The sequence below is a fragment of the Rhodococcus sp. NPDC055024 genome (assembly GCF_053608585.1).
The window spans coordinates 1,183,017-1,239,131 of the sequence record NZ_JBSGVT010000001.1; the positions used below are offsets into that span (position 1 = coordinate 1,183,017).

The following is a 56,115-nucleotide window of genomic DNA, read 5'->3' on the forward strand; positions in this document are numbered from 1 at the left end:
GGTGACGTTCTGGATGCAGCGATTGCTTATGCCGAGGACATCGCGGCCAACTGCTCACCGACATCTCTCTCCGTCATCAAATCTCAGATGAGTGCCGACGCGCACTCGACCTTCACCGATTCCGCCAGGCGTGCGGAATCACTGATGCTGAACGCATTTCACGGCCCAGATGTCGTCGAGGGCGTCAACAGCCATCTCGAACATCGAGCCCCCAATTTTCCTTCCCTCTCTGTCAGGAGTTCACATGTCAGTGTTTGAGTTCTCGGATCGCACCAAGAAGTACCAGGCCGAACTGCTCGATTTCATGGACAAGCACGTTTACCCGGCCGAAGCGGTCTACGAAGAGCAGATGCGTGAGTCCGGTAACCCGCACTTCCAGCCGCCGATCATCGACGACTTGAAGAAGGAAGCCAAGGCCCGCGGGCTGTGGAACCTCTTCCATCCCCATTCCGAATGGGGCCCCGGCCTGACCAACCTGGAATACGCACCGCTCGCAGAGATCATGGGCCGCAGCCACCTGGCCTCCGAGGCCACCAACTGCGCCGCTCCGGACACGGGAAACATGGAGGTGCTCACGCTCTTCGGCACCGACGAGCACAAGGAGAAGTACCTCAAGCCGCTTCTCGAAGGCGAAATCCGTTCCGCCTTCGCGATGACCGAGCCCGAGGTTGCCAGCTCCGACGCCACCAACATCCAACTCCGTATGGACCGTGACGGCGACGAGTACGTGCTGAACGGCCGTAAGTGGTTCGCTTCCAACGCCTTGCACCAGAACTGCAAGGTTCTGATCGTCATGGGCAAGACCGACTTCAATGCCGCCACCCACCGTCAGCAGTCGATGATGGTCGTGCCGATCGATGCTCCCGGCGTCACGATCCTGCGCAACCTGCCGGTTTTCGGCTACCAGGACCGCGAAGGACACGGCGAGATCACTTTCGAGGACGTGCGCGTCCCGGCCAAGGACATTCTCGCCGGTGAGGGTGAAGGATTCGCGATCAGCCAGGCCCGCCTCGGCCCCGGCCGCATCCACCACTGCATGCGTGCAATCGGAATGGCCGAGCGCGCACTGGAACTGATGTGCAAGCGCGCATCCACCCGCATCACCTTCGGAAAGCCCGTCAGTGACAACGCCAACATCCAGGACTGGATCGCCGAGGCTCGTATCGACATCGAGATGGTTCGACTCCTCACGCTCAAGGCCGCACACATGATGGACACGGTGGGCAACAAGGAAGCGCGCACCGAGATCGCAGCCATCAAGGTCGCGGCACCGAACATCGCGCTCAAGATCATCGACCGCGCCATCCAGGTTCACGGCGGTGGCGGCGTCACCGACGACTTCCCGCTCGCGATGGCTTACGCCCACATGCGCACCCTTCGCCTGGCCGACGGCCCGGACGAGGTGCACAAGCGCGCCATCGCCAAGCAGGAACTGCGCAAGTACCGCGAAGTCAAGGCGAACTGACATGGCAGGACTGGATCTCACCGGTAAGACGGCAATCGTCACAGGCGCATCGCGGGGCATCGGCCTCGCGACCGCGCAGGCGATTGCGGCGGCGGGCGGAAACGTCGTACTGACTTCGCGCTCACAGGAATCCGCAGATGCGGCTGCCGCACAGGTGAACGGCAACGCGATCGGCGTCGGCGCTCACGCGACGGACGAGGATGCAGCCCGCAAGTGCGTCGAGCAGACGATCGAGCGTTTCGGCAGTCTCGACATCTTGGTGAACAACGCGGGCACCAACCCGTCGTTCGGGCCGATCATCAACCAGGATCACTCGCGCTTCGCCAAGACTTTCGACGTCAACGTGTGGGCTCCAGTCCTGTGGACCGGCCTCGCAGCGCGAGCCTGGATGGGCGAGCACGGTGGTTCCGTGGTCAACACCGCCTCGATCGGCGGCATGGCGTTCGAGGCCGGGATCGGTACGTACAACGCGTCGAAGGCTGCTCTGATCCACATCACCAAGCAGTTGGCGCTCGAGTTGTCACCGAAGATTCGTGTCAACGCCGTTGCGCCGGGAGTGGTGAGAACCAAACTCGCCGAAGCTCTGTGGAAAGAACACGAAGAAGCGGTGTCCGCGTCGACCGCTCTCGGACGCATCGGTGAACCCGAGGACGTGGCCGCTGCCATCGCCTTCCTGGTTTCCGATGCAGCCCAGTGGATCACCGGCGAGATCATGACCATCGACGGTGGCCAGTTGTTGGGCGACGCACTCCCGTTTCGGCAAGGAGCGTCGGTAGGTGGCTAGCGTCGGAGTTGTGGGACTCGACACCGAAGCGGTCACGGGGTGGATCGCAGGCCTGGGGATCGACTTTTCCGGGCCGTTGTCCTTCGATCGAATCGGTCTAGGGCAGTCCAACCTCACGTACCTGGTTCGCGATCAGGACGGCAATCGCTGGGTTCTACGACGCCCACCTCTCGGCCACCTTCTGGCCTCTGCACACGACGTGGCGCGCGAAGCTCGAATCCTGAGCGCTCTCGAATCCACCGATGTACCTTCGCCGCGAGTATTCGGGTTGACCGAGGATCCTGCCGTCACCGAAGTTCCGCTGCTACTCATGGAATTCGTGGACGGCGAAGTGGTGGACCGAATGCCTCTTGCGGAGGCCTTGTCGGAAGAGCGTCGCCGGGCAATCGGAATCTCGCTCGCTCAGACGCTGGCGAAGATTCACGCCGTGGATCTGAAGCAGGCGGGCCTCGACGACTTGGCAAGCCACAAGCCCTACGCTGCACGGCAGCTGAAGCGATGGGGTGGGCAGTGGGAACAGTCGAAGACGCGGGAATGCCCCGATCTGGACGATCTCACGCGACGCTTGATTGCAGCTCAGCCGGCTCATACCGAAACCACGTTGGTGCACGGCGACTTTCACTTGCGCAATGTGATCACGTCCGCTCAGAACGGCGAAGTTGTCGCGGCCCTCGACTGGGAACTCTGCACTCTCGGTGATCCGTTGGCGGATGTCGGAAGCTTGTTGGCGTACTGGCCGGCAGCGGGGGAGAACACGGGCGGCGACTTCCCGGCGTCGGCACTCCCCGGATTCCCCTCGCGAGAGGAGATCTCCCGGATCTATCTCGAGGCCACCGGACGGGATCCAGCTGCGCTGAAGTTCTGGCACACCTTGGGACTGTGGAAGATTGCGGTGATCGCCGAAGGCGTGATGCGTCGTGCCCGCGACGAACCGCAGAATGCCGCCGAGAGCGGAACTCCCACCGTGGAACGTATTGACGCCTTGGTCGCCAAAGCCAGGGAAATTGCAGATCAGGCCGGGATCTGACGAGATCGTCCGGTGTCCGTCGAATCACGAAATTATGGAGGGCCAGTGAGCCAGGAACGTAGAACCGCAATTGTCACGGGTGCAGCGCGCGGAATCGGTGCAGCAGTGGCGAAGCGACTGTCGGAAGACGGTTTTGCCGTCGCCGTGCTCGACCTCGACGAAGCGGCGTGTGCCGGAACCGTCGACGCGATCAAGGCTGCAGGCGGCCAGGCGCTGGCCGTCGGCGCTGACGTCTCCGACGAGGCTTCGGTCGCCGCAGCGGTGGATCGTGTGGCCGCAGACCTGGGCGCACCCACCGTACTGATCAACAATGCCGGCATCACTCGCGACAACCTTCTGTTCAAGATGAGCGTTGCCGAGTGGGATTCGGTGATGAACGTCCACCTGCGCGGAGCGTTCCTCATGTCGCGTGCGGTGCAGAAGTACATGGTGGAAGCGAAGTTCGGCCGCATCGTGAACCTCTCGAGCACGTCGGCTCTCGGTAATCGCGGACAGGTCAACTACTCCGCTGCGAAGGCCGGAATGCAGGGCTTCACCAAGACATTGGCCTTCGAACTGGGCAAGTTCGGCGTGACGGCGAACGCTATTGCCCCCGGATTCATCGAAACCGAGATGACCGCCGCAACGGCCGAGCGCATGGGCGTCGGCTTCGAGGACTTCAAGACCGCTGCCGCTTCGCAGATTCCGGTCAATCGCGTCGGACAGCCCGAGGACATCGCGCACACCGCGTCGTTCTTCGTCAGCGAAGGCGCAGGCTTTGTTTCCGGTCAGGTCGTCTACGTTGCCGGTGGACCCAAGGACTGACCGTCCGCTCACCGCTCGAACCGAAGGAATGGGCATGGCTTTCGACGAAGAGGCAGTATCGCGTGACCTCACCGACAAGGTGAACACGCTTCTTGCGGAGAACGATCCGAGCAGTGTGTCGGTATCGGATTTTCTCGGCGCACGATTCGACGCCGGGCTGGCGTGGGTTCACTTCCCCGAAGGTCATGGGGGACTCGGTGTACCGCAGAGCTTTCAGCGTCAGGTGAACGCTCAGCTCGAGGCCGCCGGTGCACCCGGCCCAGCCACCGGCAAGAACGGGATCGGCCTGGGCATGGCGGCACCGACCATCGCTGCCTTCGGTACCGAGGAGCAGAAGCAGAAGTTCCTGCGCCCGTTGTGGACTGCGGAGACGGTCTACTGCCAGCTGTTCAGTGAACCTGGCGCAGGTTCGGACCTCGCGGCCGTCGCTACCCGCGCTGTCCGCGACGGCGACGACTGGATAGTCAACGGGCAGAAGGTATGGACGTCGGGTGCGCAGAACGCACAGCTGGCGATTCTGGTGGCCAGGACTGATCCGTCGCGCTCCAAGCATGCGGGTCTGAGCTACTTCATCTGCGACATGACCGACCCGGGCGTCGATGTCCGGCCGCTGCGTCAGATCACCGGCGAGGCCGAATTCAACGAGGTATTCCTCACGGACGTCAGGATTCCGGACGCCAATCGCCTCGGAGCCGAAGGCCAGGGGTGGAAGGTTGCGACCACCACCCTGAACAACGAGCGTGTTGCCATCGGTTCGGGCGCACCGCGTGAGGGCGGCATGATCGGAAAGGTCGCGCAGGCCTGGCGCGGCGAGCCCGAACTGCGTAACCCGGCGATGCACGACGAGTTGATGCGGCTCTGGACCGAATCCGAAGTTGCGCGTCTGACCGGGGAGCGACTGCGCCAGCAGCTCGCCGCCGGCCAGCCCGGCCCCGAAGGCTCGGGAATGAAGCTCGCGTTTGCCGGTTTGGCCCAGCAGATTTCGGGTTTCGACCTCGAACTGCACGGCGAAGCCGGTCTGCGCTACGACGACTGGACACTGCGTCGACCGGATTCCGTCGACTTCACCGGGCGTGAACCCGGATACCGGTACCTGCGAGCCAAGGGCAATTCGATCGAGGGCGGAACGTCGGAGATCCTGCGCAACGTCATCGCAGAACGCGTACTCGGGTTGCCGCCCGAGCATCGCGTCGACAAGGACATCGCCTGGAAGGACCTACCCCGATGAGTGCCGATCTGCTGTACTCCGAGACCGAACAAGATCTGCGTGCCAGCGTCAGACGACTGCTGAGCGAGCGGGCTGGCGCCGACACCGTGGTCACGGCCTACGACGACGTGTCCGCCGACTTCACCGGACTGTGGAAGTCACTGGCGTCCGAACTCGGTTTGGCGGGACTGCTGGTACCCGAGGAGTTGGGCGGGGCAGGTGCGTCCACGCGTGAGGCGGCAGTCGTGATGGAGGAGATCGGACGTGCGGTCGCCCCCGTTCCGTTCTTCACCAGCGCTGTGCTGGCGACCACGGCGTTGTTGAAAGCGGGCGAGACCGAGGTGCTCGGTCAATTGGCCGCGGGGGATTCGACAGCTGCTCTGGTCGTCCCGTTGTCCACTGCACCAGGAACTTTCACCCCCACTGTCAAGGCAACGGCGGATGGACTCGTCGGCAGCGTCACGACGGTCGCCGGCGTCGCCGAGTCCGATGTTCTTGTGGTTCCGGTTGCCGGTGACAGCGGTGTGGAACTGCACACCGTTCGGATCGCCGACGCCACCGTCACGCCGGTTCTGTCCCTGGACATGACGCGCCGATTGGCGGACGTCGAGTTCGCGGGGGCGCCGTCGGTGCGGGCCGACAGCGGCAATGCGGCTCAGGCGATTGAGGAAGCATTGCTCTGCGGAAGCGCACTTCTGGCGTCCGAACAGTTCGCCGTGGCTCAGTGGTGCCTCGAAACAACGCTCGCGTATGTGAAGGAGCGCAAGCAGTTCGGCCGGGCGATCGGTTCGTACCAGGCGATCAAGCACCGCCTCGCCGATCTCTGGCTCGAAGTCAGCTCTTCGGGAGCGGCAGCACGATATGCGGCGGACACCTATGCACGCGGCGACGCCGATGCGGCGATCGCAGCGACGGTTGCCCAGGCATTCTGCAGCGGCGTCGCGGTTCATGCTGCCGAGGAATGCGTCCAACTCCATGGTGGAATCGGAATGACGTGGGAGTATCCGGCGCACCTGTACCTCAAACGGGCGAAGAGCGATCAGTTGTCGCTGGGAACCGCGTATCAGCATCGGGCGCGTCTCGCCGAGTTGGTCGACCTCCCGATCTCGTCCTGAAACTCACCCACTATCTGTCTGGAGAATTGCTGTGAAGGCTTGGCGCGTCAACGAACTCGGTGAACCCCGCGATGTGCTCGCGTTGGAGGAGACCGCGGATCCCACCCCGAATGCGACGGAGATGTTGGTCAAGGTGCTGGCGGCTCCGGCCAACTTCCCCGACGTCCTCATGTGCCGGGGTGAGTACCAGATCAAGCCGCCGCTGCCCTTCACCCCCGGCGTCGAACTGTGCGGTGAAGTGGTCTCAGTCGGTGAATCGGTGACCAAGTTCGCAGTGGGTGACCGTGTGATCGGTAACCCGAGTCTGCCGTCTGGCGGATTCGCCGAGTACTCGGTACTGGATCAGAACAACACGTTCCCGGCGCCGTCGGCTCTCGACGACGCGGAAGCCTCCGCGCTGAGTATCGGCTATCAGACAGCGTGGTTCGCTCTGCATCGCCGTACTCAACTGCTCGAGGGCGAAACCTTGTTGGTGCACGCCGCAGCGGGTGGTGTGGGTAGTGCCGCAGTGCAACTCGGCAAGGCGGCAGGCGCCAAGGTGATCGGTGTTGTCGGCGGCCCGGACAAGGCGGAGTACGCACGCAAGCTAGGTGCTGACCTCGTCGTCGACCGTCACAGCGAGGACTTCGTGACAGCGGTCAAGGAGTTCACCGGCGGAAAGGGCGCCGACGTGGTCTTCGATCCGGTCGGCGGCGACGCATACGCGAAGTCCACCAAGTGCATCGCCTTCGAGGGACGGATCGTCATCATCGGCTTCGCCGGTGGCACGATCCCGCAGCCGGCACTCAATCACGCTCTCATCAAGAACTATTCGATCATCGGACTGCACTGGGGGCTGTACAAGGCTTACAACCAGCAGGCCATCGACGACTGCCACGTCGAGCTCACCAGGCTCGCCGACGCCGGCTTGGTCAAACCACTGATCAGCGAGCGGTTGTCGTTGACGGACGTTGCCGACGGTATCGGTCGCCTCGGCGACGGCACCACTGTCGGTCGCGTCGTGTTCCAGCCCTGACTCTTTGCTGTGCGCCTTTATTAACCCCCGGCGGTTAATAAAGGCGCACAGCACTTCGTGTTCGACGAAAGGTTTCCCCGATGAGGCAAGCTGTCATCGTTTCCACCGCCCGTACCCCGATCGGTAAGGCTTACCGCGGCGCGTTCAACAACACTCAGGCTCAAGAGCTTGCTGCACATGCCATTTCGAATGCAGTTCAGCGCGCGGGCCTCGACGGTGGCGAGGTCGAGGACGTCATCCTCGGCGCCGCGCTGCAGCAGGGATCCTCCGGCGGCAACGTCGCGCGGCAAGCTGTACTGCGGGCCGGGCTTCCGGACTCCGTTTCCGGAATGACGATCGACCGTCAGTGCTCATCCGGGCTCATGGCGATCGCAACCGCAGCCAAGCAGATCGTGGACGACGGAATGCAGATCGCGGTCGGCGGCGGCGTCGAATCGATCTCGTTGGTCCAGAACGATCACATGAACAACTTCCGTGCGGCCGATCCGTGGCTGAAGGAAAACAAGCCGTCGATCTACATGCCGATGCTGCACACGGCCGAGATCGTCGCCGAGCGCTACGGGGTCACCCGCGAGCAGCAGGACGAGTTCGCGCTCGTCTCGCAACAGCGGACCGCAGCGGCACAGGACGCAGGTCGGTTCGATCTCGAGATCGTCCCGCTGCCCTCGATCAAGCAGGTGCAGGACAAGGAGACGGGTGAGATCCGCAGCGAGTCCGTGACGCTGGCCCGGGACGAAGGCAACCGCGCGTCCACCACGTTGGAGGGGCTGGCGAGTCTGCGTCCGGTTCTGGCCGACGGGACTGTCAGTGCTCATTCCTCCATCACTGCGGGTAACTCTTCTCAGCTCTCCGACGGGGCTTCGGCGTCGGTGCTGATGGAGGCAGGCGAGGCGGAACGCCGCGGTTTGGCTCCGCTTGGTATCTACCGTGGCATGGCTGTCGCGGGTTGCGCTCCGGACGAGATGGGAATTGGCCCGGTATTCGCGATTCCGCGTCTGCTCGACCTGCACGGGCTGAAGGTCGACGACATCGATCTCTGGGAACTGAACGAGGCGTTTGCCTCTCAGGCCCTGTACTGCCGCGACAAGCTCGGGATCGATCCCGAGAAGTACAACGTCGACGGTGGCGGTATCTCCGTGGGTCATCCGTACGGAATGACGGGTGCTCGTCTCGTCGGCCATGCACTCCTGGAAGGCAAACGGCGCGGAGCCAAGCTCGTCGTCGTGACCATGTGCATCGGCGGCGGCATGGGTGCTGCCGGGCTTTTCGAGGTCGCATGAGCTTGATCGAGGGACTGTTCGACGTCAGTGGAAAGACTGTCGTGGTCACCGGTGGATCACGCGGTATCGGATACATGATCGCTCGCGGATTTGTCGAAGGCGGAGCGACGGTAGTTATTTCGGCCCGTAAGGCGCAAGCCTGTGACGACGCCGCGCGGGAGCTTTCCGAGTTCGGCACCTGCATCTCGCACCCGGCCGATCTGTCCACCGACGAGGGGATCGAGAGCCTCGCTGCGAAGGTCGCGGAGATTTCGCCGACGCTCGACGTACTGGTCAACAACGCCGGTGCCACGTGGGGCGCTCCCGTCGACGATTTTCCGGCTGCCGGCTTCGATAAGATCTTCGACATCAACGTCAAGGCGATCTTCCTCTTGACTCAGAAGCTGTTGCCACAGTTGCGTTCTGCGGCCACTGCGGAAGATCCTGCGCGTGTGATCAATATCGGATCGATCGACGGGCTCGTGGTTTCGGGTTCGGAGAACTTCTCGTACGGAGCCAGCAAGGCTGCGGTGCACATGTTGACGCGCAAGTTGGCGGCAACGCTTGCGGGGGAGCAGATCACGGTCAACGCGATTGCGCCGGGTCCGTTCCCGTCGAAAATGATGGCCTTCCTTCTCGAAGACGAGCAGAGCGCAAAGGCTGTGGCGGACTCGGTCCCGTTGGGCCGGGTCGGAACTCCGCAAGATGCCGCAGGTCTTGCTATCTTCCTGTCTTCGCGTGCCGGGGCTTATGTGACCGGGACGGTGATCCCACTCGACGGCGGAGTGAGCGGAACGCGCTGACCCACTGACTGATCACCGCTGTCCGAAAAGGCCTGAAAGTCTGAACTGCTATGACTTTCAGGCCTTTTCACGTTTTTGTCTGATTGGGTTATCTGTGACTGCAGTTGCTAGATTGTCCGAGGTTCGGGGGGAACGACGACAACAACACCAATAATCCCGGCCTTGGGGGAGTCATGTTTCGCGCGGGGAGATCATTGGGGGTGTTCGGGGTGGTCGCTGCGCTTGCAGCTGCTGCCGTCACGGCGGTGGCATCGCCGGCCGCTGCGGCGCCGGGATGCGTCGGTGTGAGTGGTGTTGGTAGTACCGGAGGGCCGGCCAATGCGGCGCCGTGGCTCAACGGCAACACCGGAGGGTTGCCCGGACTGTCCGGGCGTACTGCCGCCATCGAAAAGGTCACCGGGACATATAGTCCCAACAAGACGGTTGATCGCTTCAACGTCCTGGGCACCGACCTCGGCATCATGTGGGACAACGGTGCCGGTCAGATTCTGACCGCTTTCGGTGACACCACCGGGCTCAGCCGCAACCCCGCCTGCGACGGTTTGGTGGGCGAGTGGCGAAGCAATGTACTTTTCCGCAGCTCGGACCGGGTACTGGCCGACGGGATGCGTATCGACAGCGCGCCGATGGACGGCGCCGGTCAGGCACGCGAGATCATCTCCGGTCTGAAGATTCCTGGCGTCGAGGCTTCCAGTATCCCCACCAGCGGCATCGCCGTGAACGGTGTGCAGTATCTGAGTTACATGTCGGTGCGAAACTGGGGCGAAGCCGGGCAGTGGAGCACCAATTACTCACAGATGGCCACGTCGTCCGACAACGGCGAAACCTGGACCACGCGTCCGGAAACGCTGCGCCCCAACATCGGTGGTGTTCTTCCCGCCGGTGTCGGTCCTGTTGCCGGTAGTGAGAACTTTCAGATGAGCTCGATGGTGAAGGACGGCGGGTTCGTCTACAACTACGGAACGCCCGCGGGACGATCCGGTGAGGTTCGGCTTTCTCGCGTCTCCGAGGGGGCGATACTCGATCTTTCCGCCTACGAGTACTGGAACGGAAGCGGCTGGGTCCGCGCCGATCCCGCTGCGGCCGTACCCGTCATGGACGGCCGCATCGGTGAGGTCTCCGTTCAGTACAACGAGTTCCTCGGCAAGTTCGTCGCGATGTACGCCGACGCGTTCAGTTCGATCGTGATGCGAACCGCTCCAAGTCCGGTCGGTCCGTGGACGGCACCGGAAACATTGGTCAATCTGGTCGAGGTTCCCGGTATCTACGCCGCATACATCCACCCCTGGTCCAGCGGTTCGGATCTGTACTTCCTTGCCACCACGTGGGCCGACTACAACGTCATGTTGATGCGTACGACGCTCGTACGCTGATCCAACATTTGCACCGTCTCACGATTTCGTTGGCTGGAGGTACACGATCTCCTCGGTGATCGGCGCGTCGTCGTCGGCGCCGGTTGGCGGTTCTTGTCGGCGGCGCCACCAGATGGTGAACAGGACGGCTCCGATCACCAAGGCGGCCAGAGCGAGTACCGCCACCCAGAATTTCGGGCCGTAGTATCCGACAAGGACCATGCGCATGGCGTTTCGCGCCCACGTGAGCGGCATCAGAGCGTGCAGCCACTGCAGGACCGTCGGCATCTGTTCGATGGGGTACACCGCACCGAACGCGAAGATCTGAATCATCAGGGCGCCCAGGGCGATGAAGGTTCCGTTGACGGCTCCGAACACAACGGTGAAGAGCCTGCCGGAGCTGACTGCGGCGCCGCCCACCAGGATCATTACTGCGATCATCGCCAGGACACTAGGTGGTTCGACGTTTGCCACGGTCAGTGACACCACCGACAACACGAGTGCCGCGACCAAGGTGACCAGGGCGGGAATGCGGTAGCGGCGCAGCCCCTCACGTACCACGCTCGTGTGCGAGTTCAGCGAACGTCCGCGTCGGGGGCGGACGACGAACCAGGTGAGGATTCCGCACAGGAACAATGCCACCGAGATCACGGCTGGGACGGCTCCCGGTCCGAATCCGGCTGCGGGATAGTTGTTCCGCGCGTCTACGGCAACGGGGGAAGAGAGCAGATTGGCCGTGGTGGCGCGCTCGTCGTCCGTGAACTGCGGTACCTGGGCGGCACCGTCCGACAAACCGGTAGCCAGTTCCGCGCTACCCGCGTCGAGCTCGCCGACGCCGGCCGCGAGCTGGCCTAGGCCGTCGCGGAGCGCGATACTTCCAGTGTCCAGCTGGCCGAGGCCTGTGGAGAGTTCTTGTGCGCCGGTAGCGAGTTGGCCTGCGCCGTCGGACAGTTGGCCCAGGCCAGTGTTGAGTTCGCCTGCGCCTGCCGCCGCTGCGAGCAGGCCACCGCGGTAGTCACTGCTCGGATCGGTGAGTTGCCGCGAGATTTCCCGCGCACCGTCGCGAAGCTGACCGAGCTGACCGATCACGTCGTCGTCCGACGGTTGCGCGGTCAGGGAGGCTCGCAGTCCGCCGAGCGCTTCGACGAGCCCGGCGGAGACCGGATCGGTCGAGTTCCGAAGCATCGACGTGAGGGCATCGATCTGACCGACGACGGCGTCGGAGGACCCGGCAAGGTCGAGTACCGGGGTGGTGACCATGTCGACCACTTCGCTGATCTGACGAGCTCCAGCGCCGAGTTCGTCTGTTCCCCCGACCAACTGGTTGAGTCCGGCGCTCAGCTCGCCCGAGCCCGCAGCAGCTTCGTTTGCTCCAGCGGCCAGCTCGCCGGCTCCGGCGGCCAACTCCTTGCCGCCCTGATTTGCTTCACCCATACCGGTGGCGAGTTCCTTGCTTCCGGCGTAGAGCTCGTTGGTTCCGGCAAGCGCTTCGGAGGACCCGTCGGAAAGCTGTTGCGCGCCTGCGGCGGCTTCGCCGAATCCTGTTCCGAGTTCACCCAACCCGACCAGCACCTGGTCGATGGACTGCTCACCGATCGACTCGGAGACCGCCGAGCGCACCTGAGCGATGATGCTTTCACCGACCGGGCCAGCGACCAGGCTGTTGTAGTCGTTGTATAAGACGTCGAGCTCGGCTTTCCGGCCCGAACCCGATGCGGCACTCGCCACGTCCGCGCTGAAAGTCTTCGGAATGACCACGGAGAAGTAGTAGGTGCCGTCGTTGACGCCGTCGGCGGCTTCCTGTTCCGAGACGACCTTCCATGCAACGTCACCGCTCTGGACGAGCGCGGCAACAACCTCGTCTCCGGCGTGGAGACTGGTGCCGTCGAGTTCTGTGCCCGCATCCGCGTTGACGATGGCGACGGGCAAGCGGTTGACCGTGTCGCCCGGATCCCACAGTGCCCACATGTAGAACGCCGCAATCGACAGTGGTGCGATCACGAGGACAGCGAGAACTGTCCGGATGATGTGCGTGCGTCGCGTCGTGGCCGGGTTGTCGACTACGGGTTGTGGCGCCATGTGGAGCTCTCTTCTCGTGGACCGAAGCAGTTGTGGCACGAAAGAAAGCCACCAAAACTGCTGGACATACGTCCAGCTCGGTCACGATACAAAGCAAACGGCCATCCTGTGACCGTTTTCGAAGAATTGGGCGTTACCGGCCGCTGTGCTCTTCCTCGATCTTTGCCCACTCCCACCCGCGGAAGTTGGCCAGACGAAGCTCCTCTGCTTCGTCGAAGGTGTACCACTCGGTGCCCGGCGCATCAGGGAGAGTGCCGCGCAGGTATTCGCCCAGGTAGTGAAGCGGGCCTTCCCATCCGGTTCCGACGCCGTAGCAGCCGGTGTCCGGGTCGTTGCGGAAGACATCGGCGACGGAGGCGTGCTCCAACTCGAGCCAGGTGGCGTCGGGGCCGTCTGCGGTCAATCGGATCTCGACCTGATCGCTGTATCCGCGATCGCCGGGTGGGGTCCACTGCAGTCGCAGCAGGTGTGGAGCGTCGCAGGCCAGGATCTCGCCGCTCGCCTGGCCTTCGAAAGCGTAAGAGCCGCCCACCTGGAAGTCTCCGCTCACCGGGAGGAAGAAGCGGTTGATGCGGTCAGGCGTTGTGATGGCGTCCCAGACGTCGTCGACCGACGCGTTGTAGCGGCGCTTGAGTACGGCTGTTCGAGCCGAACCTTCGGCTATCTCGCGGTTGCCCATGCTCCGCTCTACCGCGGTGAGGCTGGTGTCCTGGCTCGCGATCTCGGTCATTGTGAGTCCCCTTCTTCGGAAGAATTCGATGGTGAAGATCTGTTCCGTCCGGAGCCGCGTCGTTTCCCGCGTGCGAGTTCTGTGGCCAGTGCGTCGAGAGGTCCGCTCCAGAACTGCCGGAATCCGTCGAGCCAGTGGTCCACTTCTTGCAGTGGCGCGGGCTCGACGGCATAGAGACGCCTGGTGCCTTCGCTGCGTACGGTGGCGAATCCGTTTTCTCGGAGTACTCGCAAGTGCCCGGACGCGGTCGGTTGGGAGATCCCGAACTCTGCTGCCACGACTTCGGAGATCTGACCCGCCGAGCGTTCTCCGTTGGACAGGAGTTCCAGGATTCGCCGCCGAACGGGGTCTCCGAGAACGTTGAACGCATGCACCAGTCATTTATATCGGCGATGGCCAATATAGGCAAGCGCCGAATTTTCTCTGGAGCGTCGGTCAGTCCGCGAGAGTGAACTCGTCGGCGTCGAAGAGTTCACCGATCAGCCCGCCGAGGTGGCGTCGATGTTCGGCCGACAATGTCGCTGCCGCCTCGGCGTCGTGGTCTGCGCACAGGTCGATCAGCTTGTTGTGATGGTCGACGGAGTCCTGGCTGCCGAGAAGGCTCGAGAACTTGCGGTAGTAGATGCGGTGAATTTGTGGGTGAACTTGGTGGATCAGCTTCTTCAACAGCGGATTTGCCGCAGCATCGATGATGACGCTGTGTAGGCGATCGTCAGCGGTCAGGGCTCGGCCTATGTCGTTTCGCTTGACGGCGGCAGCGAAGTCCTTGTTGGCGGAACGCATTGCCCCGATCATCTCGTCGGTGAGGTTCGGTACTGCGGTGACGACGGCCAGTTGGTCGAGAGCTTCGATGACTGCGAGTGTTGCTTCGACGTCGCCGCGGTCGAGGCTTGTGATGCGTGTGTACGCACCGGGTTTCGCTTCCACGAGTCCGGTGTCGACAAGCCTTGCCAGTGCTTCGCGGACCGGAGTTCTGCTCAAGCCCAGATACTCGGCGAGCTCGCTGTCCTTGATCTTCGATCCCGGGGCCAGTTCACCGGTGACGATCGCTTCGCGAATGCGTTCGAGAGCGATGTCGCTCATTCGTGTTCGCTCAACCGGTTTACCGTCACGCAACATACTGGATATCGTACTCTGCAGGCCGCCCGCCACTGGTCAGCCCGAGTGCGCCGTTGAAGCGTCTTTCCGAGCGTTCGCAACGCGCAGGAGCAGAGCGCGGGCGAGAATTGTTGCCGGATCGACGATCTGACAGGTTGTGGCACCGGCAGGGAGTCCGAGTGGAATCTCGGTACATCCGGCCACGACTACCTGCGCGCCCGATTCGGCGAGAAGATCGGCGGCCCTGACGAGCTTGTCGGTGGTCTCGAGTCCGACGTTGCCGCTCTTGATGGCTCGGATCGCCGGCATCACCAATTCATCCTGGATCGCCGGTTCGGGTAGCAGGACGTCGATCGAGTATTCGGACAGCCACTGTTGATACAACCCGGTGCGGACCGTTCCTGTGGTGGCCAAGAGTCCGACGGACGTCACGGCCGGTGAGAGTGTCCGGATGTGCCGCGCAACTTCGTCGATCATGTGGACGACGGGAAGTCCCAGTTGGGACGAGATGGCGGGCAGGAAGGCGTGGGCGGTATTGCACGGGATGGCGAGCGTCGTTGCGCCCGACTCTCGGAGAACGCGCGCACCGCGGATCAGCCAGGGGGTGGGGTCCGGGCCGTTCTCGGTGAGCGCCAAAGTCCGGTCGGGAACGGTGGGATCGGCCCAGATGACAACTTTGGGGTGCTCCTGATCCGTCGAACCTGGTGTCAGCGCAACGAGTTTGGAGTAGAAGTCGGCAGTAGCGGCGGGCCCCATGCCTCCGAGTATGCCGATGACGTGTTCGCTCATGGCCGCCGGCGAGTGGCCGCTCTGCCGTCTTCGTTGCACCTTCATGTTGCAAACCAACCTTTCGCATCCAATATATTGGATACTAGTAATGTTGACTACAGTGAAGGAGGTCGGAGGTAGTTGTCAAGTAGGGCGCAGTGTTCCCGGAATGGCGAAGTTCGAAAACTCAGTCGATCAGCAGGGGTTCGGTTCGCCGATCTTGACGGCCGAGAGCACGGCTTCGATTTCCCCGAAAGGACTTCCGGCAGAGGGTGTCTGATCGACGACAATCCAGTTGGAATCGACCAGCTGGCGTCGACCCGCACCAGTTGCGTCAGCGCTTCTCGAGAAGAAAACTCCGGCCGACTGAATGCTGTCCTGCGCATCTTGAAGATTCATGCACACGACGTTGGGCATGATCGCGGGAGCTGTAGCGGGCGTCACTTCCGCGGCGACTGGGGTCGTGACCAGTGGAGAATTCGTCGTAACGGCCGCCGAGGTGGTCGATGGTGCCCAAAGGGTTGATGAAAGGGGGGAGATACGAGCGCAGAGCACATCACACGCCGTCGATGTGCCTTATGTCGAATAGAACCATAGGCTTTCGGCACCGGATTCGAGAGGAATTGCCTACATGCATTTTCTGGAACTACGACACGCGCAGTGCGAACCCCCAGCGGCGTATTCGCCTGTCCTGGAGAGCTACGGAGACGTGCAGACGGTGCTTCTGGGCACCGACCGGCTTCCGTCACATCAACGGTTCGACGCCGTGATCGTGATGGGTGGGCCGATGGGCGTCGGCGATCAGGGCGAGGTCGAGTGGTTGGCGTCCGAGATCGAGTACATTCGCGATCTGGTCGAGAATGACGTCCCGGTGTGGGGAGTGTGCCTGGGTTCGCAGTTGCTCGCCGCGGCGCTGGGTGCTCGCGTCTACACGGGAGCGGTACCCGAAGTCGGAGTTGAGGACATCACCTTGACTGCCGAGGGGCACGAAGATCCGGTGTGGGGAGGCCTGCCTTCCACATTCCCTGCGATGCAATGGCATTCGGATACCTTCGACATTCCGGACGGTGCGGTACGGCTCGCTGGTTCAGCCAAGTATCCGAATCAACTCTTCCGATACAAGCAGAGTTACGCCGTTCAGTTTCACCTCGAAGCGTCCTCCGCGGTGGCGCGCGAATGGATGGAACTGGCCGAGTACCGCGATTCGCTGCATGCTTCGTTGGGAGTGGACGGTCCGCGCATCTTTATGGAGCAGTTGGGTGCTGCCGAGTCGCAGGGGCTCGAGATTGCCGCAGCCGTGATGGAGAAATGGTTGAAATCCATCTCCACCAAATAGGCCCGTTTTGTCTAGATTGACCGATTTACCTGTTACCTTGTGTTCTCGTGGGTGGATGAACCGATCCGGTCGAGCAACACACCTCGTAGAGTCCGGATCTCCCCCCGCGAAAGGGGAGCGATGCGCCGGATACGGAAGATATCGACAGCAGCAGTGACGTGTGTACTCGCGTCGACCGCGGTCTTGGGGGCAACCCAAGCGCATGCATCCCCGTGGGATTGCAACGTCACCGGCAGCTTGGATCAAACAGGCGGGCCGACCAATCCGATTCCCTGGCTCAACGGCACGGACGGGAAACTTCCGGAACTGCAGGGGCGTACCTCGGCGGTCGAGTACATCACGGGAGCACTCAGCCCCAACCAAACCGTCGAGCGGTTCAACGTCCTCGGTACGGATCTCGGCATCATGTGGGACAACGGTGCAGGTCAGGTCCTGACAGCCTTCGGTGACACCGTCGGAATCGGATCTGACCCCCTGTGCTCCGGGGTGGTCGGTGACTGGCGCAGCAACGTCCTGTTCCGTAGCTCGGACGGAAATCTGTCCGACGGCATGAACATCGACTCCTCACCGACCGACCGGCCGAATCACTCACGCGAGATCATCGGAAGTCTGAAAGTCACCGGCGTCGAAACCAGCAGCATTCCGACGACGGGTATCTCGGTTGGCGGCGTTCAGTACGTCAACTACATGTCGATTCGTTCGTGGGGAGGGTCGGGCGAGTGGGTCACCAACTTCTCGCAGATCGCGTCCTCGCACGACAACGGTGAGACCTGGCAGATCGAACCGGCCTCGTCCCGGCCGAATCTGCCGTTGACGGGTAACGACAACTTCCAGATGGGCTCCTTTGTCAAAGACGGTGGTTACGTCTACAACTTCGGTACCCCAGCCGGACGTTTCGGCGAGGGACGACTCTCGCGGGTGAAGGAAGCCTCCATCGCGGACGTCGCGGCGTACGAATACTGGGACGGAAAGGCGTGGGTCCCCAACAATCCCGCTGCCGCGGCGGTAGTTCTCGACGGGGATGTCAGCGAACTGTCGGTGCAGTACAACAACTATCTCGGCAAGTTCGTCGCGATGTACTCCAACGAGTGGGGAGCGCTGGTGCTGCGGACGGCCTCGGACCTGACCGGACCGTGGAGCGCACCGGACGTCGTGATCGGCACCGACGAGGTTCCGGGCCTCTACGGCGCGTACATGCACCCCTGGTCGCAGGGGCAGGACCTCTACTTTCTCGCTACCACGTGGTCCGACTACAACGTGATGCTCATGAAGACCACGCTGCACCAGTGAACCGGATGGTTATCGTTGAACGGTGAGCACCACCGACAATGCGCTACTGATCACCGCCCTTCGAGACGTGTTGGTGGGACCACTTCCCGAAATCGGCCGACGATTTTCGACGCTGATCGCGGATATGGTGCCGCACACCTCTCTGGTGATCTTCACCCGAGAGTGCACCGGTAGGCCGCGCAAGGTTGCCGGGGATCCAACTGTCGTCGATCGTGTGACCATCGCCGAACTCGACCGTATCCGTACGGATCTCACTGTCGGACAGATCTTTCGGGGGAAGTCTGCCATTGCCGGCCGCGAGCGTGAAGTGCTCGCGATGCTCGATCGAACAGACACCCTCCTCGTGCTGACGCCGCACCCCGGACCGGTGAAGGCGGCATCCCTCGAATTGATCCAGGCACTGTTCGCGGTGACTGCAACCGGAATTCAGCTCCAGGTGCGGAACGCGAGCCCGGCATACCTGGCCGAGTCGCGGGCAGCGTCGTCCGAGCGAGCACGCACCGTCGCAGAGATGACCGAGGTGCATGCGGCCACTCTCGAGACGATGCTGGCAACGCTACGCTCGGCGGATCTCGACGACACACGTGCGCGAACCTCGGCCAGGGAAACTGCGGCCTCGGCCCTGATCGGCCTGCGTTCAGCCGTCGACGTGCACCGCGAGTTGGCCGAAGAGTCGACCACCACGGCTTTTGCACGGATGCGTGGGGAATTGCGTTCGCTGCTCAAGCATCGGGAAATCGCGTTGGAGTTGGTGGAGCCACCCGTCGACGGTCGCGGTCTGCCCGGCGAAGTGGCGCACGGCGCCCGAGCAGTGGTTCGCGGCGCGGTCTTGGCTTTGTCGGATCAGCAGACGCTCTCGCGTATCCGGGTGGCCTGGACGCTCGACGCGGCCTCACTCTCGATCGACATTCGCGACGACGGCGGCGGTGAAGCCGACGTGATCGATGTGGAACGTCAATTACGTTCTCGGGTAGAGACTTTGGGTGGAACCGTCGAATCCGAGTCGACGCCTGGGTGGGGGAATCGGATCAGCGCAACCATCCCGCTCGACGCCCCCGTCGCCCTACCGAATCGCGACGTCCTCACAGAACTGGCACCGCGGGAGTTCGAGGTACTCGAGCATCTGGTGGCCGGACGGCGCAACAAGGCGATCTCGGAGCGACTCGGTGTCAGTGAGAGCACAGTCAAGTTTCATGTTGCCGGGGTCCTGCGGAAATTGGGCGTCGAGAGTCGGGGCGCGGCCGCCGCCGCGGGCGCCGAGGCCGGCGTGAAGCCCGCGCCCTAGTCCTTTCGGCCAGGTCGGTCAGTCAGTTCGGCCAGGGTTGCGGGCACCTGCTTCGGGCTAACCTTTCAACGAGTGCACATATCGCAATGTGAAAACACGGCGTCATGTGACGACACGTCCTCAAATCGCACGAAGCCAGGAGCAAAGCCATGCCACAGCAGGTACGCGGCGTCATCGCCCGATCCAAGGGTGCCCCCGTCGAAATCGTCCCCATCACGATTCCCGATCCCGGCGCCAACGAGGTAGTGATCGCCATTGCAGCGTGCGGTGTGTGCCACACCGACCTGACCTACCGCGACGGCGGAATCAACGACGAGTACCCGTTCCTGCTCGGGCACGAGGCGTCGGGCATCGTCGAGAGTGTCGGACCCGGTGTCACTCATGTCGAGGTGGGCGACTTCGTCGTCCTCAACTGGCGTGCCGTATGCGGGCAGTGTCGCGCGTGTAAGCGTGGCCGCCCGCAGTACTGCTTCGACACGTTCAACGCCGAGCAGAAGATGACGCTCGAAGACGGCACGGAACTGACGCCGGCACTCGGCATCGGCGCATTCGCAGACAAGACGCTGGTTCACGAAGGCCAGTGCACCAAGGTCGACGCCTCGGCCGATCCGGCTGTCGTCGGACTGCTCGGTTGCGGCGTCATGGCCGGCATGGGCGCCGCGATGAACACCGGCAACGTCGGACGCGGTGATTCGGTTGCCGTGATCGGTTGCGGCGGCGTCGGCGACGCAGCGATCATGGGTTCACGCCTGGCCGGTGCCAACACCATCATCGCGATCGACCGCGATCCCCGAAAGCTGGAGTGGGCCACGGAACTTGGTGCCACGCACACGATCAATGCCACCGAGGTCGACGACGTCGTCGAGGCGGTCCAGGAGCTGACCGGAGGTTTCGGTGCCGACGTGGTTGTCGACGCAGTCGGCCGTCCCGAGACCTGGAAGCAGGCGTTCTACGCCCGCGACCTCGCGGGAACCGTAGTGCTGGTGGGAGTTCCGACGCCGGACATGAAGCTGGAAATGCCTCTGGTGGACTTCTTCTCGCGCGGCGGAGCCCTCAAGTCGTCGTGGTACGGCGATTGCCTGCCCGAGCGTGACTTCCCCGTTCTGGTCGACCTGTACCAGCAGGGGCGTCTGCCGCTCGAGAAGTTCGTCAGTGAGCGAATCAAGCTCGACGAGGTCGAGAAGGCCTTCGAGACGATGCACCGCGGCGAGGTCCTTCGTTCGGTGGTGGTCCTGTGACATTGCGTGTGGATCGTGTAGTTACTTCGGGCACGTTCAGCCTCGACGGCGGAACGTGGGACGTCGACAACAACATCTGGCTGATCGGTGACGACAACGAAGTGGTAATTGTCGACGCAGCCCACACCGCGCAGCCGATCATCGACGCTGTCGGTGGACGCAAGGTGATCGGAATCGTCTGCACCCACGGTCACAACGATCACGTCACGGTTGCGCCGGAGCTGGCCGAGAAGCTCGACGCTCCGATCTACCTGAACCCGGCCGACGACGTGCTCTGGGAGATGACTCACCCCGGGGTGAAGCATCTGAGCTTGGAAGATGATCAGCGTATTGCTGTGGCGGGCACGGACATTCTGGCCATCCACACACCGGGCCATTCCCCGGGGTCGACCTGCCTCTACCTGCCCGAGGCGGGGGAACTGTTCAGCGGCGACACCTTGTTCTCCGGTGGACCCGGCGCAACGGGGCGGTCGTACTCAGACTTCCCGACCATCATCGGGTCCATTCGCGACAAGCTGTTCGCGCTCCCCGCCGAGACCAAGGTTCACACCGGTCACGGCGACGGCACGACGATCGGTACCGAGGCGCCGCATCTCGAAGAATGGATCCGCGCCGGATCCTGATGTGATCAGAAGCGAAGTGGGGACGCCGGTATCGGTGTCCCCACTTTCGTTACAACGCGGAGGCCCAACCGGCGGTGTCGTTCTCACCCGGGATTGCCATCAGGCCGTGCCACAGTTCGAGGATCTCGAACCATTCTGTCTCGGATCGGCTGAGGGGACGTACAGATTCGTAGCCGGCGCGCAGGCTCTGCCGTACCGCGATCGGTGTCGGTCGCCAATCGGTGAACAGGGTGCCCAGATAGACGCTTGCCTTGGCCAGGTCGCTCACCCGGTGGTCGATCACCACGTCGTCGAAGTCGAGTACTCCGGTGGTCTGAGAGTTTCGAGTCAAGATGTTGGCTGCGCGGAAGTCGTTGTGTACCAGTTGAGTTCGGTCATCGAGTTCGGACGCCCGCTCCAGGAGGTTCGCGAGCCTACGTGTTGCCTCAGGCGCAAACCCGCGGTTGAAACTCTCCAGCCAGCCACCGATGCGCTCCTTCAACCCGGTAGTGCGCAACGAGAACACCGATCCGTCGACGTGGGTGGCACCGAGCGCTCGGTGTATCTCAGCCAGACAGGCTCCGGCCGACCGGACCGCCGAGTGGTCCTGCACGTCCAACCAATCTCCCGCCAACTCCGGCAGTACGGCGAATGACACTGCGCATGAAGGGCCTTCCAGTGTTTCCCGGACCAGCAGTGTTTCCCGGTCCAATCCGTTCAGGGACGTGATCGGCGACGGAACGGGTATACCCACCTCAGCGAGTGCGCTCAGCAGGCGCGTCGCTGCCTCCAGGTGCGCGAAGCGCTCTGTGGCTCGCGACCACTTCACCACCAGCCCACCTCGGTCGCTCGCAACCCACACAATCGCGTTCTGGTCACTGATCGCCATTCGGGAGCACTCGAGGGCCGTCAATCCCCAAGTCTGCTCGAGTACCGCCGAGACCCAACGGGTGGCTGCGCCAAAGCCGTTGAATCCGAATCGCTCTTCCAGCGCAGCTTCCGGCTCCACCGTTTCCCAGAGCATGGACACCCCCAGCGGCAACATACTTCGACCTTAGTTGGTGATCTCCGCTGATTGCGGACGATCTCCTCACGCCTTGCGGGAGCTCCTCGACGACCCGGCTGTGCCGATTCCCGAACGTATGCGCACGGTTCGCACGATCTCGTCGAACAGCAAGGGGATCGGGTCGAATGCCACGACGAGCATGATCGCGTCTTTCGGGCCGAGGGTGGCCTGCATCCAGCTGTCGACGGAGTCTTGATCTGACGTGGGCCGTTCGGTCCAAAGCCCGTTCTCGGTGTGTTCGTAGGCATTTTCGATGATCAAAGTGTTCGGGTCGAGTCGGTCGAGCTGGCCGAGGTATGCCGCTGCGTCCTTCGCGATTCGCTGGACACGATCGGGAATTTCGGTGGAGATCGGTGACGGATATGCCTTGTCGAGTCCACCTGCGCCTGCCGACCACGCGCCGTAGACGATGGGGTTGGCTGTACGCATGACCGCATACAGTCTGCGCGGCGCCGATTCAACGATTGCGCTACGCAACAGTTCTCGCCAAATTGCGCTCGAGAGACCTGACCCTTGGTAGTTCGGGTGCACTCCCGCCGAGTTGGCATAGAAGCATGACCGTCCGCCGAATTCTCGTTGATTGCTTGCGACCCAGGCTGCGGGAGTACCACTCGCATCGAGCACGACGACCAGGCCCTTGAGGTCATCAAGTTTGGCATCGGAGAGCCAGTCGCTCCAGAACTCCGGGGCTGTTCCGGTGAATGTTTCGACCGCAACCGGGACGAAGTCTCTGCGAAGGATTTCCCGGCCGCCGGGCGACAATTGTTTGGCCACGTTTGTCCAATGCAGGCCGGTGAAGCCGGGGCGAACGGCGAATCTCTTGGCGCCGGAAACTAATTCCGGTGGGCAAAGTGGTGTGACGGAATCGGACGTCGACATGGTTGGTCAGCCTCTCACGCTGGGCTTGGATTGATCACTCGCGGTTACAGTTCGATGGTGAGTTGGGCGGAGTTGGCTCGATCGGTGCAGATGAGCATGGTGTCTGGTTCGTCGAGGAACGCTGATTGTCCTCGGCGGTCGACCTCTCCGCTGATGACCCGCACTCGGCACGTGCCGCAGAATCCCTGCTGACACGAGTACCTCACATCGGCCCTTGCGGTTCTTATTGCAGCGAGCGCTGACTGGTCCGCGGCGACGTCAATCGAATCCGTGCTGTGGGCAAATCGGATCTCGAAAGGCTTTCCCCCGACAACAGGTTCGGGGATGAATCTCTCGAAATGCAGACCGGCGGAGCCTGTTCGGTCGAATTCGGCTCGAATGTCGGTCAGGAGGGCCGGCGGGCCACAGAAATAGACGGACGTACCTGGGCCGGCGTGTGTAAGCAGTTCTGCGGCCGGCAGGCGCGGGCCGGTGAGGATCCGGACCCGGTTGGAGTCCAATTCGCTGATCTCGCCCAGAAACGGCATGGACCGGGTGTCCCGGCCGAGGTAGGTCAGATGCCAATCGACGTACGACGACGCCGCGGCACGCACCATGGGCAGAATCGCGGTGATACCGATGCCTGCGGCGATGAAGGTGACGCGGGAGTTGTCTGCTCGTGCCAGGTGCGGGTACGCGAAGGGAAACGCGTTTCGAGGGCCGCCTCCGGTGAGTGCGGTACCCGTAGTCACTCGATCGTGAATCTCGGTCGATCCTCCTCCGCCGTCAGGGATCCGGCGGACCGCGATCCGGTAACTACGCGTATCGGTGTGATCGCCGCAGAGCGAGTACTGCCTGATCGTTCCCGAAGGGAGCGTCAGATCGATGTGTGCGCCCGGGTACCACCGCGGCAGGATGGTCCCGTCTGCGGATTCCAGACGCAGGCTCCGCACTCCGTCGGCCTCGAGGTTCGTCTCTGTCACTACGAGACTCAGTGTCCGGTCGACTGGGGTGGGTTCGATGATGCGCACCCGGCTGGTCACGGCGGAGTATCCGCGGATCAGGGACTGCAGGCCGGACATCAGTCGGTCAGGTTTGTGTGGTCGGCGCAGGGACGCAGGTACGGGTGGGGGACTGAATCGGGTCATTCGCGTACTCCAGATCGGGCGGTGTGCGTTACTCAGGCGGCGGCGCGAGCTGCCGGTGACGAGGCGAGGTAGGCAACTGCTTGGCTGGTCGAGCCGTACCGCGACGGGTGGTAGCCGGGGCGGAAGTACTCGAAGAACATCCGTGTCAGGCTCCACGGACTTGGCATCAGGCCCTTCTTCATCGCCAGGCGAACATCGCGGAGCTTGATCCGCCGGGTGTTTCCGCCGAGCGCAGGATCCACTGACATCATGTAGCGAATGCCCCGCACCCAGAGAATGACGAGCATCGGTGCAGCGACTATCCAAGTACGTACTCTTCGCAGGTAGCCGCCGTCGAGGTGGGTGAAGAGGTCGAACGCCACATGGCGGTGTTCGACTTCCTCGGCCAGGTGCCAGCGGAACAGATCGAGGACTTTCGGGTCGAGGGTTTTGTCCCAGCCTCGGGCGTTGAGCCCCCAATCCCCGAGGTAGGAAGTGAAGTGTTCGAGGGCGGCGACGAGAGCGACACGTTCGAGGAGCCAAGACTGGGCTTTGCGTCCGGTGAGATCACGGTCGCCTAGAAGGCGGCGGAACATCCACCGGATCTGCTCGACGAACGGTTCGGTGTCGAGTCCCTCGCCATTGAGATACTCGAGCAGCGATTGGTGTGCCGAGGAATGTGTCGCTTCCTGGCCGATGAACCCGATCACGTCCGCGCGAACGGCGTCGTCCTTGATCAGGGGCAGTGCTTGTTGGAAGACGTCGACGAAGAACACTTCGCCCTCGGGCAGGAGCATGTTCATCCCGTTTGCCAGGTGCGTAGCGAACGGATTGGCGTCGAAGTAGTGCATCGGCAGCCCGGTCCAGTCCCAGGACACGTTTCGGGCTGCGAGGGCGACCTTGTCTGCGTCTTTGTCGACGTCGGTGTGTGCGCTCATCGTGGTTCTCCGTTCGATTCGGTGGTTTCTTCTGCGTGCTCCCGGGCGAAGGACCGCACGAGATCGGCAACGACTGTCGGGTTGAACAGAGGTATCCAGTGACCGCCGTCGACGGAGTGAACCCGTGAATCGGCTGCCCAGCGACCGATGTCGACTTGGCTTGCGGGAGTGATGAAGATGTCCCGACGGGGAGCAAGAACCTGTACGGGCAGATCAGTGGTGCGCTGTTGCGGGCGAAGCAGGCGCGGAAGCAAGTTTGCGGTGTAGATCCGGAGGGCGCTGCGATTCTCGCGAGCGCGGTGCGCCGAGACCGGGGCGGAACGCGCTGCCGACTCGGAGCTCGAAGTTTCGAAAAGCGAGGCCAGAGTGATTGTTCTGTCGACCAGGCCTAGCCGGCACGCCAGCGGTGCAATCCACGGGAGCTGGAAGAAACCCATGTACAGTGGCGACTTCCACTGTCCCAGAATGTCTTTCCAGCCGGCGGGTCCCGCTGCGAGGCGTGACCGTATCCAATAGGGAACGTGATCGAGGCAAGGTCCGGAGATCGAGGTCAGCGACGCGAAGTGGTGCCTCTGTGCTGAAGCGGTGGCGGCATGCCAGCCCTGCACAGAACCCCAATCGTGCCCGACCAGATGCACCGGACGCCCGGGCGAGACCTCGTCGAGTACCCGACCGATGTCGTCTGCCAACTGGTCGAGTCGATAGTCCCTGATCCGGTTCGGGTGCCCGGACGCTCCCGAACCTCGCACGTCGAAAGTCACCACACGCATCGTCGACGCGAGTTCGCTGGTCACTCCGTCCCAGACCTCGTGGTCATCGGGAAATCCGTGCACGCACAGAACTGTCGGCCCACTCGGGTTCCCCCGCTCGAACACTGCCAGTCGTACCCCGTCCGAGGCTTCGACGAACCGTGTCGCCACGCGAGGAAAGGGTTGGTTCAAGGCTGTCATGTGAAGTCCTTCGTGGATGTGACGGCGGGGTGTACCCGAGCGCCTCGGCCATGTATATGTGAATGGCAGTAACGTATTCTGGATAAGATAGTAGACTGATCGTGCTACCGCAAGGGTCGGTCGCTGAACCCGAGGATGGATACTCATGACACCGAGTCCGCGAGAAACACCGAGTCCGCGAGAACGGCTCATCGCAGGCACGATCGCCCTCGTGCGGGAACGCGGCGTTGCCGGTACGGGAATCACCGACTTGCTGGCTCGGAGCGATACCGCTCGGCGCTCGGTTTATCAGAACTTCCCGAGGGGGAAGGCGCAGCTCGTCGAGGAGTCCACGCGGGTGGCCGGGCAGCTGATGAGTTCGATCATCGCGGAATTCACCGCGACGGACAGTCCTGTCGAGAGTCTTGTCGCCTTTGTTCAGATGTGGAAGGACACACTGGAAGCCAGTGATTTCACCGCCGGATGCCCGATCGTCGCTGCGGCACTGGGTGGCACCGAGGCTCCCTTGGCGCCGGCAGTTGCCGCGGAAGTATTCGACGATTGGATGAACCTGCTTGCCTCGCAGCTCGAGCGCGCGGGGGTAGGTGAGTCCGTGGCCCGATCACTTGCCGCGACGACGGTGTGCGCGATAGAGGGCGCCGCGGTCCTCGCCATCTCGTCGCGATCGGTGCGTCCGTTGGATCAGGTTGCCGTGCATCTCGCCGAGCTCGTATCTCTACATCTGGGCGAGCTTCGCGCGTAGAGCGTTCGAGAATCGTTAGACGGGTGTTCGTCGGCCACCCTTGTTTCAAACTTGCTGTCGTTCAATCGCCCCTGTTGTTCAATCGCCCTGTCGTAGTTCGCTGAAGATCAGGTTGGTCTGTGTGTTGGCGATGGCCGGATCGTTGAGGTGCGCGCTGACGAAATCGCGAAGCCGAGTAGGGGATTCGCACGACACGTGCACCAGAAGATCACGGTCCCCACTCATCAGGAACACTCGCTGAACGGAATCCAGTCCGCTCAGGTGCTCGGCAATTTCCGTCATCCGACTCCTGGCGTGGGAGTGAATCAGAATCGACACCATCGCCGAGATCTCGAGGCCGAGTAGCTCGAGGTCTATGTCTGCGTGAAACCCCTTGATGACGCCCGATTCGCGTAGAGCGCGCATCCGCGCCAGGGCGGTCGACGGCGCTATCCCGACCTTCTCGGCGAGCGCATTGTTGGGGATGCGTGCATCACGGACGAGTTCGCGGAGAATCGCTGTATCGACGTCGTCGAGCCGAACATGATTCGGCCGCGCCGCGGCAGCTGCCCGTTCGATCGCATTTATCATCCGATTTCTCCCTGTCGTCGCGAAAATATTCAGCAACTATTGACCGCGCCCGTTGATGATTCTAGCTTTTGCCAAACACATCGAATTATCAAATGGTCGAGATCAGCACAGTCGACTGTTGCGACGAAGGGGTCTGGATGCTTCCGAGGATCGGCCGACACACGGGCGACGGACACGCGGGCGACTGGGTGGCACGGGTGATCGACATCAGCCCGCCGATCTCCGAATCGACGCCCGTGTGGCCAGGCGATACTGCCTTCACCCGCGCTGTCACGTCAGACCTCGGCGGCAGTGACGCCGTCACGATCAACCGAATCACCACCACTCCGCATATCGGTGCTCACGCCGATGCGCCGGCGCACACCCGCATCGACGGCGCGACTATCGGTTCTGTTCCCCTCGAGCCCTATCTCGGTGAGGCTCTGGTGGTCGACATGACGGGGGTCGACGGTGCCGCCTGCGTCAGGCCCGTCGAAGAGACGGTGGAGCGACTCGGCGGCCATCTGCCGCAACGGCTGATCCTGAGGACGTACCGGAAGTACCCGCGCGAGTGGGACAACGACTTCGCCGGCGTTTCTCCGGAGCTGACGCACTGGTTCGCCGACCGCGGTGGCGTTCTGATCGGAATCGACGGCGCCTCGTTCGATCCGATGGACAGCAAGACCATGGACGGGCACCACGCGGCAAGCGATCGTGGCGTCGCGATCCTCGAAGGACTCTGCCTCGACGACGTCGACGAAGGCTACTACGAGTTGATCGCCCTGCCGCTGAAGTTCCTCGACCTCGATGCCAGCCCTGTACGCGCAGTGCTCCGGACGCTGCCTTCATCACTTTCAACGCCGACACATGCAGGAGAAGAATCGTCATGACATCGACAACCGCCCTTTCGTTGGAAGACTGCGTCAAGGCCGACGCAGTGGATCCCTTGAGGGAGTTCCGCCGCGAGTTCGCGATTCCAGAGGGCGTCCTCTACTTCGACGGAAACTCGCTCGGCGCGCGTCCCATTGCCGCGCAGGAATACGCCGCGAGAGTGATCGGCGACGAGTGGGGCAACGGCTTGGTTCGCAGTTGGAACGAGGCTGGATGGTTCGACCTCCCGATCCGCCTCGGTGACAAACTTGCCCCGTTGCTGGGAGCAGGTGAAGGCGAAGTGGTAGTAACGGATTCGACGTCGATCAACCTGTTCAAGGCATTGGCCTCCGCACTGTCCATCGCGGCTGCGCAGGATCCCAGCCGGAAGGTGATCGTCTCCGAGCGAGACAATTTCCCCACTGACCTCTACATTGCGGAGGGCATCATCTCGCTGCTCGATCAGGGATACGAACTACGCCTGATCGACCAACCGAGCGACCTCACCGAAGCAGTAGGACCGGACACCGCCGTAGTGATGTTGTCGCACGTCAACTACCGCACCGGAAACCTGTATGCGATGACGGAAGTCACTGCAGCAGTGCAGGAGCGTGGCGCGCTCATGATCTGGGATCTCGCACACTCGGCTGGCGCCGTCGCTGTCGACCTGGGCGGCGCCGACGCCGACTTCGCGGTCGGGTGCACGTACAAGTATCTCAATGGTGGTCCCGGCTCGCCCGCATTCATCTGGGTCAACCGTCGTCATCAGAACACCGGAATCCAGCCACTGTCCGGGTGGTGGGGGCACGCGCGACCGTTTGCGATGGAGTCGGCCTACGAACCCGGCGCAGGAATACGGCGCTTTCTGAGTGGTACTCAACCCATCACGTCGTTGTCGCTTGTCGAATGTGGTCTCGACGTCGCGCTCAAAGCTGACATGGCCGACATCCGGAGCAAGTCGCTCGCGCTGGCCGATCTCTTCATCGACCTCGTCGAGGAGCGTTGCGCTGCCTACGGTTTGGAGTTGATCACGCCACGCGAACATGAGCGTCGTGGATCGCACGTGAGTTTTGTTCATCCCGAGGGTTATTCGATCATGAAGGCTCTCATCGCGCGGGGCGTCATCGGCGACTACCGCGAACCAGGAGTGTTGCGGTTCGGTATCACTCCGCTCTATCTCGGCTACGCCGACGTGTGGAACGCCGTCGACGTGTTGCGAGACATCCTCGAGAACAAGTCCTGGGATCGCCCCGAATTCCGCGAGCGCGACGCAGTCACCTGATTCTTCCAAGTTTCCGCGGACCGGGAGGTACCGCCTTTCGCAAGGAGCTTTCATGAGTGATTTCAAAAACATTCAGCAGCGAGAATCAGGTCTCAAACGCGAACTCGGCCCCAAGCAGATGAGCATGATCGCGCTCGGCGGTGCAATCGGCACCGGACTCTTCCTCGGCAGTAAGTTCGCCATCGGATTTGCCGGCCCGAGCGTCATCATCAGTTACGCGATCGGTGGGTTGATCGCCCTGCTGCTGATGGGTGCCCTCGCCGAAATGACCGTCGCACATGCGACATCGGGTTCGTTCGGTGCGTACGCCGAGTTCTACGTCGGACCGTTGATCGGCTTCCTCGTTCGCTATCTCTACTGGTCGTGCATCGTCCTCGCTGTCGGTACCGAGGTCACCGCAATCGGTGAATACATGCAGTTCTGGTTCGCCGACGTACCGTCGTGGCTGTGGATCGTGTTGTTCTCCGGAGTGCTGATCGGCGTGAACATGTTCAACGTCAAGGCCTTCGGAACCATGGAGTACTGGTTCTCGACGATCAAGGTCTTCGCGATCGTGGCATTCATCGTGATGGCAGCGTATGTCGTGTTCGGTAGTGGAAACCCGGACTATGGATTCCACAACTACACGGCCGGTGGCGGATTCTTTCCGAATGGTTTGTCCGGTATGTGGTTTGCCGTGATCGTATCGATCTTCAGCTACTTGAGCATCGAGATGATCGCCATTGCAGCAGGTGAGGCGGAAAACCCGGCAGTGGCGGTGAAGAAAGCATTCCGTGTGACGATCGTTCGGCTGTTCGTCTTTTACATTGCAACGCTTGCCTTGATACTGGCAATCGCTCCGATGGACAAGATCTTGAGCGGCGGAAGCCCTTTCGTCACGGTGATGCAGGTCGTGAAGATTCCGGGCGCAGACAGCGTGCTGAACTTCGTGGTGATCATTGCCGCACTGTCCGCGATGAATAGTCAGTTGTACGTGTCTTCGCGCATGATGTTCTCGCTCTCACGCGCCGGTGACGCACCGGCAATTCTCGGCAAAGTCCGAGCCAACGGCTCACCGGTCAACGCCTTGTTGCTGTCGACGTCGGGTATCGCCGTCGCGACAATTGTCTACGTGCTCTTTCCCGAGCAGGCATTCACCTTGATGATTTCGTTGTCGATGTTCGGGGCTATGGCGACGTGGCTACTGATCTTCGTGACGCACTGGTTCTTTCGCAAGCGGATGAAAGAGGACGGAACAAAGCTCTCCTTTACGATCCCGTTCTTTCCTGTGGGGACAATCCTCGGCGGTGCCCTCATGGTCGCGATTCTGATCACCACGTTGTGGGTCGACGATTTCAAGATGACGCTGGTGTTCGGAGTTCCGTTTGTCCTGGCCGTGATCGGCATCTACTACTTCACTCGATCGCGTCGGGCGCAGAGTCGAGCAATAGATGCCGACCAGATTCAGGACGAGGTCACGGGGACCGTCGTCAAGCGAGTTCCCTGACTCATCTTGGAATCACAGGGTTTCGGCGAAGAACTCCATAGTGCGGGTCCACGCGAGGGCAGCAGAATCTGGGGCATAGTGGCTGGCCGAAGTGTCGTTGTTGAACGCGTGGCCGGCATCGGCATAGCGGTACACCTGGGCGAGGTCGGAGGCAGTTGCGCGCAATTGCTCGACGCTCTCGGGTGGGATGCTCGGATCCAGGTCGCCGTAGTGGCCGAGCCATGGGACCTGCAGTTGCGTGGCGAGTTCGGTGCCTGCCGCAATCCCATTCCATCGGGCTTCTGCAACGCCGCCACCGTAGTAGGTAACGGCAGAATCGACGAGGGGCACCGCGGCGCACCACAGTGACGCGGTGCCGCCCATGCAGAATCCGAGGGAGCCGACCTTGTCTGCTCCCTCGGATCGGCTGTAGTCGACAGCGGCACGTACGTCGTGGCCGATGGTTGTGCTGTCGAGTGCCATGAGCGCGTCCTTGGCGGACGGAAAGTCGGTGAAGGACGTCTGCGCGCCGCGGTGGTAGAGGTGCGGAGCCACGGCAAGGTAGCCGGCATCGGCGAGACGCTCGAGGATGCTCTCGATGTGCTTGTTCACGCCCCACGCCTCTTGGAGAACCACCACCGCATGCTTCGGCTCACCTGGCGAATCCGGTCGGCTGACGGTCAGCGGCACGTCGTGTGTGGTCGTCGTGAAAGTTCCCATATCCAGACTGTAAGCGAGACCAGACTGTAGATGGACCGTCGAACTAGACTCGTCAAATGTTCAGTTCCGCCGTACAACCGATCAGCTTGGGCAGTTGGCCGACGCCCGTCGAACCTTTGGCGCGTTGCGCGCAGGCACTCGGATTGGGGCCGGAAGATCTGTGGATCAAACGTGACGACGTCACCGGCCTGGGCGGCGGCGGCAACAAGATCAGAAAATTGCAGTACACCTGCGCTCAGGCTTTGGCCGTCGGCGCGACGACACTGATCACTACCGGTGCACCGCAAAGCAATCACGCTCGGTTGACTGCTTCGGCAGCAGCTCGGTTGGGATTGCGTTGTGTCCTGGTACTCGGTGGTGCCGAGCCGGAATCCGTGCAGGGCAATCTCATTCTGGATGCACTCGCAGGCGCTGAGATCGTCTGGGCAGGTGGGGACACGGCATCCGCGGTCGACGCCGCGGCGGAGGCTGTCGCTGACTCGGGCGGTGTACCTTTTGTCATTCCCTTCGGTGGTACCAGCGCGGTGGCTGCGCAGGGTTACGTCGACTGCGCACGCGAGATCGAGCAGCAACTCGCCGGAGTGGAACACGTCGTGGTTGCACTCGGATCGGGCGGAACGATGGCCGGCCTTGTCGCGCATCTCGGCGTCGACAGAGTTGTCGGCGTCGATGTCGGGGCCGTTGCCGACCCGGTGTCGACTGTCGCTGGATTATTGGACGAGATGCCTGGTCCGACCGTGCGCGCCGAGGAACTTCAGATCCTGCGAAACCAAGTTGGCCAAGGCTATTCGACGCTCACGGAAGCGTCAGCCGGCGCGATCCGATACTTGGCGCGTACGGAGGGCATCTTCCTCGACCCGACGTACACCGGCCGAGCCTTTGCGGGATTGATCCAACTCGCGGAGGACAAAGCCATCACGACGGGATCGAAAACGGTCTTCCTGCACACCGGTGGGCTACCTGGCCTGTTCGGCCATCCCGAACTGTCGACGCTGCGGTGAGCGAGCAGATCGACTACCCGCTCAGCAGCCCGCTCGACGAACTGTCCGAGTGGCAACGCGTCGTGCGCCCGCTGCGCGTCAGTGCCGACGGGTACCTGCGGTTGGCGACCAATCGGCTGGCCGTCGACTCCGACTACACCTGGGAGATGCACCGCCACAGCGATCACGAATTGCTGTGGGCGATCGACGGTGTTCTCGAGGTCCGTACTCCGGAGACTGTGTACACGGTGCCCAGCGGGGTCAGTCTGTGGATCCCGTCTTTTGTTCCCCACGAGGTGACAGCGCGCAGCGGTACCGAATTGTCGTGCACGTGGTTGGTGGCATCCGACGTGACGGGGTTGGATCGTGTGGTGGCCTTGTCCACCCCGCCGCTGCTCGAACAGGTACTCGATCACCTCACCCGAGACGACTTGACGGATGCGGAGCGTCGGCGAGCCGAGGCGTTTGCCGTCGACCTCGTCGAACCCGTTCCGCGACTGATTTTCGATGTACCGCTGCCGACGACGCCGTGGCTTCGGAAGATCGCAGATCAGTTGGTTGCCAGCCCGGCCGACACCCGATCGGTCGAGGAGTGGGCCACCGACGCGAAGGTCAGTACGAGGACTCTCACCCGAAGGTTTCCAGCCGAGACCGGATTGACCTTCTCGGAATGGCGTATGCGGCTGCGGGCTCATCACGCGATGCAACTTCTGGCGCTCGGTCGAAGCATCTCGTTTGTGGCGCGGAAGACAGGTTTTCGTTCCGAAAGCGCGTTCGGCGCGGCATTCCGTCGAACGATGGGCGTGACTCCGGGCGAGTTTGCAAGCCTGATCGATCATCCGTGCGCGCCAATGACCGATTGGCTACAGGACTAGTCCGAACAGCGACTCAAGGGGCCTCGATCGGACTTGTGTAGCGGCGCAGAATCAACTTAGGGTTGGCTAAACAATCACCCTGTAGGAGTTCTGCGTGCGCGCAATTCGATCATTTTCTGTCGGTTCCAGAGTCATCGCAGCGGCGGCAGCGGCCGTCGTTGGTGCGATGGTGATGACCGGCTGTTCCTCGTCGTCGGCCGATTCCGAGCAGACGGACGTCCGGACCGTCGCGTCGGCGTACGGGGACATCGAGGTTCCGGTTTCACCCGAGCGCGTCGTCGCCGCGTCGTACGACACTCCCTGGCAGCTCATGTCCCTCGGAGTGAAACCAGCTGCTGTGCAGGACTACGGCAAGTGGATCAGTGAATTCACGCCGGAGCAACAGGCCTTCGTCGACGGGCTCCCGACCATCGGGCCTTTCGGGGAAATGAACTTCGAAGCGATCGCTGCGGCAGATCCCGACGTCATTGTCGGCGACGCCGACGAGGTGGACCAAGCGGCGTTCGACCGTCTGTCCGGCATTGCACCCACCGTCATCGTCAAGGGAGAGAGCCGAGGCGACTGGAAAACGATCACCGCCGAGCTCGCTGAGGCAATTGGTAAGACCGACGTGCTCGAGTCGACGCGGACTGCCTACGAAGAGAATCTCGAACGTGTCCGTGGCGAGTACGCCGACGTGATCGCGAACAACAAGTGGATTCACATCTCACTCGGAGACGCCCCCGGCACATTCTCGGTCCAGCAACCCACCGGTGCGATCGGCAATTTGGTCGTCAACGAACTCGGGTTGGCGTACGGGCCTGGTGTACCGACCAATTACACCGACGCCGGATACGAGTCGTATCCGATGGAGCAGCTGGCCGACATCATGAACGGAGTGACGGTCGTGCTGTATCCGCTGAATGCGGACGGATCGACCAGTGCGGCGGTTCAGGCGGTCCTCGACGACAACCTCTTCACAAGGCTGCCGGCGGCGCAGGCCGGGCATGTTTTCGGATTGCAGTCGAGCGTCACCGACTTCGTGACCGCGAACGGTTGGCTGAACGAAGTGACAACGAAGGTGTTCGCAAGGCTCTGACGCTTGCTTACCTTTTGACTGCGCGCCCGCAACTGACCAGTTGAGGGCGCGCAGTCTTTTTGGTCGCCACTACGAGCGGAAATCCTGTCCTCTGCTTATGATTTCTGTCACTGCTGGTTACCGTTACTTCTACGAGGGCGACGCGGTTCGACCTTGCCTTGGCAGGGATCTCCGATCCTCGGCGACGTGCGGAGGTGGTCGCCATCCCCGCAGATCGATGGGGTATTTTGTCCGTATCTACTGTCGGGGTGAGCAGTGATGTGCGGGGGAGTTTTTGGTGAGTACAAGCGCTCGTGCCGTCTTTCGAGCAGGGCGCTCTGGATTTCGGGACCATACCCGTCCGGACATTAGTTCTGGTTTGCTGAGCGTGAACGGTGCGTGGGGCGAACCGTTCGAGGGGACGAAAGGCGAGATCGGCGAATGACAGCGACTTCCGACGCACGGCGCACCGAACCGAACGCTGTCCAGAACACAGTCTCGTCGTCCGCCGAAAAGCCGCGCTGGCGCGATCGCAAGAGGTACCTGTGGCCGCTCGGATTGCTCATCCCGCTCAGCCCGTTCATCTCCTGGTTTCTCGTCGACAACCTGCGTCTCGGATTGTTCTGGGCAACCGGCGCGTGGTTGCTGGTCATTGTCATCCCGATCATCGACATGCTGGCCGGTGAAGACGGCGAGAGTCCGCCGGACGATGCGATCCCCGGACTGCAGAAGGATCGCTACTACCGCTGGTGCACTTACGCGTTCCTCCCCTTGCAATATGCCGGTCTGGTCTTTGCCTGCTGGTGCTGGATCAACGCTCCGATGGGAATCGCGGAGAAGATCGCGATGTCGTTCACGGTGGGCGTCGTCGCCGGCGTGGGTATCAACGCAGCACACGAACTTGGCCACAAGAGCGAGAAGGTCGAGCAGTGGCTCGCGAAAGTGGCGCTTGCACAGTCCCTGTACGGGCACTTCTACGTCGAACACAACTTCGGCCACCATGTGCGTGTAGCTACTCCGCAGGACCCGGCCAGCTCGCGGTTCGGTGAGAGCTTTTGGAGGTTCTTGCCACGAAGTGTGGTCGGCGGCCTGCGTTCTGCCTGGCGTATCGAGAGCGCTCGACTCCAGCGGAAAGGCAAGCGAACCTGGAGTTTCGAAAACAACGTCCTCAACGCCTGGGCGATGAGTGTTGTCCTCTTCGCGACGCTGATCGGCATCTTCGGTTGGGAGGTAGCACCCTGGCTGCTGCTGCAGGCATTCGCCGGATTCACCTTCCTCGAAGCCGCGAACTACCTCGAGCATTACGGTCTGCTGCGTGGCAAGCGTGCCGACGGCTCGTATGTGCGCTGCAGCCCGGCTGACAGTTGGAACAGCGATCACGTGGTGAGCAATCTGTTCCTCTATCAGTTGCAGCGACACAGCGACCACCACGCCAACCCGAAGCTGCGGTACCAAAGCTTGCGCAGCGCAGCCGAAGCCCCGCAACTTCCGGCCGGTTATGCGGTGATGATCGTGATCGCGTGGATACCGCCGCTGTGGCGCCGGGTGATGGATCAGAGATTGTTGGACTACTACGACGGCGATACAGAACGGATCAACGTCGGCTGATTCGCAATTGCAGTCGGCTAGGCCACGCGCGCAATGATCTGGGGCGATGCCTGCAATGGCACGTGTCCCTGGATCAAGATTCGTTGGCAACCGTCTACTTCGATGAGTACCGGAATCGGTTCGGTATAGCCCGGCTCTGCACGCGTCAGGGTGGTGCCGACAGTGGTTCGAGCGACTTCCGAGCATGCGTCCGCCCGGCGTAGGTGCTCGAACGATTCGCCGAAGCTCTCACTCAGTTGTGTCGCGCCCGCGAAGACGACTTCGCCGCCTGCGGCTGCGGTGTACCGACAGATGCCGTCGCTCACCCAGTAGCGCTCGGCGACCAGATGTTGTTCACCGATCGTGGGCGTCAACCGAATCGTGCCGCACCCGATCCGTTGGAGGACCGCATCTGAGGTAAGCGAAACGATGTGCTCGGTCCGCCTGACTTCGTCGAGCTTCTCGATCTCGACCAGTCCTCTCAGCTGTTGGAAGCCACATTCGTCGACCGGATACGACGGGCGGACGATACGTCCCCGTGCGTCGATCAACCACAAATCCGCGAGCGGTACCGTGCTCGCTACCGGGCAACTGCCCTGATCCCGACGTCGACCCTCTGACGGTGCATTGAGCTTCGCGACGGCAGCGGTGAAATCTCCCTCCCACCGGTGCTCGTAGAAGTTGGTCGTGAGATTCGCGGTGATCGAGGGGCCGAACGATTCGTCGCAGGTGACTGCCGCTGCGGGCTCGAAATCCGGTGGCACCGTTCCGCTGCGAAACCAATGCGCTTGTGCGATCGCAGGCGGCGGTTCGATACCCAGAAACCGACCTTCGTCAGGGAGATTGCAGACTGCGGATTCGCCTATTTCGGCATGAGGTCGTGCGATCGCCGGCTCGCGGGCATGTGCGCATCCGCTGGAAACGCACAGCAGGAGCGCGATTGCGATCGAACGTCGCAGGGGCATGGGTGAACGGTACCGTCGAATGTGGCTGCGCAGACGGCACGATGGCGGGAATCAGCTCCCGCCATCGTGCCTATGCTCCATTGGCTTGTGTTGCGAGGCCTCAGCGACCGTCGTCCCACACGGTGTTGCCGCTTGCAGTCGTCGACGGGTAGTCCTGGACGGCGTCCCAATGCTCGACGATCTTGCCGTTCTCGTCGAAGCGGAAGATATCCATCGAGCCGCTGCCAGCCGTTCCTTCACCGGACGAAGCGAAGGTCTGGACGAAGACGAAGTCTCCCTCGGCTACCGTTCGCGGAAACTTGGTGGCCTTGTCTCCGGTAACAGGTTCGATCCCGGCCAGTGCCGTGACAAACGCGTCCTTACCGTCTGCGAACGAGGGGTTGTGCTGCGTGTAGGTCGGGCCGACCAGCTGGTCGGCAGCCTCGGCGGCTTTGCCCTCGTTGAAGGCGAGCTGTAGGAAGGTCAGGGCGTTGGCAGTATTGCGTTCCAATACTTCTGACGTCTTGGACGGCGAAGAGGTTGGCCCGTCGAACATCGTGTTCGGATTCGCGGACGTTTCCGGCACGTCTTGAATGGCATCCCAGTGTTCGACGATCTTGCCGTTGTCGACGCGGAAGATGTCGAACACGGCCTGGCCGCGGTCACCGGGTGCAGAAGTGGTGTGAGACTGGAGGGCAACAAGATCGCCCTCGGCGAAAACGCGAGTGATCTCGGCATGCAACCCGGGTGTGGCCTCGACGTAACCGCCTATGCCGCTGACAAATCCGGCTGCCCCATCGGCGGCGGTGGGGTTGTGTTGGATGTAGACGTCGCCAATGTACCGGTCGGCGGCTTGCTGGACCTGGCGGCCGTTGAACGCCAGTTCGTAGAAATCCGTGACGATGGTCTTGTTGGATTCGAGTTGATCGCCCTGTCCGGCAACAAGATTTGCGGACGTCGTAGAACTGCTGGGCGTTGCGGATTCCGTGTCGTTGGAGCATGCGGTGAGCAGGAGGGCGGCGGCAGCGGGGACAGTCATCCAGGCTGCGCGCCTGCGGAGGTTGCCCATGCTCAGTGTGCGACGGTGAAACGCTGGCGACGGTGAGCCGGAGTCTCGATCTCGTCGACAAAAGCGTGTGCGTAATCTTCGCCCGCGATAGCGGAATTGCCTTCGGCGTCCGTCAGGAGAACGTCGCCACCCACCTGGAAGGACCCCTTCGGAGCGACGCCGGCGTGGGCGCCGAATGCTGCGGCCGGGCTCACGTAGAACCAGTCGACATTGCTGTCAGTCGCGCGGAGCGCATCGAGGACCTCGGCGTGAGCGAGCGCCTCGCCCTTGTATGCGTCCGGGAAGTCGGGGGTGTCGACCACGCGTGGCCCACCCTCGGCGACCAACAAGCTGCCGGCGCCACCGACTACTGCAATGCGAGCACCGTTGCGTGCGGCGGCATCTGCGAGGGGAGTGACGGCGTCGAGCAGGCGCTTGCCGTCGATCTCGCGGGCGGGGATGGCAACGACGACGACGTCGTTGTCCGTCGTGACCTGCTCCACGATCGTGTTGTCGTGAACGGAACCCTGCACGACATTCGTCTCGGTTCCGGACTGCGCACTGCGGGCGACGACGGTCACCTCGTGGCCGCGTGAAGTGGCTTCCTTCGCGATTGCGCTTCCTGCAAAACCGTTTCCACCGAATACTGCGATCTTCGACATGGCGTGTGCCTTTCCTTGATGTCGTCGTTGTGCTTGTAGTAGTAAATTTATTCACCTGGAAGGCGGATGTCTCGGTCAGATGTAGGCAGGAATTGGTGAAAAACAGACATCTTGATGACGGTGGGCCGACTGCTTCGTGTCGACGTTGCGAACCGTAGGGTTGGTGCATGACTCTCACCGCCGACAACAACGCAGGTCCGCTGGCAATCGAGCGCTCGGACGTCGAAGCCGCACGGACTCGTATCGCAGGGCTGGCGCGGCGTACCCCGATCTTTCGAACTGCGCTGCCGACGCCACACGGTGAGGTACCGGTTCTGTTCAAGCTCGAGTACCTCCAACACGGCGGTTCCTTCAAAGTGCGCGGCAGTCTCAATGCAGTGGAACGAGCTGTAGCCAACGGCACCATGCCCGATGCCGGCGTGGTCATCGCGTCCGGTGGCAATGCTGCGATCGGGGCCGCGTGGGCGGCGCGGCGACGAGGACTCACATGCACAGTGGTGGTGCCGGAGACCGCGCCCGACGCAAAGGTGAAGGCGCTCGGGGAGTTGGGCGCCGCCGTTCACAAGGTAGGCGATCGCTACGCACTCGCTGCTGCCGCCGCGGCGGAGATCGCACGCGCGAGCGGCGCACTCGAACTGCACGCCTACGACCTGCCCGACATCGTCAGTGGGGCCGGCACCATCGGTCTCGAGATCGAAGACGAAGCGTCCGGACCGATCACGTATTGCATTGCCGTCGGCGGTGGTGGTTTGGTCTCTGGAATCGTCGCGGCGGCACGTCCCGAAGATCAGGTAGTAGCCGTCGAGCCGACCGGAGCTGCCACCTTGCACACTTCGCTCGATGCGGGTCGCCCGGTCGACATCGAAGTGAACAGCATCGCCGGGGACTCATTGGGGGCCACACGCATTGGCGCCATCGCCTGGGCGACACTGCACGAGAGTTCGGTAGACAGTGTTGTGGTCGAAGATGATTCGATCCGGCAGGCTCGGGCATTCCTGTGGCGGGAGTTCCGGATTCTGGTGGAGTTGGGAACCGCAGCAGCATTGGTTCCGGTTCTGAACGGGACGGTTACGCAGCCGTCCGGCGGTGAACTGTGCGTGGTTTTATGCGGCGCCAATACGCATCCGACCGACCTGTAATTTCTGCGGTCTGTTGGGCGTGTGTGAGAAAATCCCAGGTGGGTACCTCCGCAATATGAGTACCAGCAGCATTATCTGGATAATTGTTGCCGTGGTCGTGGTGATAGCGATCGTGGCCGCACTCCTGTGGGTGGCGCGAAACAGACGTGACGAGCGTCGACACATCGAGGCAGAACAGATCCGCGAAGACGTCGCAGACAAGTCGCTGCAAGTCGGCGAGCGCGAGGCGCGGGCAGAAGAGACAGCAGCCAAGGCGCGCATGGTGAAAGCAGAGGCGGACGCCAAAGCGGCGGAAGCGTCTGCGCTGCAACACCATGCAGCGCAACACCGGAAAGAGGCGACGAGTTCTCGCGAGGAACTGAACCAGCAAAGAGATCACGCAGACACGATCGACCCCAAGGTCCCCAACCCGAAGGTTCCCAACACCGAAGAACCGCGATCGGCGCCGGATCAGAACCCTCGCAACCCTGGACCTCGCAACCCTTGATGCATGCGTTCGAGGGAAGAGTCCGTCCGTATATGGTTCGTCGATCATGATGAACAAAGAATCGTCACCGCAGGACCAGAAAAGCGTCGCGTCGACAGCGGCTGACGTCGCGCAGAACAACGTCTTCGAGCGCTTTGCCCGTTCCGGATTCATCGTCAGCGGTGTTGTTCACCTGCTGATCGGATATATCGCGATCCGCGTTGCTCTCGGTGGATCCGGGTCTGCGGACCAATCGGGTGCGATGGCCGAGTTGGCAGGAAAGCCAGGGGGCGTCTTCGCTCTGTGGTTCGGCGTTGTGGCCTTCCTTGCCATGGCGTTGTGGAGATTGGCCGAAGCTGCGTTGGGAAGTTCGTCGTCGCCGTCCTCGGACGACAAGAAGAAGGAGTTCTTCGATCGCGCCAAAGCTTTGGGCATCTCGCTCGTCTATTTCGGTTTTGCGTTCACTGCATTCGGATTCGCCCGCGGTAGCGGTAAGTCGAGCAGTGGTCAGAGTGCGGGAATTACGGCACGTCTGATGGAGAACACGCTTGGGACTATCGCATTGGTGCTCGGCGGGATCGTCATCATCGCGGTTGGTCTTTACCACGTGTACAAGGGCGCGAGCCAGAACTTCTTGGATGATCTGAAAGGCACCCCCAGTACGTTCGTGCGCCGACTCGGAACCGTCGGGTACGTCGCCAAGGGCTTGGCCATCGCCGCGGTCGGCATTCTGGTTCTTCTCGCGGTCAACAACTCCGAACCAGGCAAGGCATCCGGCCTCGACGGAGCGTTCAAGACACTGGGCGCGCAGCCGTACGGAGTCGCCCTGCTGATCCTTGCCGGATTGGGCATCATCACCTACGGGCTCTACTGCTTCGTGATGGCGCGCTCGACGAAGATGTAGCGCCCGTAGGTAAGTGGGTCTATCCGAATGACCCGGTCTGGAAGCCGACGTCGCTGCCCGACGAACTTCCGGTCGAGCTACCGAATAGCGGTCGTCTCGGAACCAGATCATGCATCAGGTTCTCTGCTGCAGGGTCGATCATCGCCGCGTTTCCACCGTTCGCCAGAATCGTGATCGACCAGCCACTGTCGGGGACCAACAGGGTGATGCAGTTGGATCCCGTGCTGCCACCGTTCTTCTTGGCGAACCGTTGTGGGAAGTTCGGCGTCGGGGGTTGGAGCTGCCACGCCATTCCCATTCCGAAGGCCGGATTCTCCGGAGCCTGGGTGGCGATCTGATCGAGCGTCGAGGTCAGTACCTGTTTGAGCGGGTTGTTGCCGTAGCCGAGAGTTGTTGCGGCCCAGATCGACATGTCCTCAGCGGTGCTGACCAGGCCACCCCCGCCTGCGATCGCACCCGTGTTGTTCCACAGAGGCGCTCTTGTGCCGTCGAGGTAGTACGGAACGGCCAGGTCGGTTGCCTTGGACTCGATCACGGTACCCATCATCCCGAGCGGGTCGGTGATTTCGCGGGCGACTGCCGCCGCGAAAGGCGGCTTTGCCTGTCCCGGAATGATTTTGTCTGCCATGAGTGTGCCGAGCAGTCCGAACCCGAAGTCCGAGTATATCCAGTGGCTACCGGGGGAGAACTCCAAGGCGCCGGCGTCTTGGAGTCCGTCCCAGAGCATATTTCTGGTGTACTTCGCCTTCTCGTCCGTGCACGATTGTGTGGGATCGGCACACCCTGCCGAAAGATTGGATGGGTCGTCGCTGAGACCGGAGCGGTGGGTGACCAGTTGGCGAAGCGTGATCTCCTCACCACCGCTGCCTTTCGGCAGCGGGTTGCCATCCGAATACTTGCTCGCCAGGTCGTCCAATCCGACTTCTCCCCGAGCGATCAGTTTCGCAAGTAGTGCAGCGGTGAAGGTCTTGGTCTCCGAGGCGATCTCGAATTGCGTTCGCGGAGTGACTCTCACGCCGTTTTCGACGTCGGCATATCCGTAGTGGTACGTCGTCGTGACACCAGCCTTGCGGTTCTTCTCATCCGGTTTGACGATGGCGAAGGCAAGACCGGGAACTCCACTGTTCAACAGTGTCTCTGCGACGCGCTGTACCGCTTGGGCTTCTGCAGGATCGCCTACCCGCGAACCCGGATTGGGCGCGGTGGGGCCGGCGGCGCCGGCGGTCGACGAGGTTGCGAAGGTTATGACGGCGGTTGCCGCAAGCCCTGCAACGCTGATGAACTGTCGCCGTGACGTCCGGGCGGACCCTCGATCCTGGTTTTCCATTGTTTGCACATTACAACCAAAATCGACTGGTTTGACTGTTTTGTCGGAATTGGCAAGGTGTGGTCCTTAGGGGACACTGTCGCTAGATCACGCCGCCGTTGACGTAGATGACCTGGCCGTTGACCCAACGAGCTGGGCCGGCGAGGAACGCCACAGCCTCCGCGATATCCACCGGTGTGCCGAGCCGCTCCAGGGGAGCCAGCTTGGACAGATTCTCCACTGTAGCTTCGTCTTTCCCGTCCAAGAACAGGTCGGTGGCTGTGGGGCCAGGGGCTACCGCGTTGACCGTGATGTCGCGTCCGCGTAGCTCTTTCGCGAGAACCAGAGTGATCGCGTCGACAGCGCCTTTGGTGGCGGCGTACGCGGCATAGGTCGGGAAGGCCAGCTTTTTCACCGAAGTAGAGAAATTGATGATCGCACCGCCGCGCCGGACACGTCTGGCTGCCTGCTGGTCGACCACGAAGGTTCCTCGGACGTTGGTCCGATGCATCCGATCGAAATCGTCGAAGTTCAGTTCTGCGACGGTGGAGAGGATCATGATTCCGGCTGCGTGAACGACGACGTCGATGCCTCCGAACTCCTTCTCTACCGTATCGAACAGTGTGGCGACTTCACCTTCGTCGGCGACGTCGGCATGCACCGCGATGGCGCGACCGCCCGCTGCGACGATGGTGTCGACTGTTTCCTGGGCGCGTTGACGGTTTCCTGAATAGTGCACGGCGACAGCCATTCCGTCGACGGCGAGCTTCTCTGCAGTCGCTCGCCCGATGCCGCCGGAAGCTCCGGTGACGATGGCGACGCGGGTAGTGGTGTCAGTCATGATGTAACTCCTGAACTGGTTTCGGTTGCATCGGACAGCTTGCGGAGCCACTCTCGCAGTAGGCCGACTTCGTTGGTGGAGAGGGAAGTTGAATCTGCGGCGGACAGTTGGGCGTCGAGAGTGGATGCAACTCTGTTGAGTGAGGTTTCCGGGTGGGCGCCGGATTCGTCGATGATGGACGCGAAGATTCCGTCGCGAACTCGCTGTGACAGCTTCGGATCGGGGTACTGTTCCGGCCTTACGACGAGCATCAGCGCGACGCCCGCATTGGCGGACATCACCATCTGCGTAGCGACGTCGACCGATACGGTCAGAACGCCTGCGGTAGCACATCGTTCGAGAACCGATCGAAGTAGCGCCTGAGCCTGCAAGGCAGTGTCTGCGCTCTGGGCGGAGGGTGAGTGCATCAGCCGGTAGTGAGCGGGATGCGCGAGCGCGAAGGCTGTATGTGCATCCCAGCCGGCCCGTAGATCGGCAACGGGGTCATCGGAAGGTGTCGCAGCGCGTTTGCCTTCGAGGTATTCGAAGAAACCTGCCTCGACGACGGCTGCGAGCAGTCCGTCCTTGTCGCCGAACTGGCGGTAGAGCGCGGGGGCGCCGACGCCGGCCATCTCGCACACGGCGCGGGTGGATATGTCGCCGTTGGGGGAGGTGTTGAGCAGCTCGGTCGCTGCGGCCAGAATCTTTGCTTTCGAGCTCATGTAAACAACGCTAACAGAATTATGTGATCATCGCTACCAGAATCGAAGAGGCTCTTTTTTGTGTCGGTGTCCGTTGGATGGACTACAGATACCTAGTCCCAAGTCGTGTTAAAACTCTCTGAGTTCGCCCTGTCGGTGGCCTGTCCCTGCTCAGGAGCGAAAATTCAGGAGGTTCTGCCGGTGAAAATCCCTTCGGTTCGGTCAGTCATGGTCTTCGTGTTGGCGATGCTGTGCTTCCCGCTGCTCTCGTGTAGTTCGTCCGACACTCCCGTGACAACCGGTGCGCCCGTGACTACAACTGTCGAGGCCTCGGCAAGTGATGGACCCGTCGAGGCTGAAGTTGGCGAGGACGGTGTATCGGTCAGTGGGAAGATCGGTCGGCTCGGTGTCACTGCAACAGCGCCCGCGGGAGTGGCGGATATCGGGACCACGCTCACGCTCTCGAGTGGCGTCGGGACGAACCGTAAAGTCTTTCCGGCAGAGTTGGTCTCGACAACCCTGGCGCAGCTCACTCTCGGAGATGGACTACAGCCCGAGAAGCCGATCACGTTGACCTTCGACTTGTCTGGACAACCCGAGATTGTCCGACAGATCAGCGATTCCGTTCGACCGATCGTCGCGGTCAACTCCGATGATCCTGTCAGTAGTGACCTGCTTCCTGCCGAATGGAACGCGGTGTCGAAATCCGTGACGACTACAACCACTCACCTCAGCAGTTTCCAAGTCCTTCTTACCGACGTCGGGCAAGTGCTCACCGACTCTTTCACCCAGGTATGGGCGGCGAGCGAAGGAGGATCCGATGAATTATGCTCTGAGAAAAGTGAACTCGACCTTACAGGCAGGCAATACACGCTCACTGCCTCTAAATCGGGGGTAGTTGCTGCTTGCCTCCGCGCTGCCGAGGAAGGGATCGCCGTCGACCTTGCCACGAATTCCGCACAATATTACGAAGTCAAATCCCAACCGCCCGGCCAATTCGTGAATCAAGGACCGTTGCAAGGGACTGATCAACTTGCGGTATTGCTTCGATCCAGTTTAAGTGGCGGGAATTTGGGACTGTTGACCCCGAAAGGCAATGGCACACTAGTGTTACCTGCCGGCACGACCACAGGGGTCGTCCGCCTCGATGTCGATGCCGCCGCACTACAATTGGAGACGATTCTTACCGGTCTCGACATGTACGGGATCCAAGGAGACGAACTGGTCGATGCATTTCAGACGACCAAATCTGCCTACGACTGTTTGGTGACGGTATACGAGAGTTTGACTGACCCGAGTAAGGCCAACGTCGGCGAATTCACCAAGGCGCTCGGCGATCTCGCTCAATGTGGACTTGCCGGGGCGACAGGCGCCGTAGGCGACAGTCAAGGTCGGATTCTGCACAAGATGAGTGTCGTCACGTCCCTGTTCACCGCGCTCCCGAGTCAGTTGATGGCCAATATCACGGGAATCGCCGGCGAATTCAATGGTGACAATCACCTCGAATACACCCTGGAAAGTAGGGGACCTGTCCGCGCGACCTCGACTGCGCCGTCGCCGAACAATACTGGCGCCACTCTCGAACTGATCACGAAGATCACCCCAAACGGATTCGGATTCACCCGTGGGCCAGATCATTACGAGATCTCGGACGTTCACAAGAACAACGGTCGTTTCTACGTGGACATCAATTACCACTGGAAGCTGAACCGACCAGAAGGCAGTGACCTCGGATACTGCAGAGGTCACGCGCGAATTACCAACAGTGAGGGAACAGAAATCGCGCGTTACGACGACACCGGATTCAACATCTGCCAAGGGGGCGGAGCCTTCGGTACCAACACCCTTATCTACGATCCTGGCACCTACACCGTCACTGTCGACGTCGAAACTGAGCGCGGTGCACCTCTGAGCATCTCCCGGGACTTCACCGTCGATTAATGACCGGACGCGTAGATCAGAGCGAGGTGGGCTGGAGTGGCTCGATGTCGAAGGTGCGAGGTTCGAACAGACCCAGAGTCCGGGTGCGAATGGAGGGTAAGGCTTCGTGGAAGCTCCCGCCGAGACGGTGGAGGGAGTTGAACGAGCGCGATTCCCAAACCGGAAACTCCCCGTCGGTGCCGCGGGATGCTGTGTCCCACAGCAGTGCGTCACCGTTTTCGCTCCATCCGAAAACCTGCAGCGCGTCGGGGAGTGACCAATTGCCGTCGGGTTCGATCATCCAATCGAACTCGTCATCCCGTCCTTCTCGGTAGACGGAATGAAGATGAGCGGTGAGGTTGCGGGCGCGCCCTTGCCAGCCATCGGCAAATCCGGGAAGGGCGGGCGGATAGATGAGCCAGAGTCCGAAGGTCCGCGCCCAACCTGCGTGCCGGATGAATGCGCGATAAGAATCGGGGAAGCCCTGCCGGTCGGGAAATCGAAAAGAATCCATAAGGGCAAAATTGATATGCTTGAGCGTCGGTCGGCCGTCTACCGTCAGCGCGTTGGGTCCCTGTGCAAACACATCCTCAACGCTAGCAATAGCGAATGCCGCGCCGCCTTTTCGGCTATCGAAGCACGCCGGAATGGGTCACCGAGGCGTTTGCTCGGTGACCTTCGGGTTCAGAGTCGTGTGGTGGAGCGGCGGGGTTTCTGGTCCGGGTCGATGCCCGGTGGTGGGATGAACCAGGGCAGGTGATCGGTGCCTATCCGGATTTCCCATTGTCCGGTGTATCCGGGTTTTCGGTGCATCAGGGTGTGGTGGGATCGGCAGAGTAGGACCAGGTTGTCCATGACGGTTGGTCCTCCTTTGGCCCAGTGTTTGATGTGGTGTGCGTCGGTCCAGGCGGGGACGCAGTCGCAGCCGGGGAAGGCGCACCCTTTGTCTCGGGCGATCAGTGCGGTTCGTTGTGCCGCGGTGACAAGTCTTTTCAGTGGGCTGGCGTCGAGTGGGGCGCCGTTCTCGTCGAGGAGGACGGTAGAGAGCATGCAGTCGCAGGCGATCATGCGGGTGCGGCCGACGCTCAGCGGTCCCATCCAGGGCATGTGGCCGACATCGAGATCCGGCATGCCAAGGTCCAGGGTGTCGAGGTCGTCACCGTCGGACGTCGAGGCATCGCCTGTTGAGTGGCCTGCGGTGGAGGCGCATTCACGGTGGTAGGCCAAGTTTTTGGCGTTGATGTGCACGTTCAGGTGTGGGCGTTGGCCGCCGTCGATGCCGGTGGCCGCGTTGTCGAGGTAGCGCCGGATGAGTTCTGCCATGGCGTCGGCGTTGCGTGTGGCAGCGGATCGTTTATCGGGTGTGCCGTCCTCGGCGGGGGTGGGCATCGAGAGGCTGGAGAGGGCCGAGAGAAGCATTTCGCCGGTTACACCGTCGAAATCGCCTCGGACGGAGACTCTTCCATTGAGGGTCGGGGAGATGCGGAGTTCGTTACGGTCGGTGTCTTCGCTTGGTGGTGGGTCGTCGGATTCGAACATGTGCTCGAGGACGTTGATGGCGTAGCGCAGTTTGACGGTGGTTGCTTCGGTTCCGGATGCTGCGGCGAGGAGTGTGTCGCGGCAGTACGGTAGTGCGGCGTCGGGCATTGCTTTGGGTGGGGATTCGCAGAACGCGACGATCAGTGCTGCGTGTTCGAAAGTGAGGTCACCGGTGTCGAATTGGTTCTCGATCTCGGGAAATGATCGTAGGGCTTTGCCCAGGGCGGCGATTCTTCTGCCGGCGGGGATTTGCAGCATGGTGTGGTGTGCGAGCCATTCTCCGGTGCCGCGGTAGCAGAGTACTTGTTCGTCTGGGTTCAACGTCAAGGTGTCGAGGGCGGTTACTCGAATGGCTTCCAGGCGAAGGATTTCCGCTGATGCAGCGATGGCGATCTGGCGGACGTCGGTGGGGTGCAGCCGCCACAATCGTGCGCGCACTCCCACTGCGGAGCTGTTCACCACGTCGGTGACAGCATCTTCGCCGGTGACAGCGCCGTCGGTGATGTTGATCGTCATGAGAACCCCCCGTTCCATCTCCCATCATACTCGAACATACTTTCGAGTCAAGGGTTCTTTCGGGAAGGCGAAGATGATCGCGTTGACGTGATTCTGTTGTTCGAGAGCAGATTCCGTCAATTTTCGGTTCGTTGAAGGAAGGGGCGAGGCCAGGCGTCGAGGGCAAGGACGGCGAGGATCGTCTGGGCCAGTCCGGTGGTGAAGAAGATGCCTTGCAGCGGCGACCAGGCGAGAACGATGGCGATCTCGACGAAGATCCAGATCATCATGGTCAGGCCGGCGGCCGCGTGCAGGCCCCACGTCAGACGGAACCTGTTGTGCTGAGCGAAGAGCGCGGTGGCTTGGATGCCGCCCACGACTACGCCGAGGATGATGCCGGGCCAGAAGTAGGAAGGAAAGACGGTTCCCTCGATCCACTCCGGAGGCAGGCCCATCCCGCCGCCGATCGTCAGGCCCGCCATTCCTACGAGCGCAGAGAGCAGGTTTAGCCACGCGATGGCGGACAGACCGATCCGGAGACCCCGTGGCGGGAGCGATGTGGACGTCATGCCTGACAACGATAGAGAGGGTCAGTCGAGCCCGTCCATGTTCCTGCGCGTTGCCGCGCTGGCAGCGTCGGCATCACCCGCGACGATGGCTTCCACCAGATCTCGGTGGGCAGCGGCTTCGTCGTCGATGGAGTCGGGGTTTCGGGCCGTGACGTCGGTGATCACGTCCAGGGCTGAGTTGCGGAGCGTTTCGATGAATGAATCGAACACCATCGACAACACGCTGTTGTGTGCTGCATTCACCACGGCGCGATGTAGTTCCATGTCAGCGTCGACAAATTCTGTTGGTGTCGAGGCATTTTCACGTGCTTCGAGTGCTGCTCGTAACAGGTCGACGTCGGCAGAGGTCCTACGCATGGCAGCCAGGCGGCCCGCTTCCACCTCCAGCAGTCTGCGCACTTCGTAGACTTCGCGGCGGTCCGAGCGTTTGAGCTCTCGCTCGAGTTCTGTGACCGGAGTCGAGGACATGACGTAGGTGCCGGATCCTTGATGAGAGTAGAGCTGTCCCGACGCAATCAGTGCACGCACGGCTTCCCGGCCGGTCGAACGCCCGACGCCGAGGAGTGTGCTCAGATCCTGCTCGTTCGGGATTTTCGTCCCGACCGGCCACTCGCCGTCGCCGATGAGGCGCGCAAGTTCGTCCGCGGCTTTCTGTACCAGTGACTGCTGCTTGACCTGGCGCACTGCCATGTGTCTGCTCCTGACTGACTCGGCGAACCGCAGTGGAGCGGCTCACCGAGTGATACTTCATGTCCTCCGATGAATCCTCAGACTACGGTGCCGTCTGTTGGTTTATCGAAGGGCGATGACGTCCAGTTCGCGCTCCGTCTCGTCTTCCGGGTCGAGGCGTCGATCGCGCAAGGTGAATGCGATGACGGCGCCGACGAACAGCACTGCAGTTGTCGCCCCGATCGCCATGCGCGGTCCGAAGTGATCTGCCAGGTAGCCGAACAGCGGAGATGCGATGCCTCCCACGGACATCGCGAGGCCGAGCGTCACCCCACTTGCTGTGCCGGGGCGATTCGGTAGGTAGTCCTGCGCCAACGTCACCTGTGGCGCGAAGGGCAGGAACATCGCGAATCCGAGACAGACGATTCCCAGTTCGGCAATCGCCACGTTCGGGGCGGCGGCGAGCAGTGTCAGTGAAGGTACCGCAAGCAGGTAGCCGAGTCGGATGGATGCGCGTCGACCACGACGGTCCGCGAGGACTCCACCCAGCAGCGTTCCGGCCGCTCCTGCCAATGTGAAGGAGGACAACACGATTGCAGCACTCGAGGACGATCCGTTCAGTCCGTTGAGCACGTACGGTGAGACCAACGACAGTGTGGTCACGTACGGAATCGACCAACAGACCGTTACCAGCACGAGTCGGGTGAACGAGCGCCAATCGTCTGACACGGGACCGTTCGCTGCCAGTTGCGCACTCAGCGACTGGGCTGACTCGGCCTCACCCGTGTTGACCGATCGCGACTGGGCGACCATCCACCAAATAGCCGCCACCACTGCAGGAACTGCGAGTAGATAGCCGCCGGACAAACCGAGTGAGCCAACCACGAGCGTGACAAACGGTGGCGCCAGCGAGGCGCCCAACGTACCGCCCACGGAGAACACGCTCATGGCTTTCTGTGAATGACCTCCAGCCGCGCGTGCCAAATTTGTGGCGGGAGGATGGTATGCGGCGATTCCGATGCCGGCCACGGCAATTGCCAGCCAAGTGACGATGTAGGTGGTGCTCATCGCTGCCACGACAATGCCTGCTGCGGCCGTCACAAAACCTGTGGGTACCAGCCAGTTTCGGCTCTTTCGATCGACCAGCATGCCGAATGCAGGTTGCACGACACTGGATAGTCCGGTCGCGGCGAGCGTGATTCCGGCGACCGCGGAATAGGAATATCCGCGTTCGAGCATCATGAACGGCAACAGTGCAGGCACAGCCCCCTGGTACAGATCGTTCACGACGTGTGTGCCGGTGAGAAATGCAACTTGCCCCTTCTTCATCTCCTTGGGCATCCCTTCGTTCAGGTCTTCAAGTCCTCAGGTCCTCTGAGGACTTGAAAGCTATCACGAACCCGCGGGCGCACGGTTGTGTTGGAGACCTGGATCTCATTCGAGACGCCTGACTAGCTCGCAGCAGTCGCGGCGTTGCGGGCGGCGAGTTGTGCGAAAGCGTGGGTAAGTTCTGCCGGGCCGACGACATCGATGTCGGTGTCGAATCGGTTGAAGGAGGCTGCCAGCGCCGTCCAAGACCATGATCCGGCTTCGAGACTGCACTGCTCGGGGCCAAGATCTTCGACGATGCCGTCCCCGACAAAGGGAAGAACATAACTGGCTGGTCGATGGAGAACGACCTTGCCGTGGCACGGCCATCTATTGATATGTTCCGAGCCTTTGAAGCGCGCGGACACGTATTCGCTGACGTCGCCGCCGGGGATTTCCTTCGGTGTGAACCGCGGGCCGTTCGGGGTGCGTGGGGTGATGCGATCGGCACGAAAGATTCGCCAGTCGTCTCGCTCGAGATCCCACGCGACGAGGTACCAGCGATGCTTGGAGGTCACCAGATGATGTGGCTCCACGCGGCGTGGGGGCGTTATTTCGACGTTGTCGGTTGAGCGGCCGTTCGAGTAGTCGAAGCGGAGCACCTCGTGAGCGCGCACCGCTGCGGAAATCGCTACGAGCACCTCCGGGGACACCGAGTCTGCGTCGCTGGAATCGGTCGAAATCGTGGTGAACGTGAGTGCGTCGAGGCGATGACGCAGACGCGACGGCATCACTTGCCGCACGGTGGTCAGCGCACGCACTGCGTCCTCTTCGATGCCGACGCCGGTCAGCGTCGCCGCCTGCAGAGCGACTGCCAAGGCGATGACCTGATCGTCGTCGAACAGCAGGGGTGGTAGCTCGCTGCCGGCGTCGAGTCGGTATCCGCCGTCCGGGCCCATGGTCGCCGCAATGGTGTAACCCATCTCCCGGAGTCGGTCGATGTCGCGGCGGACCGTGCGGTGGCTGATGTCGAGCCGCTCGGCGAGTAGGGCGCCCGGCCAGTCGCGTCTGGTCTGCAAGAGGGAGAGCAGATTCAGGAGCCGAGTGGTGGTCGCCATGTCGTGAGACTACGACGAGTCTAGGACGAAAACAGTCCTATACGGCTGTGAGAGTGGACGTAGTCACGGAAAACCCGGGCGGCATTCTTACCAGGAGCAGACATGAGCATCACGACAACGACCCATCTCAACTTCCGAGGAGACGCCCGCGAGGCTCTGGAGTTCTACCAGTCCGTCTTCGGCGGCCAGGTCACGATTGCTACCTACGGCGACTTCGGCATGCCCAAGGAGGTGCCCGGCGCCGAGAACGTCGTGTTCGGCCAGGTCGAAACCGCGGACGGCTTCAGCGTGATGGCGTACGACATCCCCGGACAGTCGGGCGGTTCGGCCGCCAATGCCGGCACGACGCACCGCGAGAACGGCACCACGATCACCGATCGACCGTTCTTCGTCTCGGTTCGCGGTGAATCGCTCGAAGAGGTGCAGAGTTACTGGGCCAAACTCGCTGTCGGTGGCTCCATCATCGAGGGTCTTGCCGCGGCGGCGTGGAGCCCCGGTTTCGGCATGCTCACCGACGCGTTCGGGGTGACGTGGATCCTCGACGTCGCCGCCGGTGAAAACCCGGCCTGACCATTCAGACGACATCACTGACACGCCGAAGCCGCCGGCACCGAAAGGTGTCCAGCGGCTCCAACGCGTCGGTGCCCGTCTTGCGCCTCTCGGCAAGTGGCCACTCGAAGTGGCAATTCTGGGGTGGTACCCGGGGCAAAGAACCGAACACCGACACCATCTCCAACGAACCTCCACACGGAGTTATTCCATGCTGACTTGTGCCGCGGTCAATCGTGGTCCTGCTCATCGCTCAGCTCTGGCAGAGCTCGCGACAACGGCTTCGATTCTCTGAGGTGCGCGTCGTAGCACCTCGAGGACTGCCTGGGTATCGAGATTCCCTGATCAGTAGGCGGAGCACGAGAACGGCTCAGGCCCCTATCTCGGTGTGAGATGGGGGCCTGACGTGAGGATCTGAATCAGCCGGTGACACCGGTCAATTCGTTGGGGGCGTGATCGAGGGTGGTCTCGGTCAGGATGCTGCCGTCTTCGAGGTCGACGGCGATCAGCTTCTTCGACGTGGGATCGGTGACGTATGCAGTGTGGTCTTCCACGAAGAGTGCCGGCCTGGGCTCCTGCCACTTGGTGGGCTCGGTCCATGCGTCGATAACGGCGATCTTCTTGGTGACGACGCCGGTGTTGGGGTCGATGACATGGATGGCGCCGTCGGTGCCGAGTACCAGGGCCTCTCCGTGCGGTCCGCGTCCGAGTGAGCGGAAGGTGTAGCTGGTGCCGAGGTCGACGAGCTTGAGTTCGGACGTTGTCGTGTTGGTCAGCGAGACCCGTTGCGGACGTTCGAGTTCGGCGTCCTTGTCCGTCTTGTAATCACCCAGCACGATGTCCGACTCCTCGGAGCCGGCCTGGTTGCCGATGCGGCCGTATGCATCCGGACTCTGGACCTTGGTGATCGCTCCGTTCTTGTACACGAGCAACCCGTCCTGGCAGCCCAGCACGATGGCTTCGCCGGCAGCGACTGCTTCGCCGTGGACACCGGGGCACTGTTCGTTGCGCAGGATTTCCTTGCGGTCGGCATCGAGGACAGCTATGCCGTTGCGGGACTCCGAATTTCCGATTGTCGTCAACAGGCTTCCGTCGGCAAGTGCGACGGCAACACCGTGTTGGGGTTCCGGGGTGGTGTACGTCTCGACGCGGGGCTGACGTTTTGCCAACTGAACCGGGTCGAAGATCTCGACCAGTCCCGAGCCGTCGTTGAAGAGGACCGTCTTTCCGGCATGGCGTACGACGTGTCCAGGCTCGTTGGCTGCGAACTCGACCTCGGACATCGCGGGATCGGCTGTGTAGTAATGAGAATGGTCACCGTGGGCCGAAGACCACGTGCCGGTGTCGAGCACCTTGAACGCTTCGCCGGCAGAGATCATGACATGGCGACCGTCGCCGGCCGGGTTGAGTCGGGTGAAGCCGTCGATCTTGGTCTCGCCGACCACGTCGAGGGAAGTTGCATCCAGCACGAGGACGCCGCCGTCGTACGATACGGCGAGACGTGGTGTTGCCGAGGCCTGTTCGGTTGGTGCGGCCGACGTCGTGGTCGTTGTTTCGGACTGGGCGGAGTCCTTGTTGTCGGACGAGCAGCCCGTAACGAGGGCGAGCGAGAGGCCTACTGATGTGGCAAGGGTGAGGCGCCGCGACATGCGGGTGTTGAGGTGCATGGGTATAGATCTACTGCTTAATGTAAATGATTGTCAAAGTCGTGTATGCGAATGTTCGCATGTCAGGTGTAATCACCACGCTCGAGCAAGCGCGAGACGATGACCCCGAACACGAGTCCCCAGAAAGCGGCGCCGATATTGAGTAGTTCGATGTCGGAGATCGTCACGAGAAACGCGATCAAAGCGCCGAAAGTGAATTTCCCGCCGAATGCGGTGACGAAGGCTCCCTGTAAGGCCTTGAGCATGGCCAGACCACCAAGAGTGACGATGAACGCAATCGGAGTTCCCAACATCATCGCGACGAACGTCGGGGCGAACAGTCCGAAGACGACGGCGAGTAAGCCGCAGAAGATTCCGGCGGTGTACTGGCGTGTCCGCTCTCCCGACGCCGTGAGCAATGCGTTCGTCGGCCCGGTCAGGCACGTCGACACACAACCCACCGCCGCGTTCACGAGAGAGAACACGCCGCAGGCAACCGTTGCTGTCCCGATCGGCGGTTGATGACCCGCTGCTCGGAGGACTGCGATTCCTTGGCCGTTCTGCACGACGACGACTGTGATCGTCAGCGGTACAACCAGTTCGATCATCGCCTGCCATGACCAGGTTGGTGTGGTCAGCATCGGATGCGCCAGCCACTCATGAGCGTCGCCGGCGGAGTTGAATCTTCCGGTCGCGAGTATCACGACTACACCGACGATCAACGCGCCGAGAACGGGCGGAACGAATCTTCCCAACTTGGCGAACACGCTCAGAGCGACAAAGGTGGCGATCATCGGCAGTGCGATCACCGCGTCGTGGGCGGGCGCTTCGGCCAAATCGGTTCCGAAATGAAGGAAAACTCCTGCCACCATTGCCATTACGATGGGCATGGGTAAGGCGGCCATGATCGGTGTGACCCACCCGGTCAATCCCAACAACAAGATCAGGGCGCCGGTCGCGAAGAACGCTCCGAGCACTTGCTCCCACGGCAGATACTTCAACGACGCTCCGACGACTACCGTTCCGGGAATCGTCCAGAAGAAGGCCAGCGGCTGCCGGTACAGCCAGGAAGCCGTGATGGTCAGAATGCCGTTGACGAAGAAGGCACCGAAAAGCCAAGAGGCCAATTGAGCTTGACTCAGTCCACCCGCCAACCCCGCGGCGAGAATGACTGCTACCGGCCCGGTGGCAGAGAAGACGATGCCGATGATTCCGTTGGCGACGGACGTTCCGCCGAAGTCGCGTAAGACCCGCTTCGGGCCGTAGAGCGGGAGGGGTAGTGGCTCGGTGACGACGCGACCGGGCGTGGTCGTCGCAGTGTCCGACATGTTCTCAGTTCTCTTGATGCGGATCCGAAAGCCCCCGGTCGCGGAACAAAGCCGCGAGTTCGCTCCGTGATCGCAGTCCGAGTTTCGCGTACGCGCGCGTGAGGTGATATTGAATGGTCTTGACGGAGAGGAACAATTCGCCGGCAGCTTCCTTGTTGGACTTGCCCGCTGCGACAAGGTCGGCGACTGCTCGCTCTTGTGGGGTCAGGTCGGTGATTCCCTTCTCCGTCCGCGAGAGGTTCAACCCGCCCGCGCGGAGTTCGCGCTCGCAGCGCTCGACGTAAGTAGCGGCGCCCAACGAGTGGTACAGCTCGCGGGCGGCCCGGAGGACGACGTCGGCCTCTGCGCGTTTTCCCGCCCGGCGGAGAGTTTGGCCGTAGGCAAAATTGATTCGGGCTCGGTCGTAAGGGAGCGGCAGCGTCTCGATTCCGAGTAGTGCAGCATCGAAACTTTCTCTTGCCGAGTCGAGTTCGCCCCGTGCGCCGTGGATCCGGCCGCGAACGTAGCCGAGACGTGCCGCAGCCGAGCGGTGCTCACGACGTCGTGCGGTCTGCTCGTGTGGTTGCAGAAAGGCGTCGGCATCATCGACTCGCCCGACCATGACCAATGCATTGGCGTAGAGATCGACCCACGGCCAGAAGCCTGGCTCGTCGAGCCATTG

57 protein-coding genes (2 of these 57 running past the window's edge) are annotated in these 56,115 nt (G+C 61.9%); 29 read left to right on the forward strand and 28 right to left on the reverse strand.

Annotation, left to right across the window (positions count from 1 at the left end):
* The 11 genes from ACWF6P_RS05420 to ACWF6P_RS05470 form a co-directional block, all read left to right on the forward strand.
* Positions 1–258, forward strand: partial view of an enoyl-CoA hydratase-related protein gene (locus tag ACWF6P_RS05420; protein ID WP_452620277.1) — the final stretch only. Its footprint begins 546 nt before the window's first position; 258 of the gene's 804 nt are visible here — the last part of the coding sequence; its start codon lies beyond the left edge, outside the window; it ends in the stop codon at positions 256–258.
* Positions 245–1,465, forward strand: coding sequence for an acyl-CoA dehydrogenase family protein (locus ACWF6P_RS05425; protein ID WP_452620278.1), 1,221 nt, complete (start codon positions 245–247; stop codon positions 1,463–1,465). The genes ACWF6P_RS05420 and ACWF6P_RS05425 overlap by 14 nt, the downstream gene beginning before the upstream one ends.
* 1 nt (position 1,466) lies before the next feature.
* On the forward strand, positions 1,467–2,249 hold the full coding sequence (locus tag ACWF6P_RS05430; protein ID WP_007730827.1) for an SDR family oxidoreductase: 783 nt from the start codon (positions 1,467–1,469) through the stop codon (positions 2,247–2,249).
* The gene (locus tag ACWF6P_RS05435; RefSeq protein ID WP_452620279.1) at positions 2,242–3,276 is read left to right on the forward strand and encodes a phosphotransferase family protein; all 1,035 of its coding nucleotides are present in this window, start codon (positions 2,242–2,244) and stop codon (positions 3,274–3,276) included. Before ACWF6P_RS05430 ends, ACWF6P_RS05435 begins: the two co-directional genes overlap by 8 nt.
* 45 nt (positions 3,277–3,321) lie before the next feature.
* Positions 3,322–4,080, forward strand: a complete 759-nt coding sequence (gene fabG / locus ACWF6P_RS05440; RefSeq protein ID WP_042446291.1) for a 3-oxoacyl-ACP reductase FabG — start codon at positions 3,322–3,324, stop codon at positions 4,078–4,080.
* 34 nt (positions 4,081–4,114) lie between these two features.
* The gene (locus ACWF6P_RS05445; RefSeq protein WP_452620280.1) at positions 4,115–5,308 is read left to right on the forward strand and encodes an acyl-CoA dehydrogenase family protein; all 1,194 of its coding nucleotides are present in this window, start codon (positions 4,115–4,117) and stop codon (positions 5,306–5,308) included.
* Entirely contained in the window at positions 5,305–6,402 is a 1,098-nt protein-coding gene (locus tag ACWF6P_RS05450; protein ID WP_452620281.1) for an acyl-CoA dehydrogenase family protein, read from the forward strand. The genes ACWF6P_RS05445 and ACWF6P_RS05450 overlap by 4 nt, the downstream gene beginning before the upstream one ends.
* A gap of 31 nt (positions 6,403–6,433) precedes the next feature.
* Positions 6,434–7,417 carry an NADPH:quinone oxidoreductase family protein gene (locus ACWF6P_RS05455; RefSeq protein ID WP_452620282.1) on the forward strand — a complete coding sequence of 328 codons (984 nt, stop codon included), beginning with the start codon at positions 6,434–6,436 and terminating at the stop codon, positions 7,415–7,417.
* 80 nt (positions 7,418–7,497) lie between these two features.
* Entirely contained in the window at positions 7,498–8,697 is a 1,200-nt protein-coding gene (locus ACWF6P_RS05460; RefSeq protein ID WP_452620283.1) for an acetyl-CoA C-acyltransferase, read from the forward strand.
* On the forward strand, positions 8,694–9,479 hold the full coding sequence (locus tag ACWF6P_RS05465) for a RhlG family 3-oxoacyl-ACP reductase (RefSeq protein WP_452620284.1): 786 nt from the start codon (positions 8,694–8,696) through the stop codon (positions 9,477–9,479). The genes ACWF6P_RS05460 and ACWF6P_RS05465 overlap by 4 nt, the downstream gene beginning before the upstream one ends.
* 173 nt (positions 9,480–9,652) lie before the next feature.
* Positions 9,653–10,852 carry a DUF4185 domain-containing protein gene (locus ACWF6P_RS05470; protein WP_452620285.1) on the forward strand — a complete coding sequence of 400 codons (1,200 nt, stop codon included), beginning with the start codon at positions 9,653–9,655 and terminating at the stop codon, positions 10,850–10,852.
* Between the two features lie 18 nt (positions 10,853–10,870).
* Here the strand turns inward: ACWF6P_RS05470 and ACWF6P_RS05475 are convergent, their stop codons facing one another.
* From ACWF6P_RS05475 to ACWF6P_RS05500, 6 genes are all read right to left on the reverse strand, one after another.
* Positions 10,871–12,910, reverse strand: a complete 2,040-nt coding sequence (locus ACWF6P_RS05475; RefSeq protein ID WP_452620286.1) for a YhgE/Pip family protein — start codon at positions 12,908–12,910, stop codon at positions 10,871–10,873.
* Positions 12,911–13,043: 133 nt separating this feature from the next.
* Positions 13,044–13,640, reverse strand: a complete 597-nt coding sequence (locus ACWF6P_RS05480; RefSeq protein ID WP_452620287.1) for an SRPBCC family protein — start codon at positions 13,638–13,640, stop codon at positions 13,044–13,046.
* Positions 13,637–14,014, reverse strand: coding sequence for an ArsR/SmtB family transcription factor (locus ACWF6P_RS05485; protein ID WP_452620288.1), 378 nt, complete (start codon positions 14,012–14,014; stop codon positions 13,637–13,639). The genes ACWF6P_RS05480 and ACWF6P_RS05485 overlap by 4 nt, the downstream gene beginning before the upstream one ends.
* A gap of 61 nt (positions 14,015–14,075) precedes the next feature.
* Positions 14,076–14,759 (reverse strand): GntR family transcriptional regulator, encoded by a 684-nt coding sequence (locus ACWF6P_RS05490; RefSeq protein ID WP_378530899.1) that lies wholly within the window; start codon positions 14,757–14,759, stop codon positions 14,076–14,078.
* 36 nt (positions 14,760–14,795) lie between these two features.
* Entirely contained in the window at positions 14,796–15,572 is a 777-nt protein-coding gene (locus ACWF6P_RS05495) for an aspartate/glutamate racemase family protein (protein WP_452620289.1), read from the reverse strand.
* A gap of 129 nt (positions 15,573–15,701) precedes the next feature.
* On the reverse strand, positions 15,702–15,905 hold the full coding sequence (locus ACWF6P_RS05500) for a calcium-binding protein (RefSeq protein ID WP_452620290.1): 204 nt from the start codon (positions 15,903–15,905) through the stop codon (positions 15,702–15,704).
* A 232-nt stretch (positions 15,906–16,137) separates the two neighbouring features.
* Between ACWF6P_RS05500 and ACWF6P_RS05505 the strand changes: the two genes are divergently transcribed.
* The 5 genes from ACWF6P_RS05505 (at position 16,138) to ACWF6P_RS05525 (ending at position 21,278) form a co-directional block, all read left to right on the forward strand.
* Positions 16,138–16,842 carry a type 1 glutamine amidotransferase gene (locus tag ACWF6P_RS05505; RefSeq protein WP_452620291.1) on the forward strand — a complete coding sequence of 235 codons (705 nt, stop codon included), beginning with the start codon at positions 16,138–16,140 and terminating at the stop codon, positions 16,840–16,842.
* A gap of 120 nt (positions 16,843–16,962) precedes the next feature.
* Complete coding sequence (locus ACWF6P_RS05510) at positions 16,963–18,132, forward strand: DUF4185 domain-containing protein (protein WP_452620292.1); 1,170 nt, start codon at positions 16,963–16,965, stop codon at positions 18,130–18,132.
* Between the two features lie 22 nt (positions 18,133–18,154).
* Entirely contained in the window at positions 18,155–19,417 is a 1,263-nt protein-coding gene (locus tag ACWF6P_RS05515; protein ID WP_452620293.1) for a LuxR C-terminal-related transcriptional regulator, read from the forward strand.
* Positions 19,418–19,566: 149 nt separating this feature from the next.
* Positions 19,567–20,655 (forward strand): S-(hydroxymethyl)mycothiol dehydrogenase, encoded by a 1,089-nt coding sequence (locus tag ACWF6P_RS05520; protein ID WP_378649245.1) that lies wholly within the window; start codon positions 19,567–19,569, stop codon positions 20,653–20,655.
* Complete coding sequence (locus ACWF6P_RS05525; RefSeq protein ID WP_007730862.1) at positions 20,652–21,278, forward strand: MBL fold metallo-hydrolase; 627 nt, start codon at positions 20,652–20,654, stop codon at positions 21,276–21,278. The genes ACWF6P_RS05520 and ACWF6P_RS05525 overlap by 4 nt, the downstream gene beginning before the upstream one ends.
* Positions 21,279–21,327: 49 nt before the next feature.
* On the opposite strand, the gene ACWF6P_RS05530 is transcribed toward ACWF6P_RS05525, so the two are convergent.
* From ACWF6P_RS05530 to ACWF6P_RS05550, 5 genes are all read right to left on the reverse strand, one after another.
* A complete protein-coding gene (locus ACWF6P_RS05530) occupies positions 21,328–22,302 on the reverse strand; it encodes a phosphotransferase enzyme family protein (protein ID WP_452620294.1) in 975 nt (324 codons plus the stop codon).
* Between the two features lie 45 nt (positions 22,303–22,347).
* Positions 22,348–23,097: a GNAT family N-acetyltransferase gene (locus ACWF6P_RS05535; RefSeq protein WP_452620295.1), complete on the reverse strand. Its 750-nt coding sequence runs from the start codon at positions 23,095–23,097 to the stop codon at positions 22,348–22,350.
* Between the two features lie 149 nt (positions 23,098–23,246).
* Positions 23,247–24,329, reverse strand: coding sequence for a PDR/VanB family oxidoreductase (locus ACWF6P_RS05540; protein ID WP_452620296.1), 1,083 nt, complete (start codon positions 24,327–24,329; stop codon positions 23,247–23,249).
* A gap of 32 nt (positions 24,330–24,361) precedes the next feature.
* Positions 24,362–25,246 carry a metal-dependent hydrolase gene (locus ACWF6P_RS05545; RefSeq protein WP_452620297.1) on the reverse strand — a complete coding sequence of 295 codons (885 nt, stop codon included), beginning with the start codon at positions 25,244–25,246 and terminating at the stop codon, positions 24,362–24,364.
* Positions 25,243–26,196 (reverse strand): alpha/beta fold hydrolase, encoded by a 954-nt coding sequence (locus ACWF6P_RS05550; protein WP_452620298.1) that lies wholly within the window; start codon positions 26,194–26,196, stop codon positions 25,243–25,245. Before ACWF6P_RS05550 ends, ACWF6P_RS05545 begins: the two co-directional genes overlap by 4 nt.
* Before the next feature lie 145 nt (positions 26,197–26,341).
* Between ACWF6P_RS05550 and ACWF6P_RS05555 the strand changes: the two genes are divergently transcribed.
* Positions 26,342–26,938 carry a TetR/AcrR family transcriptional regulator gene (locus ACWF6P_RS05555; RefSeq protein WP_452620299.1) on the forward strand — a complete coding sequence of 199 codons (597 nt, stop codon included), beginning with the start codon at positions 26,342–26,344 and terminating at the stop codon, positions 26,936–26,938.
* A 78-nt stretch (positions 26,939–27,016) separates the two neighbouring features.
* On the opposite strand, the gene ACWF6P_RS05560 is transcribed toward ACWF6P_RS05555, so the two are convergent.
* A complete protein-coding gene (locus tag ACWF6P_RS05560; protein ID WP_019745679.1) occupies positions 27,017–27,508 on the reverse strand; it encodes an Lrp/AsnC family transcriptional regulator in 492 nt (163 codons plus the stop codon).
* Between the two features lie 137 nt (positions 27,509–27,645).
* On the opposite strand from ACWF6P_RS05560, the gene kynB reads away from it, so the two are divergent.
* The 3 genes from kynB to ACWF6P_RS05575 are packed head-to-tail and all read left to right on the forward strand — an operon-like array spanning position 27,646 to position 31,125.
* Entirely contained in the window at positions 27,646–28,377 is a 732-nt protein-coding gene (gene kynB / locus ACWF6P_RS05565) for an arylformamidase (protein ID WP_452620300.1), read from the forward strand.
* Positions 28,374–29,639 carry a kynureninase gene (kynU, locus tag ACWF6P_RS05570; protein ID WP_452620301.1) on the forward strand — a complete coding sequence of 422 codons (1,266 nt, stop codon included), beginning with the start codon at positions 28,374–28,376 and terminating at the stop codon, positions 29,637–29,639. The genes kynB and kynU overlap by 4 nt, the downstream gene beginning before the upstream one ends.
* Positions 29,640–29,691: 52 nt before the next feature.
* Positions 29,692–31,125 carry an amino acid permease gene (locus tag ACWF6P_RS05575; protein WP_452620302.1) on the forward strand — a complete coding sequence of 478 codons (1,434 nt, stop codon included), beginning with the start codon at positions 29,692–29,694 and terminating at the stop codon, positions 31,123–31,125.
* Positions 31,126–31,137: 12 nt separating this feature from the next.
* Here the strand turns inward: ACWF6P_RS05575 and ACWF6P_RS05580 are convergent, their stop codons facing one another.
* A complete protein-coding gene (locus tag ACWF6P_RS05580; protein WP_378530934.1) occupies positions 31,138–31,824 on the reverse strand; it encodes a dienelactone hydrolase family protein in 687 nt (228 codons plus the stop codon).
* Positions 31,825–31,880: 56 nt separating this feature from the next.
* Between ACWF6P_RS05580 and ACWF6P_RS05585 the strand changes: the two genes are divergently transcribed.
* The 4 genes from ACWF6P_RS05585 (at position 31,881) to ACWF6P_RS05600 (ending at position 36,344) form a co-directional block, all read left to right on the forward strand.
* Positions 31,881–32,825 (forward strand): D-cysteine desulfhydrase family protein, encoded by a 945-nt coding sequence (locus ACWF6P_RS05585; protein ID WP_378530936.1) that lies wholly within the window; start codon positions 31,881–31,883, stop codon positions 32,823–32,825.
* On the forward strand, positions 32,822–33,679 hold the full coding sequence (locus ACWF6P_RS05590; protein ID WP_378628329.1) for a helix-turn-helix domain-containing protein: 858 nt from the start codon (positions 32,822–32,824) through the stop codon (positions 33,677–33,679). Before ACWF6P_RS05585 ends, ACWF6P_RS05590 begins: the two co-directional genes overlap by 4 nt.
* A 94-nt stretch (positions 33,680–33,773) precedes the next feature.
* A complete protein-coding gene (locus ACWF6P_RS05595; protein ID WP_378530940.1) occupies positions 33,774–34,757 on the forward strand; it encodes an ABC transporter substrate-binding protein in 984 nt (327 codons plus the stop codon).
* Positions 34,758–35,177: 420 nt separating this feature from the next.
* Positions 35,178–36,344: an alkane 1-monooxygenase gene (locus tag ACWF6P_RS05600; RefSeq protein WP_378542037.1), complete on the forward strand. Its 1,167-nt coding sequence runs from the start codon at positions 35,178–35,180 to the stop codon at positions 36,342–36,344.
* Between the two features lie 17 nt (positions 36,345–36,361).
* Here the strand turns inward: ACWF6P_RS05600 and ACWF6P_RS05605 are convergent, their stop codons facing one another.
* The 3 genes from ACWF6P_RS05605 to ACWF6P_RS05615 all read right to left on the reverse strand — a co-directional run bounded on the left by ACWF6P_RS05605 (position 36,362) and on the right by ACWF6P_RS05615 (position 38,977).
* A complete protein-coding gene (locus tag ACWF6P_RS05605) occupies positions 36,362–37,288 on the reverse strand; it encodes a hypothetical protein (protein ID WP_452620303.1) in 927 nt (308 codons plus the stop codon).
* Between the two features lie 100 nt (positions 37,289–37,388).
* Positions 37,389–38,336 (reverse strand): nuclear transport factor 2 family protein, encoded by a 948-nt coding sequence (locus ACWF6P_RS05610; protein ID WP_452620304.1) that lies wholly within the window; start codon positions 38,334–38,336, stop codon positions 37,389–37,391.
* A gap of 2 nt (positions 38,337–38,338) precedes the next feature.
* Entirely contained in the window at positions 38,339–38,977 is a 639-nt protein-coding gene (locus ACWF6P_RS05615) for an NAD(P)-dependent oxidoreductase (RefSeq protein ID WP_452620305.1), read from the reverse strand.
* Positions 38,978–39,144: 167 nt separating this feature from the next.
* Between ACWF6P_RS05615 and ACWF6P_RS05620 the strand changes: the two genes are divergently transcribed.
* From ACWF6P_RS05620 to ACWF6P_RS05630, 3 genes are read left to right on the forward strand one after another with little or no spacing between them, the layout of a single operon-like run.
* Positions 39,145–40,116 carry a serine/threonine dehydratase gene (locus tag ACWF6P_RS05620; protein ID WP_452620306.1) on the forward strand — a complete coding sequence of 324 codons (972 nt, stop codon included), beginning with the start codon at positions 39,145–39,147 and terminating at the stop codon, positions 40,114–40,116.
* 55 nt (positions 40,117–40,171) lie between these two features.
* Positions 40,172–40,603 carry a hypothetical protein gene (locus tag ACWF6P_RS05625; RefSeq protein ID WP_452620307.1) on the forward strand — a complete coding sequence of 144 codons (432 nt, stop codon included), beginning with the start codon at positions 40,172–40,174 and terminating at the stop codon, positions 40,601–40,603.
* Positions 40,604–40,649: 46 nt separating this feature from the next.
* The gene (locus ACWF6P_RS05630) at positions 40,650–41,486 is read left to right on the forward strand and encodes a DUF1206 domain-containing protein (protein WP_452620308.1); all 837 of its coding nucleotides are present in this window, start codon (positions 40,650–40,652) and stop codon (positions 41,484–41,486) included.
* A gap of 19 nt (positions 41,487–41,505) precedes the next feature.
* On the opposite strand, the gene ACWF6P_RS05635 is transcribed toward ACWF6P_RS05630, so the two are convergent.
* The 3 genes from ACWF6P_RS05635 to ACWF6P_RS05645 form a co-directional block, all read right to left on the reverse strand.
* Positions 41,506–42,813: a serine hydrolase domain-containing protein gene (locus tag ACWF6P_RS05635; RefSeq protein WP_452620309.1), complete on the reverse strand. Its 1,308-nt coding sequence runs from the start codon at positions 42,811–42,813 to the stop codon at positions 41,506–41,508.
* An 82-nt stretch (positions 42,814–42,895) separates the two neighbouring features.
* Positions 42,896–43,633: an SDR family oxidoreductase gene (locus tag ACWF6P_RS05640; protein ID WP_378628351.1), complete on the reverse strand. Its 738-nt coding sequence runs from the start codon at positions 43,631–43,633 to the stop codon at positions 42,896–42,898.
* On the reverse strand, positions 43,630–44,334 hold the full coding sequence (locus tag ACWF6P_RS05645; RefSeq protein WP_452620310.1) for a TetR/AcrR family transcriptional regulator: 705 nt from the start codon (positions 44,332–44,334) through the stop codon (positions 43,630–43,632). The genes ACWF6P_RS05640 and ACWF6P_RS05645 overlap by 4 nt, the downstream gene beginning before the upstream one ends.
* Positions 44,335–45,021: 687 nt before the next feature.
* On the opposite strand from ACWF6P_RS05645, the gene ACWF6P_RS05650 reads away from it, so the two are divergent.
* A complete protein-coding gene (locus ACWF6P_RS05650) occupies positions 45,022–46,254 on the forward strand; it encodes a hypothetical protein (protein ID WP_452620311.1) in 1,233 nt (410 codons plus the stop codon).
* 16 nt (positions 46,255–46,270) lie between these two features.
* On the opposite strand, the gene ACWF6P_RS05655 is transcribed toward ACWF6P_RS05650, so the two are convergent.
* The 6 genes from ACWF6P_RS05655 to ACWF6P_RS05680 form a co-directional block, all read right to left on the reverse strand.
* Positions 46,271–46,747, reverse strand: a complete 477-nt coding sequence (locus ACWF6P_RS05655; RefSeq protein WP_452620312.1) for a hypothetical protein — start codon at positions 46,745–46,747, stop codon at positions 46,271–46,273.
* Between the two features lie 170 nt (positions 46,748–46,917).
* Positions 46,918–48,288, reverse strand: a complete 1,371-nt coding sequence (locus ACWF6P_RS05660) for a DUF222 domain-containing protein (RefSeq protein WP_452620313.1) — start codon at positions 48,286–48,288, stop codon at positions 46,918–46,920.
* 116 nt (positions 48,289–48,404) lie between these two features.
* Positions 48,405–48,836, reverse strand: a complete 432-nt coding sequence (locus tag ACWF6P_RS05665; RefSeq protein ID WP_452620314.1) for a hypothetical protein — start codon at positions 48,834–48,836, stop codon at positions 48,405–48,407.
* A gap of 21 nt (positions 48,837–48,857) precedes the next feature.
* The gene (locus ACWF6P_RS05670) at positions 48,858–49,526 is read right to left on the reverse strand and encodes a FadR/GntR family transcriptional regulator (RefSeq protein WP_452620315.1); all 669 of its coding nucleotides are present in this window, start codon (positions 49,524–49,526) and stop codon (positions 48,858–48,860) included.
* A 102-nt stretch (positions 49,527–49,628) separates the two neighbouring features.
* Positions 49,629–50,834: an MFS transporter gene (locus ACWF6P_RS05675; RefSeq protein ID WP_452620316.1), complete on the reverse strand. Its 1,206-nt coding sequence runs from the start codon at positions 50,832–50,834 to the stop codon at positions 49,629–49,631.
* A gap of 122 nt (positions 50,835–50,956) precedes the next feature.
* Positions 50,957–51,931: a helix-turn-helix transcriptional regulator gene (locus ACWF6P_RS05680; protein WP_452620317.1), complete on the reverse strand. Its 975-nt coding sequence runs from the start codon at positions 51,929–51,931 to the stop codon at positions 50,957–50,959.
* Positions 51,932–52,033: 102 nt separating this feature from the next.
* Between ACWF6P_RS05680 and ACWF6P_RS05685 the strand changes: the two genes are divergently transcribed.
* Positions 52,034–52,501, forward strand: a complete 468-nt coding sequence (locus ACWF6P_RS05685; RefSeq protein WP_452620318.1) for a VOC family protein — start codon at positions 52,034–52,036, stop codon at positions 52,499–52,501.
* A gap of 398 nt (positions 52,502–52,899) precedes the next feature.
* On the opposite strand, the gene aztD is transcribed toward ACWF6P_RS05685, so the two are convergent.
* From aztD to ACWF6P_RS05700, 3 genes are all read right to left on the reverse strand, one after another.
* On the reverse strand, positions 52,900–54,147 hold the full coding sequence (aztD, locus tag ACWF6P_RS05690; RefSeq protein ID WP_452620319.1) for a zinc metallochaperone AztD: 1,248 nt from the start codon (positions 54,145–54,147) through the stop codon (positions 52,900–52,902).
* 62 nt (positions 54,148–54,209) lie between these two features.
* A complete protein-coding gene (locus ACWF6P_RS05695; protein WP_452620320.1) occupies positions 54,210–55,454 on the reverse strand; it encodes a benzoate/H(+) symporter BenE family transporter in 1,245 nt (414 codons plus the stop codon).
* Between the two features lie 4 nt (positions 55,455–55,458).
* Positions 55,459–56,115: the 3' portion of a LuxR C-terminal-related transcriptional regulator gene (locus ACWF6P_RS05700; RefSeq protein WP_452620321.1), read on the reverse strand. It continues 2,046 nt past the right edge of the window; the window shows 657 of its 2,703 coding nt (coding positions 2,047–2,703); the start codon falls outside the window, past its right edge; the stop codon is at positions 55,459–55,461.

Coding starts and splice junctions, on each gene's coding strand:
- ACWF6P_RS05425 (WP_452620278.1), top strand. CDS start 245: ATGTCAGTGTTTGAGTTCTCGGATCGCACCAAGAAGTACCAGGCCGAA.
- ACWF6P_RS05430 (WP_007730827.1), top strand. CDS start 1,467: ATGGCAGGACTGGATCTCACCGGTAAGACGGCAATCGTCACAGGCGCA.
- ACWF6P_RS05445 (WP_452620280.1), top strand. CDS start 4,115: ATGGCTTTCGACGAAGAGGCAGTATCGCGTGACCTCACCGACAAGGTG.
- ACWF6P_RS05450 (WP_452620281.1), top strand. CDS start 5,305: ATGAGTGCCGATCTGCTGTACTCCGAGACCGAACAAGATCTGCGTGCC.
- ACWF6P_RS05460 (WP_452620283.1), top strand. CDS start 7,498: ATGAGGCAAGCTGTCATCGTTTCCACCGCCCGTACCCCGATCGGTAAG.
- ACWF6P_RS05465 (WP_452620284.1), top strand. CDS start 8,694: ATGAGCTTGATCGAGGGACTGTTCGACGTCAGTGGAAAGACTGTCGTG.
- ACWF6P_RS05470 (WP_452620285.1), top strand. CDS start 9,653: ATGTTTCGCGCGGGGAGATCATTGGGGGTGTTCGGGGTGGTCGCTGCG.
- ACWF6P_RS05475 (WP_452620286.1), bottom strand. CDS start 12,910: ATGGCGCCACAACCCGTAGTCGACAACCCGGCCACGACGCGACGCACG.
- ACWF6P_RS05480 (WP_452620287.1), bottom strand. CDS start 13,640: ATGACCGAGATCGCGAGCCAGGACACCAGCCTCACCGCGGTAGAGCGG.
- ACWF6P_RS05490 (WP_378530899.1), bottom strand. CDS start 14,759: ATGTTGCGTGACGGTAAACCGGTTGAGCGAACACGAATGAGCGACATC.
- ACWF6P_RS05495 (WP_452620289.1), bottom strand. CDS start 15,572: ATGAAGGTGCAACGAAGACGGCAGAGCGGCCACTCGCCGGCGGCCATG.
- ACWF6P_RS05500 (WP_452620290.1), bottom strand. CDS start 15,905: ATGAATCTTCAAGATGCGCAGGACAGCATTCAGTCGGCCGGAGTTTTC.
- ACWF6P_RS05505 (WP_452620291.1), top strand. CDS start 16,138: ATGCATTTTCTGGAACTACGACACGCGCAGTGCGAACCCCCAGCGGCG.
- ACWF6P_RS05510 (WP_452620292.1), top strand. CDS start 16,963: ATGCGCCGGATACGGAAGATATCGACAGCAGCAGTGACGTGTGTACTC.
- ACWF6P_RS05520 (WP_378649245.1), top strand. CDS start 19,567: ATGCCACAGCAGGTACGCGGCGTCATCGCCCGATCCAAGGGTGCCCCC.
- ACWF6P_RS05530 (WP_452620294.1), bottom strand. CDS start 22,302: ATGTTGCCGCTGGGGGTGTCCATGCTCTGGGAAACGGTGGAGCCGGAA.
- ACWF6P_RS05540 (WP_452620296.1), bottom strand. CDS start 24,329: ATGACCCGATTCAGTCCCCCACCCGTACCTGCGTCCCTGCGCCGACCA.
- ACWF6P_RS05545 (WP_452620297.1), bottom strand. CDS start 25,246: ATGAGCGCACACACCGACGTCGACAAAGACGCAGACAAGGTCGCCCTC.
- ACWF6P_RS05550 (WP_452620298.1), bottom strand. CDS start 26,196: ATGACAGCCTTGAACCAACCCTTTCCTCGCGTGGCGACACGGTTCGTC.
- ACWF6P_RS05555 (WP_452620299.1), top strand. CDS start 26,342: ATGACACCGAGTCCGCGAGAAACACCGAGTCCGCGAGAACGGCTCATC.
- ACWF6P_RS05560 (WP_019745679.1), bottom strand. CDS start 27,508: ATGATAAATGCGATCGAACGGGCAGCTGCCGCGGCGCGGCCGAATCAT.
- kynB (WP_452620300.1), top strand. CDS start 27,646: ATGCTTCCGAGGATCGGCCGACACACGGGCGACGGACACGCGGGCGAC.
- kynU (WP_452620301.1), top strand. CDS start 28,374: ATGACATCGACAACCGCCCTTTCGTTGGAAGACTGCGTCAAGGCCGAC.
- ACWF6P_RS05575 (WP_452620302.1), top strand. CDS start 29,692: ATGAGTGATTTCAAAAACATTCAGCAGCGAGAATCAGGTCTCAAACGC.
- ACWF6P_RS05580 (WP_378530934.1), bottom strand. CDS start 31,824: ATGGGAACTTTCACGACGACCACACACGACGTGCCGCTGACCGTCAGC.
- ACWF6P_RS05585 (WP_378530936.1), top strand. CDS start 31,881: ATGTTCAGTTCCGCCGTACAACCGATCAGCTTGGGCAGTTGGCCGACG.
- ACWF6P_RS05600 (WP_378542037.1), top strand. CDS start 35,178: ATGACAGCGACTTCCGACGCACGGCGCACCGAACCGAACGCTGTCCAG.
- ACWF6P_RS05605 (WP_452620303.1), bottom strand. CDS start 37,288: ATGCCCCTGCGACGTTCGATCGCAATCGCGCTCCTGCTGTGCGTTTCC.
- ACWF6P_RS05610 (WP_452620304.1), bottom strand. CDS start 38,336: ATGGGCAACCTCCGCAGGCGCGCAGCCTGGATGACTGTCCCCGCTGCC.
- ACWF6P_RS05615 (WP_452620305.1), bottom strand. CDS start 38,977: ATGTCGAAGATCGCAGTATTCGGTGGAAACGGTTTTGCAGGAAGCGCA.
- ACWF6P_RS05620 (WP_452620306.1), top strand. CDS start 39,145: ATGACTCTCACCGCCGACAACAACGCAGGTCCGCTGGCAATCGAGCGC.
- ACWF6P_RS05625 (WP_452620307.1), top strand. CDS start 40,172: ATGAGTACCAGCAGCATTATCTGGATAATTGTTGCCGTGGTCGTGGTG.
- ACWF6P_RS05630 (WP_452620308.1), top strand. CDS start 40,650: ATGATGAACAAAGAATCGTCACCGCAGGACCAGAAAAGCGTCGCGTCG.
- ACWF6P_RS05635 (WP_452620309.1), bottom strand. CDS start 42,813: ATGGAAAACCAGGATCGAGGGTCCGCCCGGACGTCACGGCGACAGTTC.
- ACWF6P_RS05640 (WP_378628351.1), bottom strand. CDS start 43,633: ATGACTGACACCACTACCCGCGTCGCCATCGTCACCGGAGCTTCCGGC.
- ACWF6P_RS05645 (WP_452620310.1), bottom strand. CDS start 44,334: ATGAGCTCGAAAGCAAAGATTCTGGCCGCAGCGACCGAGCTGCTCAAC.
- ACWF6P_RS05655 (WP_452620312.1), bottom strand. CDS start 46,747: ATGGATTCTTTTCGATTTCCCGACCGGCAGGGCTTCCCCGATTCTTAT.
- ACWF6P_RS05660 (WP_452620313.1), bottom strand. CDS start 48,288: ATGACGATCAACATCACCGACGGCGCTGTCACCGGCGAAGATGCTGTC.
- ACWF6P_RS05665 (WP_452620314.1), bottom strand. CDS start 48,836: ATGACGTCCACATCGCTCCCGCCACGGGGTCTCCGGATCGGTCTGTCC.
- ACWF6P_RS05670 (WP_452620315.1), bottom strand. CDS start 49,526: ATGGCAGTGCGCCAGGTCAAGCAGCAGTCACTGGTACAGAAAGCCGCG.
- ACWF6P_RS05675 (WP_452620316.1), bottom strand. CDS start 50,834: ATGAAGAAGGGGCAAGTTGCATTTCTCACCGGCACACACGTCGTGAAC.
- ACWF6P_RS05680 (WP_452620317.1), bottom strand. CDS start 51,931: ATGGCGACCACCACTCGGCTCCTGAATCTGCTCTCCCTCTTGCAGACC.
- ACWF6P_RS05685 (WP_452620318.1), top strand. CDS start 52,034: ATGAGCATCACGACAACGACCCATCTCAACTTCCGAGGAGACGCCCGC.
- aztD (WP_452620319.1), bottom strand. CDS start 54,147: ATGCACCTCAACACCCGCATGTCGCGGCGCCTCACCCTTGCCACATCA.
- ACWF6P_RS05695 (WP_452620320.1), bottom strand. CDS start 55,454: ATGTCGGACACTGCGACGACCACGCCCGGTCGCGTCGTCACCGAGCCA.